The following is a 57,671-nucleotide window of genomic DNA, read 5'->3' as shown; positions in this document are numbered from 1 at the left end:
GTCAACGAATCCATCATGACGACACTGGGCACCAGTGCCGCAGGTTCGCTGGAGGATCTGATTGCGCTGGATGGCAGGGCCCGTGCCCATGCCCAGCAACTGATAGAGGAGCTTGCCGTATGAACGGACTGTGGTGGCCTGGTGCCGCTCTCTACGCCCTCGAGCGCCGAACTGGACATGACCCCGAGGTGATCGGCTGATGGGCGCCTTGTTATGGAATATTGGTGCCTTCATCGTGGCCCTGGGGCTGCTGGTGGCGGTGCATGAATTTGGCCACTTCTGGGTAGCCCGCCGCTGCGGCGTCAAGGTCGAGCGTTTCTCCATCGGCTTTGGCAAGGCTATCTGGCGCCGCATCGGCAAGGATGGCACCGAATATGTGCTGGCCCTGATCCCGCTGGGTGGCTACGTCAAGATGCTGGACGGCCGGGTCGATGAACTCAAGCCGGGGGAGGAGGCACAGGCCTTCAACCACAAGAGCGTCTGGGCACGGATGGCCATAGTCGCGGCCGGCCCCATGGCGAACTTCGTGTTCGCCCTGTTCGCCTTCTGGCTGATGTTCATGATAGGGGTGCCGAGCGTCAAGCCGGTGGTCGGCGAGGTGCGCCCTGCGTCCATAGTGGCCCAGGCCGGCATAGAGCCTGGCATGGAGATCGTCGGTGTCGGCGACGAGGCCACCGGAGACTGGGAGAGCGTGACCTATGCCCTCATCAGCCATCTGGGTGACAAATCGGTACAGCTCAAGCTGAAGGCGCCAGGCGCCAGCTACGCCGTCGACAAGACGCTGATGCTGGATAGCTGGACCTTCGATCCGGACAAAGAGTCCCCCATCGGCAGCCTGGGGATAGTCCCTCTCGGCGGCAAGGTGCTGCCCGTGGTACAGGCCATAGTGCCCTCGAGCGCCAGCGAGAAGGCGGGTCTGCAGGTGGGGGATCGCATCAAGGGCGTGGGTGATCAGGCGATCACCGAATGGACCGAGTTTGTCGAGCGAGTGCAGCAATCACCGGAGCAGCCACTGCAGGTGACGGTGGAGCGCGAGGGCAGCGATCTGACTCTGACCCTGACCCCGGATGTGAAAAAAGTACGGGGCCAGCTGGTCGGTTTCGTCGGCTTGTCGCCGCAACTGGTTCCATTACCGGATGAGTATCGAGTTCTGTTACAGTATGGGCCTTTGCAAGCCCTGTGGCATGGGGTCCAGAAGACCTGGAGCCTGATCACGCTGACCTTTGACATGATCGGCAAGCTGATCGGTGGCATCGTCTCCCTGGACAACCTGAGCGGCCCCATCTCCATCGCCAAGGGGGCTGGCAGCAGCGCAGATTACGGGTTGGTCTATTTCCTCGGTTTCCTGGCGCTCATCAGCGTCAATCTGGGGATCATCAATCTGTTCCCCCTGCCGGTGCTGGATGGGGGCCATTTGGTCTACTTCCTCATCGAGGCAGTCACCGGCAAGCCGGTACCAGAAAAAATTCAGGAAATTGGGTTCAGGATAGGCGCCGCCATTCTGATGTTACTGATGGGCATTGCGCTGTTTAATGATTTCGCTCGCCTCTGAGGCTAGAGCATCAACAAGGACACATAAGAACAAAATGGCTGTTAAAAAAGCATTGGTGTTGAGTTGCCTGCTGGGAGCCAGCTTCCTGGCTCAGGCGGCCCCTGCCTCTTTTGTGGTGCAAGACATTCAGGTCGAGGGTCTGCAGCGGGTGACCCTGGGCGCCGCCCTGTTGAATCTGCCGGTCCGGGTCGGTGACTCCGTGGACTCGGTGGCCCTGGCCAACGCCATCAAGAAGCTCTATGCCTCCGGCAACTTCGAGGACGTCAAGGTCTATCGTGACGGCCAGGTGCTGCAAGTCGTGGTGAAGGAACGCCCGACCATCTCCAGCATCGAGTTTTCCGGCAACAAGGACATCAAGGAGGAGCAGCTGACCCAGAGCCTGGAGTCCTCCGGCATCCGCGTCGGTGATCCCCTGGATCGCACCGTGCTGAGCTCCCTCGAGAAGGGACTGGAAGATTTCTACTACGGCGTGGGCAAGTACTCCGCCAAGGTCAAGGCCATCGTCACCCCGCTGCCTCGCAACCGGGTCGACCTCAAGTTCACCTTCGTGGAAGGGGAAGCGGCCAAGATCCAGCAGATCAACATAGTCGGCAACCAGGTGTTCCCGGAAGAGAAACTGCTGGCCCAGCTCTCCTTGAAGGACGATGTGCCCTGGTGGAACTTCACCGGCGATCAGCGCTATCAGAAGCAGAAGCTGGCCGGTGACATCGAAGTGCTGCGCTCCTACTACATGGACCGCGGTTACATACGTTTCGCTCAGGAGTCCACCCAGGTCTCCATGACCCCGGACAAGAAGGGCGTCTACGTCACCCTGAACATCAAGGAAGGGGATCAGTACAAGGTCTCCGGCGTGCAGCTCAAGGGCGATCTCATCGACCGTGGCGGCGATATGAAGGGGCTCATCCCCATAGAGGCAGGCAGCGTCTACTCCGCCAGCCAGGTGACCCACACCGAAGAGGTGCTCTCCAAGTTCCTCGGCCGTTATGGCTACGCCTACCCCAAAGTGGTCACCTTCCCCCAGGTCAATGACCAGACCAAGGAAGTGGAGCTGATCGTCAACATAGAGCCGGGCCCCCGTGTCTATGTGCGCAACATCAACTTCAGCGGCAACGTCACCACCAAGGACGAAGTGCTGCGTCGCGAGATGCGTCAGATGGAAGGCACCTGGCTCTCCTCCGACAACGTCGAGCAGTCCAAGACCCGTCTCAACCGCCTCGGCTTCTTCGAGACCGCGGAAGTGGACACCAAGAGGGTGGCGGGCAGCGACGATCAGGTCGATCTGGACTTCAAGGTCAAGGAGCAACCGGCAGGCTCCATCAACGCCGGCATCGGCTACGGTACCGAGTCTGGTCTGAGCCTGCAGGCGGGCCTGCAGCAAGACAACTTCATGGGGACCGGCAAGAAGATCGGCATCAACGCCAGCACCAACGACTACTCGAAGAACATCGATCTCAGCTACAACGATCCCTACTTCACCGTCGATGGCGTCAGCCTGGGCGGCCGCCTCTACTACAACAAGTTCAGCGCGGCCGATGCCAACATAGTCGACTACGAGAACACCACCATAGGCTTCCGCCTCTCCAGTGGTTTCCCGGTCAACGAGAACAACCGTCTCGACTTCAGCCTTGGCTACGAGAACAACAAGCTGTCCCAGCCCAACCCCTATGTGCAGGTGGATGAGTTCTGGAAGGTGTACCAGGCCAACCTGGACGGCGACAACCGCATGGTGTTCAACACTGTGGATGTCACCGCCGGCTGGACCCGTTCCACCCTCAACAAGGGTCAGTTCCCGACCGCGGGTGACCGTCAGCGGGTGAACGCCAAGGTGACTGTGCCTGGCATGGACCTGCAGTACTTCAAGCTCAACGCCGAAGACTCCCATTACTTCCCGTTTGATGCGGACCACCAGTGGGTCATGCTGGCCAAGGCCCGCGCCTCTTACGGCAATGGCTACGGCAGCAACGGTGACTACGACCACGTGCTGCCCTTCTTCGAGAACTACTATGCCGGTGGCTTCGATACCCTGCGCGGCTTCAAGAGCAACACAGTCGGTCCTAAGGCGCTCTACTACTACAACCTGGGCGGTAACGACGTGATCCAGGGTACCGACAGCTCTGTGGGGGGCAATGCCCTGGCGGTAGCCTCCCTCGAGATGATAGTGCCGACGCCGTTCGCGTCTGAAAGCTACCAGCCCCAACTGCGGACCAGCTTCTTCATCGATGCCGGTACAGTGTGGGACACCACCTTCGAATATGGTCAGTACCAGAACCGTTGCTTCAGTGGCTGTAACTATCTGATGGACTATTCTGACCCCACCAATATCCGGATGTCGGCGGGTCTGTCACTGCAGTGGCTCTCCCCCATGGGCCCCCTGGTGTTCGTGATTGCACAACCGCTCAAGAAATACGAAGGGGACGATACCGAAGTCTTCTCCTTCAACATCGGCCGTACCTTCTAAGGGCGCGGACGCTCCCCCACTTCGGTGGGGGTATTCAATGATGGGACGCGCAGCTTGCGTGCCTCACCAGGTAACAAGCCGGTCCCAGAGATCGCTTGCACAATCAGGTAAATCAGGTAGCCCTCGACCGAGGGACCAAGGAGTAAGTGTGAATAAAGCGTTGAAAGTAGCTGGTTTGAGTTTTGCACTGATGGCTGCCGGTATGGGCTCCGCCTGGGCTGAGACCAAGATCGCCGTGGTAGACATGGGCGAAGTCTTCCAAAAGCTGCCCCAGCGTGAAGCCGTGGCCAAGAAGCTGAAGGGTGAGTTCGAGCCGCGCATGCGCGAGCTGCAGAAACTGGAATCCGACGGTCAGGCTCTGGTCGAGAAGTTCAAGAAGGACGAAGCCTTCATGAGCAACGAGCAGAAGAAGCAGAACCAGGAGAAGCTGGCCAAGCTGCAGATGGAGTTCAACCAGAAGCGTCAGGCGTTCGAGCAGGACAACGGCCGTCGTCAGGCTGAAGAGCGCAACAAGATCCTGACCAAGGTGCAGGCTGCCATCGATTCCATCGCCAAGAGCAATGGCTATGATCTGGTGCTGGAGCGCAATGCTGCTCCCTATGCCGCCAGCAAGCTGGACATCTCCAGCCAGGTTATCTCTCAGGTAAGCAAGAGCAACTAATTGATGGCATTCACTCTCGCACAGCTGGCCCAGCAACTGGGGGCCGAGGTCCATGGGGATGGGACCCGGGAAATCCGCAAGGTAGCGACACTGGAAAAAGCCGGGGAGGGGGAGATTGCCTTCCTGTCCAACAAGAAGTACCGGCATTTCCTGGAGCAGAGCAAGGCGACTGCCGTGCTCATCACTGAGGCGGACCTGCCGTTTTGCCCCACCAATGCCCTGGTGCTCAAAGACCCCTATGTGGGGTTTGCCCGGGTAGCCCAACTGCTGGACACCACACCGCAGCCGGCCACGGATATACATCCGAGTGCCGTCATAGCGGCGGATGTGCAACTGGGCGAGAGAGTGGCCATCGGCGCCAATGCGGTCATCGAATCCGGCGTCGTGCTGGGGGATGATGTCCGCATAGGTCCGGGCTGTTTCGTTGGCAAGAATACCCGACTGGGAGCACGCTCCCGGTTGTGGGCCAACGTCACCCTGTATCATAACGTGACCCTGGGCACGGACTGTCTGGTGCAAGCCGGCACCGTGATCGGGGCCGACGGTTTCGGTTATGCCAACGAGCGTGGCGAGTGGATCAAGATCCCCCAGCTCGGTGGCGTGACCATAGGCAACCGGGTGGAAATCGGTGCCTGCACCACCATAGACCGCGGTGCCCTGGAAGACACCCGCATCGCGGACAACGTCATCATCGACAACCAGTGCCAGATCGCCCACAACGTCGAGATTGGCTACGGCACTGCCGTGGCGGGCTCGACCGTGATGGCCGGTAGTCTCAAGGTCGGCAAATACTGTATCATTGGCGGCGCTTCCGTCTTTAACGGGCACATGGAGATCTGCGACCAGGCCACCGTCACCGGTATGGCCATGGTGATGCGACCCATTACCGAGCCCGGCATCTACTCTTCCGGCATCCCCCTGCAAACCAATAAAGAGTGGCGTAAGACCGCCGCCCGGGTGATGCGTATCGAAGAGATGCACAAGCGGTTGAGCCGACTTGAGAAAAAGCTGGATCAAGAATAATCACGATTGGTATAGGGTACTGTTTTGACTACTGAAAAGAAAAGCCTGGGGATCCAGGAAATCATGGATCTGCTGCCCCACCGTTATCCGTTCCTGATGGTGGACAAGGTGGAAAATTATGAGATCAGCGATGAGCGCAAGACCCTGCGCGCCATCAAGAACGTCTCGTTCAACGAGCCGATCTTCCAGGGGCACTTCCCGGCCAAGCCGGTGTTCCCCGGCGTGCTGATCCTGGAGGCCATGGCCCAGGCGACCGGTATCCTGGCCTTTACCATGGTGGGCAAGCCGTCCCCCAACGAGCTCTATTACTTCGCCTCCATCGACAACGCCCGCTTCAAGCGTCCGGTCGGCCCTGGCGATCAGCTGGTGCTCGACGTAGAGTTCCTGAAGGAGCGTCGCGGCATCGCCAAGTTCACCGGCGTTGCCACTGTCGACGGTGAAGTAGTCTGTACCGCCGAACTGATGTGCGCCAAACGCGAGGTGTAACCGTGATCGACCAGACTGCCATCATCCACGATACCGCCATCGTCCATGAGTCTGCCGTGATCGGCAAAGGGGTGGAAATCGGCCCCTTTACCGTCATTGGTGCCGAGGTGGAGATAGGTGACGACACCTGGGTGGCTTCCCACGTGGTGATCAAGGGCCCGACCAAGATCGGCCGCGGCAACAAGATCTTCCAGCACACCTCCATAGGTGAGGATTGCCAGGACAAGAAGTACGCCGGTGAGCGCACCTTCCTCGAGATCGGCGACAACAACGTGTTTCGCGAGAACTGCACTGTGCACCGCGGCACCACCCAGGATCAGAGCCTGACCCGGGTCGGCAGCGGCAACCTCTTCATGGTCAACGTCCACGTGGCCCATGACTGCATGATCGGTGACAACTGCATCTTCGCCAATAACGCGACCCTGGCTGGCCACGTTCACATAGGTGACTTCGTGATCTTCGGCGGTCTGTCCGCCATTCACCAGTTCGGCCGCGTCGGCTCCCACGCCTTCGTCGGTGGCTGCGCCGCCCTGAACAAGGACGTGCCGCCCTACGTGATGGCCGCCGGCAACTACGCCAAGCCGTTCGGGGTCAACTCCGAAGGGCTGCGTCGTCGTGGCTTCAGCGCTGAAGCCATTTCGGCCGTCAAGCGTGCCTACAAGGAGATCTTCCGCTCCGGCAAGACCATCGAAGAGGTGTTGCCGGTACTGAGCGAGATGGCGGCCACCGAGCCGGCCGTCCAGCTCTATGTGGATTTCCTCAAGGGCAATGAGCGCGGGATCATCCGTGCCTAAGCCTATCCGCATCGGCATAGTCGCCGGAGAGACCTCCGGCGACATCCTGGCTGCCGGTCTGGTGCGCGAGCTGCTGGCTCGCTATCCCGATGCCCAGTTCGAAGGGATCGCCGGGCCGCGGATGCAGGCCCTGGGCGTCAAGGCCCTGTTCGAGATGGAAGAGCTTTCCGTTATGGGCATCAGCGAGGTGCTGGGACGTCTGCCCCGGATCCTCCAGGTGCGCCGCGAGCTGCTGCGCCATTTTATTGCCAACCCTCCTGACATCTTCGTCGGGGTGGATGCACCTGATTTCAATATCGGGGTGGAGCTGAAACTGCGCCGCGCCGGTATCAAGACGGTCCACTATGTCAGCCCCTCTGTCTGGGCCTGGCGTCAGGGCCGCATTCACAAGATCAAGGCCGCCACCGACATGGTGCTCGCCTTCCTGCCGTTCGAGAAAGCCTTCTACGACCGTTTCGATGCCCCCTGTCGCTTCGTCGGCCACACCATGGCGGACGACATTCCCCTGGTGCCGGATCAGCAGGAGATGCGCGAGGCACTCGGCCTGGAGCCGGGCCGCCGTTGGCTGGCGGTGTTGCCGGGCAGCCGCAGCGCCGAGGTCGGCTTCATGTCCCCCGTCTTCCTCGAGGCGTGCAAGCACCTGACAGTGCACTGCCCGGATCTCGGCTTCATAGTGCCGCTGGTGAACGAGACGCGGCGCGAGCAGTTCCTCGCCATCAAGGCCGAAGTGGCGCCGGATCTCGATATGGTGCTGCTGGACGGTCAGGGCCGTGAGGCCATGATAGCCGCCGACGTGGTGATGCTGGCGTCCGGCACGGCCGCGCTGGAAGCCATGCTGGTGAAGCGGCCCATGGTGGTGGGTTACAAGCTCAAGCCGCTCAGTTACTGGCTGGCCCAGTGGCTGGTGAAGACGGAGTACGTCTCCCTGCCGAATCTGCTGGCAGACAGGATGCTGGTGCCCGAGCTCATCCAGCATGAGTGCACCCCGGCCAATCTGGTGGAAGAGGTCAGCAAGTTGCTGGAGCACGACAACAGCGAGCTCATCGCCACCTTCACCAAGTTGCACCAGAAGATCCGCTGCAACGCCGATGTGCAGGCCGCCGAGGCGGTGGCCGAGCTGCTCGACAGCTAGGGTGGCTGGCGGCGCGCTTTTGGCGTTATGTTGTGCTGATACTGGCCCTGCGGGGCCGGTTTTGATTCAAGGCCTGTGATATGACGATCGATATTCCACAAGACAAGCTGGTAGCAGGGGTTGACGAGGTGGGCCGTGGCCCCCTGGTGGGTGACGTGGTCACCGCCGCGGTGATCCTGGATCCCGCCAATCCCATTGAAGGCCTCGCCGACTCCAAGAAGCTCTCCGAGAAGAAGCGCCTCGCCCTGTATGGCGAGATCAAGGCAAAGGCCCTGGCCTGGTCTATTGGCCGCGCCACCCCGGATGAGATCGACCAGCTCAACATACTGCACGCCACCATGCTGGCCATGCAGCGCGCCGTGGCGGGCCTCTCCATGACCCCCGAGCTGGTCTTTATCGACGGCAACCGCTGCCCGGCATTGCCGATGGAAGCGCGCGCCGTGGTCAAGGGCGACAGCCTGGTGGCCGCCATCAGTGCCGCCTCCATCCTCGCCAAGGTGACCCGTGACGCCGAGATGACAGAGCTGGACAGCCGTCATCCCGAGTACGGCTTCGCCCGCCATAAGGGTTATCCCACCGCCGAACACCTCGCCATTCTGGCCGAGCGCGGCCCCCTGCCCGAATATCGGCAGAGCTTCAAACCGGTGCGCCGGGCGCTGGGGATCGAATAACCATGGCCGATCCTCGCTTCGTCCACCTGCGGGTCCACTCCGACTTCTCCATGGTCGATGGCCTGCAAAAGATTGGCCCCATCGTCTCGGCAGCCGCGGCCAACAACATGCCGGCCCTGGCCCTGACCGACCAGATGAACATGTGCGGCCTGGTGCGCTTCTATGGCTCGGCCCATGGCAAGGGGATCAAGCCTCTGGTCGGGGCGGATTTCTGGGTGCAGAGCGATGAGCTCGGCGACGAGCAGTTCCGCCTCACCCTGCTCGCCATGGACAACGACGGCTACCAGAACATCACCCTGCTCATCTCCCGCGGCTACCAGCGCGGTCACGTGCAGGGGCGCCCTGTTATCGACAAGGGCTGGCTGGTCGAACATGCCAAGGGGGTGATAGTGCTCTCAGGCGGTCGCGAGGGGGATCTCGGCAAGTTCCTGCTCAAGGGTAACCGCCAGATGGTGGAGCAGAGCCTCGCCTTCTACCGGACTCACTTCCCGGATGCCTACTACCTGGAGCTGCTGCGTACCGGCCGACCCGATGAAGAGGTCTACCTGCACATGGCGGTGGCCATCGCCGCCGAGTTCGAGCTGCCCGTGGTGGCCACCAACGAGGTGGTGTTCCTCGGGGCCGATGACTTCGATGCTCACGAGATCCGGGTCGCCATCCACGACGGCTACACCCTGATGGACAAGCGCCGTCCGCGCCGCTACAGCCCGCAGCAGTACCTGCGCAGCCAGGAGGAAATGTGCGAGCTGTTTGCCGACATTCCCGAGGCGCTGGAAAACACGGTGGAGATCGCCAAGCGCTGCAACGTGACTGTGCGTCTGGGCGAATACTTCCTGCCGAACTTCCCGACCGGCGACATGAGCACCGAAGACTTCTTGGTGATGAAGTCCAAGGAGGGGCTGGAGGACCGTCTGGCCTTCCTGTTCCCGGATCCGCAAGTGCGCGCCGCCAAGCGTGGCGAATACGACGAGCGCCTCGACATAGAGCTCAAGGTGATCAACCAGATGGGCTTCCCGGGTTACTTCCTCATAGTGATGGAGTTTATCCAGTGGTCCAAGGACAACGGCATCCCCGTCGGCCCAGGCCGGGGATCTGGCGCGGGCTCCCTGGTGGCCTACGCCCTCAAGATCACCGATCTGGATCCCCTCGAGTTTGATCTGCTGTTCGAACGTTTCCTCAACCCCGAGCGGGTCTCCATGCCCGACTTCGACGTCGACTTCTGCATGGACAGACGGGACGAGGTGATCGAGCACGTCTCCGAGATGTATGGCCGGGAGGCGGTGTCCCAGATCATCACCTTCGGCAGCATGGCGGCCAAGGCGGTGGTGCGGGACGTGGGCCGGGTGCTGGGCCACGCCTATGGTTTCGTGGATCGCATCTCCAAGCTCATTCCGCCGGATCCGGGCATGACGCTGGCCAAGGCATTCGAAGCCGAGCCCAAGCTGCCGGAGCTCTACGAGCAGGACGAGGAGGTCAAGGATCTCATCGACATGGCGCGCCGGCTGGAAGGGGTGGTGCGCAACGCCGGCAAACACGCAGGTGGTGTGGTGATAGCCCCCACCAAGATCACCGACTTCGCGCCGCTCTACTGCGACGACTCCGGCCATCACCCTGTTACCCAGTTCGACAAGAACGACGTGGAGTACGCGGGTCTGGTGAAGTTCGACTTCCTGGGGCTGCGCACCCTGACCATCATCGACTGGGCGCTCGGCATGATCAACCCGCGCCTGGCCAAGGAGGGCAAGCCGCCGATCGACATCGCCGCCATCCCCATCGATGACAAGAAGTCGTTCGCGCTGCTGCAGCGCTTCGAGACCACGGCGGTATTCCAGCTCGAATCCCGCGGCATGAAGGATCTCATCAAGCGGCTGCAGCCCGACTGCTTCGAAGACATGATCGCCCTGGTGGCCCTGTTCCGTCCGGGCCCGCTGCAGTCCGGCATGGTGGACAACTTCATCGAGCGCAAGCACGGCAAGGAGGCCATATCCTACCCGGACGAGAAGTGGCAGCACGAGAGCCTCAAACCCATACTGGAGCCCACCTACGGCATCATCCTCTACCAGGAGCAGGTGATGCAGATAGCCCAGGTGCTGGCGGGCTACACCCTGGGCGGCGCGGACATGCTGCGCCGGGCCATGGGCAAGAAGAACCCCGCCGAGATGGCCAAGCAGCGTTCCGGCTTCGAGGAAGGGGCGGTCAAGAACGGCGTCGACGGCGAGCTGGCGATCAAGATCTTCGATCTGGTGGAGAAGTTTGCGGGCTACGGCTTCAACAAGTCCCACTCCGCCGCCTATGCGCTGGTCTCCTACCAGACCCTCTGGCTCAAGACCCACTTCCCGGCCGAGTTCATGGCGGCGGTGATGACCGCCGACATGGACAACACCGACAAGATAGTGACGCTGGTGGACGAGTGTCAGCGCATGGGGCTGACCGTCATACCCCCTGACGTGAACACAGGTCGCTACCGGTTCAGCGTCAACGAAGATGGCCACATCGTCTATGGCATAGGCGCGGTGAAAGGGGTCGGCGAAGGCCCCATAGATGCCATTCTCAGCGCCCGGGATCAGGACGGTCCCTTCCGGGATCTGTTCGACTTCTGCAACAGAGTCGACATCAAGAAGCTCAACAAGCGGGTGATGGAGAAACTCATCCTCTCCGGCGCCATGGACCGACTGGGCCCGCACCGTGCCGCCCTGATGGCGACGCTGGAAGAGGCCATGCGCGCCGCCGAGCAGCACGCCAAGGCCCAGGCGGTGGGGCAGGTCGACATGTTCGGGGTGCTCACCGAGGAGATAGACGACGTCAAGAAGGCGTTCGCCAACGTGCCGCACTGGCCCGACAAGGTGTGGCTGGAAGGGGAGCGCGAGACCCTCGGGCTCTACCTCACCGGTCACCCCATCAACCAGTACAGCAGCGAGCTGCGTCGCTACACCTCGGGCCGTCTGTGCGATCTGCATCCCACCTCCCGGGATACGGTGACCACGGCAGCCGGGCTGGTGATCGCGGCCCGCAGCATGGTGACCAAGCGCGGCAACAAGATGGGGATCTTCACCCTGGACGACAGATCCGGCCGTCTGGATGTGACCCTGTTCAGTGAAGCGCTGGAAAAATACGAAGAATTGATGCAAAAAGACCGTATTTTAGTGGTTTCTGGACAGGTCAGCTTTGATGACTTCTCCGGTGGCCTTAAAATGTCGGCCCGCGAATTGCTGGATATCAACGATGCGAGGGAGCGTTTCGCCAGGGCGATCCGCATTTCTCTCGATGAACAACGCATTGACGAACGCTTTTTCCCGCGTTTGTGCGAGATTTTGGAGCCCGCCCGTGCCGGAGTCTGTCCGGTTCAGGTAAACTATCGTCGGCCCGGCTCCCGGGCGCGATTGACGCTCGGTACCGAGTGGCGGGTGACGCCCACCGATCAACTGATAGATGACTTGCGAGTCCTGCTTGGACGAGAGCGGGTTGAATTGGTTTTTGATTAGAGGATCTATTGTCCCTATGAGTCTTTTTCTGGATTTTGAACAGCCGATCGCCGAATTGCAGGCTCAGATCGATGAACTTCGCCATGTGAGCGAGCACAACAGTGCCGTGGATCTCAGCGAAGATATCCGTCGGCTGGAGAAGAAAAACGAAGAGCTGACCAAGAAGATCTTCGGCGATCTGGGTGCCTGGCAGGTGTCCCAGATGGCGCGTCATCCCCAGCGCCCCTACACCCTCGACTACATCGAGCAGATCTTCACCGACTTCGACGAACTGGCCGGTGATCGCGCCTACGCCGATGACAAGGCCATCGTCGGCGGCATAGCCCGCCTGGACGGCGAGCCCGTGATGGTGATTGGTCAGCAGAAGGGTCGCGAGACCAAGGAGAAGATCCGTCGCAACTTCGGCATGCCGCGCCCGGAAGGGTACCGCAAGGCCCTGCGCCTGATGCAGATGGCCGAACGCTTCAAGATGCCGATCATCACCTTCATCGACACCCCGGGCGCTTACCCCGGCGTGGGTGCCGAGGAGCGTGGCCAGTCCGAGGCCATCGCCCGCAACCTGAAAGTCATGGCCGGCCTGACAGTGCCCGTGGTCTGCACCGTGATAGGTGAAGGCGGCTCCGGCGGCGCACTGGCCATCGGTGTCGGCGATCGGGTCAACATGCTGCAGTACTCCACCTACTCCGTCATCTCGCCGGAAGGTTGCGCCTCCATCCTGTGGAAGAGCGCCGACAAGGCACCGGTGGCCGCCGATGCCATGGGCATCACGGCCCAGCGCCTGAAGGAGCTCAAACTCATCGACAGCATCGTCGAAGAGCCCCTCGGCGGCGCCCACCGCAACGTGGAGCTGATGGCCCAGCGCCTGAAGGATCGCATCAAGCAAGACCTGGCGGCCTTGCGCCCGCTGGACAGCGACCAGTTGCTGGAGCAGCGCTACCAGCGCCTGCTGGGTTACGGCTACTGCTGATGCCCGGCCTTGTGCCCTGAAGAGTGCCTGAAAAGTGCCGGAAGGCCCCTGCTGATGCGGGGGCCTTCTTTTTTGGGCTGAACCTTGGGGCCTTGCTGGCGGGGTGCCTTATCGCCCTTGATGGTGCGTGGCATTGAGTGGGGTGGGTTCGGCGGAACCCAGGTGGAAAAGCAGGACGGCTTTGTTCGCCAGCGTACAGACGGGGAGGGAGAAGGGGAATAGCGTGGGTATCAGGTATACAGGTTGCCGCCGATATTCCATTCATTCAGCCTGCATCAACGATGACAGCTCTGTGGTGTGAGAGGCAGGGCGCCATGGTTGGCAATCATCCAGATATTGCCAGCGTCATGTTTACTCGAAATGGAGTCAGCTCGTTATGAAAAAACCTAACAGCTTTACCAAGACATTCGTTGCCGCCCTGTTGTTGTCAGTCGTCACCGTGGGTTGTGCTTCAACGGCCAGCAAGGAAGGAACGGGAGAATATATCGATGATTCTGTGGTCACCACCAAGGTGATTTCTGCGATATTTTCCGACCCCGAACTTAAATCGGCAGAAATCAATGTAGAAACCTTCAAAGGGGTGGTGCAATTGAGCGGTTTTGTCAGCTCCAAGGCGAGTATCGACAGAGCCAGCAGGGTGGCCAGCGGGGTTAATGGCGTCACATCAGTCAAAAATGACCTGCGTTTGAAGTGATGCCATAAACGCAGCCACCAAAAAATACAAGGGGCGGGTATAGCCGCCCCTGATCCACATAGATCCCCAGACACATCCCTGCTGTCCCCTTGCCGCTGCAGGGATCTCTTTTGCTTGCGCCACAGGCTGAATGAAATGGCCCCCGGACCCAGGAGATGGGCCCGGGGGCTTTTTGCTAGAAAATGGCGGCCAGCAGCCAGCTGGCGATAAAGCCGATGGCGATCGCTATGCCGATGCTGCCCATGGGGTTGCTCTTGATCTTGCCGCGCAGCTCCTTGAGGTTGGAGGCTCTGGCCTCCTTTATCTCATTGCCTTTCTCGCTCAAGACGTTGGCGGTTGAATTGACCGCCTTGGCGACTTTGTCGACCGCACCGTGGGTGTTCTCGGTCATCTGCTTCACCGTGGAGTTGATGTTGTGAGCGGCATGGTCTGCCTCTCTCTTCTCCCCGGCAGGGATGACGCTGGCGTCCTCTTTGGTGACTGAGGCGCTTTTTTCAGCTGGGCTCATGATATTTCTCCATATCCGCTGTGTGCCGGGGGAGGGGCGCTCCCTCTGGCATCTCTAGGTGGATGGGGTGGCAGTCCCATTGCGCCCTGATGTCGAGCAATGACTGCGATTGGCTGTGCGATGCAGTGGCACCCGAACAAGCATGCCGCCCACTGCGTCTGTGGGTGTCAGAACGACCTCAATATGCCTCATCCGTATTGTTGTGTCGGTACGTTAGGACACATAACAGGGAGTGTGTGAATGACGGACATATGGCCGCTCGGGTATTGCGGGCGGTTCGGTGGTGATGGCGCCGATACGTTAGCCCAGGTCGTGGGTTTGCCCTATCTTTAGCCTTGATTGAATTGTCGTGTGAGTCGCCACCTGGAGAGAGAGACATGCCTGAGCATCATCCGCGGTTGAACCATTTGCTGGCGGCCCTGCCCCCCGAGGTCTACACGCGTCTGCTGCCGCACCTCGAATACATAGATTTACCCCTGGGCAAGGTCTTGTACGAATCGGGCGACGCCCTGCGCCATGTCTATTTTCCCATCGACTGCATCGTCTCCCTGCTCTATGTGATGAAAGACGGCGCCTCGGCGGAGATCTCCGTGGTGGGCAACGAGGGGTTGATCGGGGTGGCCCTGTTCATGGGGGGCGAAAGCACCACCAGCCGCGCCCTGGTACAGAGTGCTGGCCATGCCTACCGACTGAAAGGGCAGTTGCTCAAAAGCGAATTCAATCTGCACGGCGACATGCTGCACCTGGTGCTGCGCTACACCCAGGCGCTCTTGACCCAGATGGCGCAGACGGCGGTGTGCAATCGTCACCACTCCATCGATCAGCAACTCTGCCGCTGGCTGCTGCTCTCCCTCGACAGGCTCTCGGGCGACAAGCTCTCCATGACCCAGGAGCTGATCGCCAACATGCTGGGGGTCAGGCGGGAGGGGGTGACGGATGCGGCGAGCAAGCTGCAAAAGCTGGGGGTGATAGAGTACCGCCGTGGCCACATCACAGTGCTGGACAGGCCCAAGCTGGAGCAGCTCAGCTGCGAATGCTATGCGGTGGTCAAGGCCGAAACGGACCGGCTGCTGCCCTATCTGCCCATAGTCCCCAAGCCCTGAATACACCCCATACCCGGACTCCGATAGCCTCCCCTGACGGCCATGGGGTGGCCGTCAGCGCGCCAGCGTGATCTCGAGCCTGTGCTGCCCCTCCTGAAGAGGGATGCGCAGTGGCAGGGGGGTTGGCGCCAGGAGCACGCCATCGAGTCGAACGCTTCCCTCTTGCTGCCCTGATGGGGGCTCGGCACTCACCTCTATCCTGTAGTGACAGTTCTCCAGGGAGATTTCCACGCTGAATCCGGGCCAATGGCTGGGCAGCCTGGGGGTGATGAGCAGAGCCTGCCCCTCACGTGTGATGCCCAGTATGCCGTCGAGCCCTGCCTGATACATCCAGCCTGCCGCCCCCGTGTACCAGGTCCAGCCACCCCGGCCCTGATGGGGGGCGACCGAGTAGATATCCGCCGCCATGACATAGGGCTCCACCTTGTAGCGCGCCATGGCCGAGCCATTCAGGGCGTGGTTGATGGGGTTGAGCAGGGCAAATTGCCGGCAGGCCTTGTCCGTCTCCCCCAGGCGGGCAAAAGCCAGGACGGCCCAGACGGCGGCATGGGTATATTGACCGCCGTTCTCGCGAAGCCCCGGGGGATAGCCGCGAATGTAGCCGGGGTCCTGGGTCAGGGTGTCGAATGGCGGGCTGAACAGCAGGGAGAGGCCCTCCTCGTAGCGCACCAGATGCCGCTCCAGGGACTGCATGGCCATCCTGGCCCGGGCCGGATCGGCGGCGCCGGAGAGAACGGCCCAGGATTGGGCGATGGCGTCTATCTGGCATTCCGGGCTCTTTCTCGCTCCCAGCCAGGTGCCGTCGTCGAAGGTGGCCCGACGATACCAGGCGCCATCCCAGGCATGCTGCTCCAGGGCTGCCCCGATCCGCTCGGCGTGAGCCAGCCAGCGTTCGGCACGGCCGTCGTGACGGGCCCGGGCCAGGGGGGCGAACAGACTGATGGTGCGCAGCAGCAACCAGCCCAGCCAGACGCTCTCTCCCTTGCCGGCACTGCCGACCCGGTTCATGCCATCGTTCCAGTCCCCCGATCCCATGAGCGGCAGCCCCAGGCTGCCGGTGAGCGCCATGGCCTGATCCAGACCGCGGGCACAGTGCTCATAGAGGGAGGCGACCTCCTCGCAGACCTGGGGCAGGAAGAAGGCATCCTGCTGATCCGGCCCAAGGGAGGGGCCCTCCAGGAAGGGGATCTGCTCCTCGAGAACAGCGTCATCGGCGTTGCTGCGCACATAGGTGGCCGTGGCGAGTGCCAGCCAGACCCTGTCATCCGAGATCCGGGTGCGCACCCCCTGACCGGAGTGCGGCAGCCACCAGTGCTGCATGTCCCCTTCCACGAACTGGCGAGCCGCCGCCCGCAGCAGGTGTTGCCGGGTATCCCGGGGAGCGGCGAACCCCAGGGCCATGCCATCTTGCAGCTGATCGCGAAAACCATAGGCCCCTCCCGCCTGATAGAAGGCGGAGCGGGCCCAGAGCCGGCAGGCCAGGGTCTGGTAGAGCAGCCAGCCGTTGAGCATGAAGTCCATGGCCAGATCGGGCGTCTTGACCTGCACGGCGCCAAGCAGCCCCTGCCATTGGGCTTCGACCTGTTCCAGTACCTCATCGAGATCCTGGCGATAGCGCAGTATGAGGGCAGAGGCCTTCTCATCCGACTCCCCCTGACCGTGCAGCACCAGGATCTCCAGCCGTTGGCCTGGCGCCAGATCAACGTGAGTCTGCAGCGCCGAGCAAGGGTCTATGCCGGCCCCGGTTCTGCCGGACAGGGGCCGGCCGCCCTGCAGCGCCGCCGGGGCGGCGAGCTGGCCCTGGTATCCGAGAAACTCGCTGCGATCGCCGGTCCAGCTGGTCTGTCTGCCACCGAGGTCGAGGAAGGCCACCCGCTCGGGGAAGGCGGCGTTCCAGGGATTGCGGGCCAGCATGGCCCCGGTCTGCTCGTCCATCCGGGTGGTGATGAAGGGGGCGCTGGCAGCGCGGGAGGCCCCCAGCACCCACTCCGCATAGCAGGTGATGCAGAGCCGGCGGGCGTTGCCGGTCAAATTGTGCAGCGTCAGGCGAGAGATCTTGACGGGGTCCGCCACCGGCACGTATTGCAGCAGCTCGCTGTGGATGCCGTGGGCCTGGTGCTCGAAGTGGCTGTAACCAAAGCCATGGCGGGCGACATACTGACCCCCGTCGCGGATGGGCTGGGCTGTGGGGCTCCACAGCGCCAGGCTATCCTCGTCGCGAATGTAGATGGCCTCGCCGGCGGGGTCCGTCACAGGGTCATTGGACCAGGGGGTCAGCTGGTTCTCCTTGCTGTTGCCGGCCCAGGTGTAGCCACTGCCGAGGGCGGAGGCCTGGAAGCCAAAGCCGGAGTTGGCGATCACATTGATCCAGGGGGCCGGCGTGGTCTGCTCGCCGCTGAGCAGGGTGACGTATTCGCGCCCCTCCCTGGCAAAGCCCCCCAGGCCATTGAAGAACGCCAGCTCCGGGTGATGGGGGGGCTTGATGGGCGCCTGGCCGTGGGCCTTGGCGGGGGTGACCGGGAAGGGCCGAGGTGGCGGCTCCTTGAGGCGGGCGAGCTGTTCTTGCAGGGGGCCGCGGCGCGCTATCAGCACGACCCGCGCCGCGGCGTACAGCAGCTCGCACAGCTCGCCGCTCATCAGGTCGCGGCGCACAGTGTAGACGGAGCCCTGGGCCAGCTCGGCATGGAAGCGCGGCCGGGACTGGCTGCTGCGCACTGCGGTGTCTATGCCGTTTTGCAGATCCTGCACATAGGTGGAGACATGCTCGTTCATGATCACCAGATCCACGGCCAGCCGCTTCATCCGCAGGTATTCGTGGGCCAGCAGCAGCTCATGCACCTGGGCCAGATCCTCCACATCGTCGATGCGCAGCAGCATGATGGGCAGATCCCCCGAGATGGACTGTTGCCAGAGGGCCGATTGCCGTGTCAGGCCACGGGCTATGGTGGCCGAGGCGGCGCGGAATCGGGCATCCCCATAGAGCAGGGGGGCGGCCAGCCGCTGGAAGTTGGCCCCGTCGGAGGGCTGGATGTTGAGATGGTGCAGCTGCACCTGCGCCTGGGTCCAGGCCAGCGTCTTGGCCCGCTGGAAGGCGTGGCGGTTGTGGTGCTGATCGATGAGATCGAGCAGTGCCGGCCGAGAGGGGGCCACCAGGGTCCAGAAGGCGACATGGGTGCTGCTGCCAGGCAGGACATGGACCCGCTGGCGCAGGGCGAAGATGGGGTCGAGCACGGTTCCCGTGGTGTTGGAGAGGGGGACATGGCGCTGCAAGGCGTGGGCGGTGGCCAGGGTGCGCCCCTGGCCGATGAATCGGGCACGGTCGGATTCATATTGCAGGGTCCCGGCCAGATGGTCCTCGACGATGATGAAGTGGGCGGCCCACACCTCCTCCTCCTCGGGGGATCTGGGCCGCCGGGTGGCGATCAGGGCCCCCAGCTCTGCCAGGTATTCGGTGACCACAAAGAGCTTGCTGAAGGCCGGGTGGGCGCGATCCGCCTCCGGTGTGGTCAGCACCAGCTCGGCATAGGAGGTGAGCTCGATATGACGAAGGCGGCGACCGCGGTTGCTCAGGGAGATGCGCCTCACTTCCCCGTCCGCCTCACCGGAGACCAGCACCTCCAGGGTGGTGGTCAGGCGATCGTGATGATGAACGAACTGGGCGCGATCCTCGGAGAAAACCACCTCTCCCTTCGGATCCGAGTTGCCAAGAGGATGAGCGCAGGGGGACCAGGTCTCACCGCTCTGGACATCATGGAGAAAGAGGAAGGAGCCCCAGTGGTCGCGGGTGGCGTCCTCCTGCCAGCGGGTGATGGCGATGTGGCGCCAGCGGCTGTAGCCCGCCCCCGCTCCGGTGAGCATGACGCAGTAGCGGCCATTGGAGAGCAGGTGGGTGACAGGGGCTCCCAGGCTGGCCGAGGAGAGGCGGCGCACCGAGCTCACCTCGAAGCCGCTCTGGGTGAGGGAGGCCTTGATCTCGGCGGCGTGGGGCCGAACGATGGCCATGTCCTGGGGGATCCGCTCCTGCAGCAGCAGATCGCAGGCCTGCACCATGGGGTCTTCATGGAAACGGGCGCGCATCTGCCCCCCGTGGAGGGCGTTGGCGAGGGCCACTATGGTCATCCCCTGGTGGTGGGCCATGAAGCTCTGCACTATGGCAACCTGCTGGCTGTCGGGCAGGCGCGAGGGGGTAAAGTCGAGGGCCTCGTAGAAGCCGTAACGGCCGCGGCCTCCCATGGCGGCCAGCCGCTGGAAGTTTGCCAGAGCCGCCCCCGGGTTGATCATGGCGGCCAGCCCGGTGGCATAGGGGGCGACCACTTTGTCCTCGGCCAACCCGCGCTTGAGGGCGAGCTGGGGGATGCCGAAATTGGAGTACTGGTAGGTGAACTCCATGTCCCTGGCGTTGTAAGCGGACTCCGAGATGCCCCAGGGGATGCCGAGGGCGTGGCCGTAGCGGATCTGGGCGTCGACGATCAGCCTGCTGGTCTGCTCAAGCTGCGAGCCGACCGGGGCCCGCATCACCAGGGCGGGCATCAGGTACTCGAACATGGAGCCGGACCAGGAGATGAGGGCGGCCCCTGTGCCCAGGGGGGTAGCGGCCCGTCCCAGCCTGAACCAGTGGCTGGTGACGATATCCCCCTTGGCGATGGCAAACAGGCTGGCCAGCCTCGCCTCCGAGGCGAGCAGATCGTAACAGCTGCCGTCTAGCCGGTTGTCGGAGAGGGAGTAGCCGATGGAGAGCAGGCGGCGCTCCTCATTGAGCAGGAACCCGAAGTCCATCCCCATGGCGAGGGCGCGGGCCTGGGCTGCCAGGGCGTGCAGCCGTCGCTGGCGCATCTCGGGGTCGGCGGCCTGGTCCTGCAGATGTTCGGCCACCACCCGCTTGAGGGCCTCCAGCCAGAAGAGGAGCTCCTCCCCCTCCCGTTGACAGGCCTGCAGATCGAGCTGGTGCGCCGTGTTGCTGGCTTGCACCGTCAGCCGGGCGAGCACCGGGAGCTGGTGGGTTGCCGACAGGGGGCGGGCGAGCTGGCCACGGATCTCCTTGAGGTTGGCGCCGAGGGCCTGCACCTGGCCGCTCTCCTTCATGGCGTAAGCCTGCAGGGCCTGCTCCGCCAGCAGGCAGGTATCCAGGATGCCGCTGCAAATGGCGCCGTCCCCCGCCTGTTGCTGCCAGCGCTCGCAGCCGGTGGCGACCACCAGCAGGTGGCCGGCCAGGTTGCCGCTGTCCACCGAAGAGACATAGGCTGGCTCCAGGGTGAGCAGGCTGCGGGTATCGTACCAGTTGAAGAAGTGACCCTTGAAACGGGGCAGACGCTGCATCACGGCCAGGGTGGTTTCCAGCCGCGTGAGGGTGGCGCAGCACCCGGTCCAGCCAAAATCATTGGCCGCCAGGGCGGAGAGCAGATAGAGCCCCATGTTGGTGGGGGAGGTGCGATGGGCGATGACCTCCTGCGGGCTCTCCTGCACGTTGTCCGGCGGCAGCTGGTTGTCCAGATCGGTGACCAGGGTCTCGAAATAGCGCCAGGTCTGGCGGGCAACCAGGCGCAGCTCGGCGGCCTGGGCGGGAGTGCAGCTCATCTGTCTGGCGAGGTCGGGGGGGCGGCTGGTCCAGTAGGCCACCAGCGGGGCCAGCAGCCAGAGCAGGCTGACCGGCAGCACCAGGGGCCAGGCGGTGGGGGTTCCCAGCAGGGTGAGGCCGCAGACCCCAATGGCAAGCACCACCCCGGCCGTCATCAGCCGATAAAACCCGGTCCAGGCCAGGCGCGGTGAACCCGAACTCTGGGCCGAGGTGGTCCACTCCAGCAGGTGGCGATGGGAGAGGAAGAGGCGAAACAGGGTGCGCACTATGGCATCCGTCATGCGCCAGGCCTGATCGGCCAGAAATACCAGGCTGAGCAGGGCCTGCATGAAGGCCCGTTGCAGCCTCTGGCCGACCATCCCCAGGTAGTGGCGCCACAGGATATCCCGCTTGCGAGGGATCAGGGTGAAGAGCAGCGGCAGGAAGAGGGGCAATGCCTGGGCGGCGAACAACAACAGGCTGGCGATTGTTGCTGTGCCCAGCGGCAACTGCCAGCCGGCCAGCAGCGCCAGCAAGGTGCTGGGTGCCAGCAGGGAGCGGCAGAGGTTGTCAAACATCTTCCAGCGCCCGATGAGCGGCAGGGCGTCCTGTCCGCGGCTGCGCCGGCAGATCCAGGCGAGCAACTGCCAGTCCCCTCGGGTCCAGCGATGCTGGCGCTTGGCACTGACGTCATAACGGGAGGGAAACTCCTCGACGACCTCGATATCCGAGGCGAGCCCCGCCCGGGCGAAGATCCCCTCGAACAGATCATGGCTCAGGTGGCTGTTGTCCGGCACGCGCCCCGCCAGGGCGGCGGTGAAGGCATCCACGTCATAGATGCCCTTGCCGGTGAAGGAGCCCTCCCCGAACAGATCCTGATAGAGGTCGGAGACGGTGGCGGCATAGGGATCCATGCCCCCGGGCCCCGAGTAGAGCCGCTGATAGTAGGAGCCGTCCTGACCCAGCGGCAGCGAGGGGGTGACCCGGGGCTGCAGTATGCCGTAGCCATGGGTGACACGCTGGCGTCCGGCGTCGAGGTGGGGATGATTGAGAGGATGGGCCATCTTGCCAATCAGCCGGCTGGCGGCATCTCTTGGCAGGCGGGTATCCGCGTCCAGGGTGATGACATAGCGCACCCCCTGGGGGATGGCGGGGGGCTGGCCGTCCGTCGCCATGAAGCTGGTATCCGCCGCGCCGCGCAGCAAGCGGTTCAGCTCGTAGAGCTTGCCCCGCTTGCGCTCCCACCCCATCCAGCACCCCTCGCCCGGGTTGAACCTGCGGTGGCGATGGAGCAGCCAGAAGCGATCCCCCGAGGGGCCAGGGCCATATTTTTCGTTGAGCCGGGCAATGGCCTGGCGTGCCGCCGCCAGCAGGGCCTCATCCCCCGGCAGCCGCTCTTGCTGCGCATCCACACCGTCGCTGAGCAGGGCAAAGCTGATATCGCCGCTGACCCCGGAGAGATGATGCACCTCCAGCTGCTCGACCTGTGCCAGCAGCTCGGATGGCGACACCAGCAGGGTCGGCATGACCACCAGGGTGCGCAGCGAGGGCGGGATGCCGTGGGTGAGATCCATGGCGGGGAGGGGGCTGGGAACCAGGTGCGCGCTGATGAGATAGTTGACCAGGGAGAGAGCCACGGCATGGGCCGGCAGGAGCGTAAACAGGAAGAAGAGCCCCATCCAGAGTGACCAGGGTTCATCTGGGGAGACGAGCAGGCGATGGCTTAGGGCCAGCAGAAAGAGGGTCAGCAAAGTGATGATGCCGATGTAACCCTGGATGCCGAGCCGGGCGTAAAAGCGGTGCAGGCGAAGGCGCAGGGGAGGGCGAAATCCGAGCTCGGCCTCGAGGGCGGGTCGCCCCTCTGCGATCAGGTGGTAGCCGGGCTCCGCTGCTCTTCGCCGGATCTCGTCCTGCTGCGCCTCCGGTGGGAGCCGGGTCGCGGCCAGGACCCTGGCCGTGACCGCCAGCTCGCCGTGGTCGGAGTAGCGGGCCAACTCTTCTATGGCCTGGCGATAGAGGTTGCGGGTGGGGAAGTCCATCTCGGCAAAGGGGCTCTCTGCGCGCAGTTGATGATCCACCAGGCTCATCCCCTCGACGAGTTCACTCCAGTCCATGCCGGAGATGAGGCGCATGCTGGTGATGACGTTGCGAATGGTGACGTTGGAGGCGCCCTGGCGCTGCTGGGCATGCTGCACCACCTCCTCCACCGACAGGCCTTGCCGGGTGAGGCGCTCCTCCAGCCAGCCGAGTGCCGGTGTGGTGTTGGGATCCTGATCCCGCAGCTGCTTGACCAGCTGGGCGGCAAACAGCTCCGAGAGCGGGCCGCTCGCCCGGGAGGCGATGTCTTCGTTGAGTGCCGAGACGGCGCAGCCCTCCACGAGCAGCCGGGTGCAGAGGGCATCGGCATCGGCTCTGATCTGCTGGGCCAGGGTGATCTGCTCCACCAGGCGGCGCAGGTTTTCAATGAGCACGATCCTGAGGGTGATGGGCACGGCCCAGAGCTCCCCTATGGTCAGGGGCTGCACGCGCTGATAGGCGAGGATGAAGCGGCTCAGGATCTCGGCGTCGAAGTGGCTGTCGTTGTGGGCGATGAAGGCCCAGGCGATGCCAAAGACCCTGGGGTAGCCCGCGAAGGGGCCGGCGGCGAGCTTGGGCAACTGACGGTAGTAACCGCCGGGCAGGCTGCTGCGGATCTCGTAGAGCTGGGCCTCGACCAGGTGATAGTTGTCGAGGAACCACTCGGCCGCGTGGGTCAGATCATGACCCAGCTCGAGCTCGGCGGCGCTGCTCCGGTAGGCGCGAGAGAGCACTGCCTCGTTGGCCTTGAGCCGCAGATGCAGGGAGGGCACAGAGATGGGGGTCGCCGTCACCGGCTGCGCCTCCGCCAGGGTAGTGGCATGGAGTTCCAGCCGCTCTATGCCGAACAGCTCTTCACGAATGGGCTCCTTGCTCTGCCAGGGACCGGTGGCGCTATGCACGCCAAGCCATCCGGCTAACCACTCATTCATGGGCCCTCTCCTGCTCGTTCAGGGCGGGGGCAGAGCCGCCACTGCATGGCCGTTGGGACATGGGCAATCCTCGCAGGCAAGGGGTGACGGGGCTGCTGTCATCGGCATGCCGGATGAAGTGAAAACCCCGCCCTGGTCACGGGCAAGGGGGGGCTGCCGTTGTGCCGGGGCTATGGGCTCCCGGGCCGGCAACCGCGATGGGTCGCCGCGCCCCCGGCCTGACAAACGCAGGGGAAGGGGGCTGGCAACACTGAGACTATGGGGGAGGGGAAGGGGGCTGTCTGTTCGTTAACGTACATAAGGGGAGGGGCAGTTCACCACGCCGCCTCAGCCGTCAGCCGAGATCGGTCGAGGCGAACCGCTCCCCCCTGGCCAGCGCCCGGCTGGCCAGGGCGGGGCTGTGCTGGTGGCGGAAGGGGCTTGGCCTGCGCGAGGCGACGCCACTCCCGCCACAACAGCCAGCAGAGCGGCGGGGTTAGCAGCAGCACGGTTGCGGGCTGGGCCAGCAGCACGCCGTCGCGGCCCCACCAGAGCGGCAGCAGGAAGATGAGGGGCAGCAGCAGCGCCGTCTTGGCGGCCGAGATGACCAGGGCCTGACGGGTGCGCGCCATGGATTGCAGCAGCACTATGCCGAACATGATGATCCCCTCCAGCGGTATGGCGGCGAGGTTGAGGGTCAGGCTGCTGACGGCGGCGGCCAGCAGCTCGGCATCCTGATCCCCGGTGTAGAGCATGGCGACCTGGCGGGGCAGCAACTGGATCAGCAGCCAGACTCCCATGCCATAGACCAGCGTGATCTTGAGCCCCATGGCCATCAGGAATCTGAGATCCCGCAGGCGCCCGGCCCCGGTGGCCTGGCTGATCAGCGGCTGGATGCCGAAGGCCAGCCCCTGCAGGATCACGATGAACACCGCCTCTGTGTAACCCGCCACAGTGAAGCCCGCCAGATCCTTGACCGAGCCGTGCACCATCAGCTGGCTGTTATGCAGCAGCAGCAGCAGCCCCAGGTTGAATTGGGCGATCAGGCTCGGCAGCCCGGTGAACAAAAGGTTGGGCATGGCCGGGAAGCTGGGCACCAGCTGGCGCCATGAGAGGCGCAGCCTGGCGTGGGAGGTAAAGAAATAACCAAGGCCAAGCAGGCTGACCACACCTTCCGAGATGAGGGTGGCCTGGGCCGTGCCCACCAGCCCCAGCCCCAGGCGGCCGACCATGATGTAGTTGAGCAGTATGTTGAGCAGGGCGCCGCAGCTCACCAGCACCATGGCGAGGCGGGGGCGACCGTCGTTGCGCAGCAGATAGGGCACCGCCAGGTTGCTGGCCAGCAGCAGGGTGCCGCCCCCTATCCAGCCGAGGTAGTCGCTGGCCTGTTGCCAGGTCTCGGTATCCGGTGCTATGCCCAGGGCCAGCAGGATGTCGATGTGCCAATGGTGCAGCAGCAGCGGGGCCAGGGCCCCCAGCAGCCCCAGCAGCCAGAACGCATTGACCAGGGCCTGACGGGCCAGGGCGAGGTTTCTGGCCCCCTGCTGGAGGGAGATGGCGGTCGCCGCCCCCATGGCGACCATGGCGGCGAGGCCGATCAGCACCATGATGACCGGGTAGACCAGGTTGATCCCGGCGAGACCGGCGGCCCCCACATAGTGGCCGACGAAGATGCCATCCACCAGGTAATAGGCGCCGGAGACCAGCATGGCCATGATGGAGGGGAGGGCATAGCCCCAGAAACGGCGGGTCATGGCCCGCTGACGGCGAATGAAATAGGCTGACATATCTGTGCTTCTGCCGGGTCGGGGATCGAAGCCACAGTGTAGATTCTTAGCTTTCCATTGATAATCCGGTGTTTATTTGATGGATTGATGAGTATTGCTCATTAGTCTCGCGGGCTATGGTGGGCCTTCAACATGTCTATCAGGGCCCGCAGGCCGTGGCCCAGCTGGTGGCGGCTGGGGTAGAAGAGATTGAAGCCGGCAAAGGTGGGGCTCCAGTCGGCCAGCACAGTCACCAGCCGACCCGCCGCCAGGGCCTCGCTCACCTCTTCCTCATAGCAGTAGGCCAGCCCCAGGCCCGCCTCGGCCGCCCCCAGATAGAGGGCGGGAGTGCTGGTGGTCAGCGGCCCGCTCACCTCTATCTCCAGCAGCTCGCCGTCGGCGGCAAAGGCCCAGCGATAGTGGTGATGAGGGGTGAGGCGATAGCCGATGCAGTCGTGCTGGCTGAGCTCGGAGGGGTGCAGGGGGATGCCGCGCCTTGCCAGATAGTCGGGGGAACCCACCACCAGATAGCGCTGCAACGGGCCCAGGGGCACGGCTATCATCTCCTGGGGTAGCAGATCGCCGTAGAAGAGGGCGGCGTCATAACCATCCTCGATGAGACGGGGCATCAGCTCCTGCTCCACCACCTCCACCTGCATGCGCGGATAGCGCACCAGATAGTCGATAAGCACTGGGGCCAGCACCTCCTGGATGGCGGCCCTGGGCGCACAGATCTTCAGTCTGCCGACCGGCTCATCCCCATGACGCGTCAACTCCTCCAGCGCCTCCTCCAGCTGACCCAGGGTCGGCAGCAGCTGCGTCAGCAATCGCTCCCCCGCATCGGTCGGCACCACGGCTCTGGTACTGCGATTGAGCAGCCTGACCCCCAGACGGCTCTCCAGCCCCTTGAGGGAGTGGCTCAGGGCCGAGGCCGAGACCCCGAGCTCGAGGGCGGCCCGGCTGAAACTGCGGTGGCGGGCGACGGCGGCAAATACCGCCAGTTCGGCAAGATCGGTGCGGGTGATGGTCATGTTCAGCAAGGGGCAGTGGGGGAAAACCAAGGGTACGCCAAGGGGGGACGGGAGACAATCGGCACGCTGTCGCGGGGATTGTAATCGTTTTGTTGCTATTCCCAGGGGGCTGAAAATCACCACCTATTTTTAATTTGTTAAAAAATTTTCGCAACACAGGGCCTGTAATGTGATCTTGCTCGTTTGAAAGGCGACTGAAGTCAAACTTTGGTTGATTAATTCAAAAAAACGCTGTGATTAATAGGGCCTTTTAACTAGAGTCAGCTCATCGGATGAGGTGGCCGTTGCCAGTTTGTTAAATGGCGCGAGCAACACCCTCAGCATCACGATCTCATGCCTTCGTTTGTTGCAATTTGGTTGTCACATGGAGTGATGGCCGGATAGCCGGGGCCTGAGAATAAAAAAAGGACGAACAGCAGGTGTTCCAGGGAGAGGAACCGGGCCCATGCCCACTGACTAGTAAGAATCCACCTTCCTTGATGACAGGAACATCCCTATGTCTGACATGAATATTGCAGTTGAAGGCAGCTTGAGCAAAGCCTCCTCCCGTGGCATCAACAAGGCCGATCTGGTCTGGATGCTGGGCCTGTACGGTACCGCCATCGGTGCCGGTGTCCTCTTCCTGCCGATCAATGCCGGCGTCGGTGGCCTCTGGCCGCTGGTGGCCATGCTGGTACTGGCCCTGCCGCTGACCTTCTTCGCACACCGCGGCCTGACCCGCTTCGTGCTGTCCGGCTCCACCCGTGATGGCGACATCACCGAAGTGGTGGAAGAGCACTTCGGCAAGACCGCAGGCAAGTTCATCACCCTGCTCTACTTCTTTGCCATCTACCCCATTCTGCTGATGTACTCGGTCGCCATCACCAACACCGTCGAGAGCCTGATGGTTCACCAGCTGGGCATGACTGCACCTCCCCGTGCCATTCTGTCGCTGGTGCTGATCCTGGGTCTGATGGCGATCGTTCGCCTCGGCGGCCAGGTGATTGTCAAGGCGATGAGCGTGCTGGTATTCCCCTTCGTGATCACCCTGATGGGCCTGGCGCTCTACCTGATCCCGCACTGGAACGGTGCCATTGTGACCGAAGCGCCTGCGCTGTCCGAGGCCTTCAACGGTGACTTCATCAAGACCCTGTGGCTGGCTATCCCGGTCATGGTGTTCTCCTTCAACCACTCCCCGATCATCTCCTCCTTCGCGGTGGACAACAAAGGTCGTTACGGTGAAGGTGCCGAGAAGAAGTGCAGCAACATACTGCTGGGCGCCCACGTCATGATGGTGATGACTGTGATGTTCTTCGTATTCAGCTGCGTACTGAGCCTCTCCCCGGCTGATCTGGCGGCTGCCAAGGAACAGAACATCTCCATCCTGTCCTACCTGGCCAACCACTTCGACAACCCGGTGATCGCCACCGTGGCACCGCTGATCGCCCTGGTTGCCATCAGCAAGTCCTTCCTGGGTCACTACCTGGGTGCGCAAGAAGGCATGAACGGCCTGATGGCCAAGGCGCTGCGCGAGAAGGGCAAGAAGGTCGAGATCAAGCAGCTGAACAAGGTGACCGCTGTCTTCATGATCCTGACCACCTGGGCCATCGCCACCATCAACCCGAGCATCCTCGGCATGATCGAAGACCTGGGCGGCCCCATCATCGCCATGCTGCTGTTCCTGATGCCGATGTACGCCATCGCCAAGATCCCGGCCATGCGCAAATACGCTGGCAACCTCAGCAACGGCTTCGTGACCCTGATTGGCCTGATCGCCATGTCCGGCATCATCTACAAGTTGATTGCCTGATAATTCCGGTTACGCCGTTGAATGAAGAAGCCGCCTCCCAAGAGGCGGCTTCTTTATTTGCGGCGCAGAGTGCTTAACAAAGCCCTGGCGGCGGCCTAACATGGCGGGATGTTTTTCTAGACAGGACAAAAGGATATGTCTGGGTTGAAAAAGGATCTCGGGCTCTGGCAGGGGATGGGGCTGCTCGCCACCTCATTGCTCGGCACCGGGATCTTCGTGGTGCCGGCGACAGCGGCGTCGCTGGCAGGGGGGGCCTCTCTCTGGGCCTGGGTGCTGCTCATCGTACTGGTGCTGCCCATCGCCTTCACCTTCGCCCGCCTCGGTCGCCGCTACCCCCATGCGGGCGGGGCGCCGCACCTCATCGGGCTCGCCTTTGGCAACGGCGCCGAGCGCTTCTCCGCCTTCCTGTTTCTGGCGGTGCTGCCGGTGGGGCTGCCCGCCGCCCTCACCATAGCCGCCGGTTTCTGGCACGCCCTGTTCGACATGGGAGAGTGGACCCTGTGGGCCATCCAGCTGCTGACCCTGCTCGGGGTCTTCCTGCTCGGCCTGCGGGGGGCGCGTTCCTCCGGCAACCTGCAACTGCTCATCGCCCTGGCCATATTGGGGCTGACCATGCTCATCTGGTTCAAGGGGGATCTCGGCTGGCGTGACGGGGCCCAGCCGCTGCCGACGGCCGCCGAGTGGCCCGCCATGGGCACTGCGCTGGCGGTGATGTTCTGGTGCTTCGTGGGGCTGGAAGCCTTCGCCCACATGGGGGAGGAGTTCAAGCGACCGGAGCGGGACTATCCCCTGGCCCTGCTCGGCGGCGTCTTGCTGGCGGGGCTCATCTACTGGGTGCACTCCCTGGTGGTGCTGAAATACGGTCTCTATGGGGATGAGGCGACCAATGCCACCGCCATCCCGGCCCTGCTCTCCCTGCTGTTCGGCCCCACCGCCAAGTGGCTGGTGGCGGTGCTCGGCTACCTCTCCTGCTTTGCCAGCATCAACATCTACCTGCAAGGGTTTGCGCGCCTTATCTGGAGCATGGCGCGGGAGGGCAAGCTGCCCGCCTCCCTCTCCCGCCTCTCGGCCCGTGGTGCGCCCCTCAATGCCCTGTGCTGGGTGCTCGCCATCTGCCTCGTCTCCATCACCTTGATCCTCTGGCTCAAGCTGCCGCTCGATGAGCTCATCCGCTACGCCAACGGCAACTTCGTGCTGGTCTATCTGCTCTGCATGGCGGCGGGCTGGCGTCTGCTTGGCGGCATGGGCAAGGGGCTGGCGGGGGTAAGCGTTTTGCTCTGCGCAGCGGTGCTGGTGGCGCTCGCCTCCCAGGTACTCTATGCGGTGGTGCTGAGTGCGGGCTACGGCTGCTTCTCCCTGTGGCGGCGCAGACGTCGCCGCACCCGGGCCACGGAGAACATCTGCGCCATCAAGTAGCCACCCAAAAGAAGCCCCGCAGTGCGGGGCTTTTTACTGGCTATCAGATGTGGTGATGCTCAAAGGTCTGGCAGGTCGCTGCGCAGCAGGGCGTAGTGGCGAAGGGAGATGAAGCCATCCCCCTTCCACTCGCACTCCCGCGCCGTGCCTTCGTAGCGAAAGCCGGCCCGCTCCAGCAGGCGGGCGGAGGGACGGTTTGGTTCCTCCACCACCGCCAGCAGCCGGTGCAGCGCTGTGGTGCGGTAAGTCAACGGGAGCCACAACCGCAGCGCCGCGCTCATCACCCCCTTGCCCCAGTGTTCGGGATAGAGCCAGTAGCCGATCTCGGCCCCTTTGTGCTGCGGGTCGGCATCGTTGTAGCCGATGGCTCCCAGCGGCTCTTTGGTGCGCGGATTGCGAATGAGGTGCCAGGCACCGCGGCCCGTGCGGGTCAGCTCGGCGTACCACTCCATCTGGGCCTGGCACGCCGTCAGGCTGTCGTAGCTGATGCCGTAGTAGGCGATGACACGCGGATCCGACAGGCCACGATAGATGTGGGGCAGGTCGGCATAGATGACGGGATCCAGCCTGATCTCTGGCGGTGTAGTTGATGTCATGGTGGCTCCTTGCGGCCAGTCGTGGCTGGCCGCGTGTGTTGAGTCAAACTGGGGTGGATGGCCAAGGTGGTTTATGGCTGCGCTCATGATTCGACAAGCCCGAGCAAGCCGGCAAGCCTTGCCAGCTCATGGCGCCACTCCTGCTGCAGCCGCGGGGTCTGATGCCTGGGCTTGCGGGCGAGATCGGCGGCCAGCAGGGCATCGAGCTCATACCAGCGGGCCAGCAGCGCCTCTTCGTCATCCACCGTGCTGGCAGGAGCCTGGCGGGCGTCATGCCCGGATGGCCCCTCAGCCACCACTCTCTGCTGGTGGTCGATCAGCTCGGCATAGGCCCGCTCGGCACTGTGGGCCTCCTGGATGCGTCCATCTCTGATCAGCCAGAAGCGGTTGCAGCTGCGCTCGATCAGATCCCGGTCGTGGGAGACCAGCAAGACGCCCCCGGGGAAGGCGTTCAAGGCCTCGGCCAGCTCCTCCTTGCCCGCCAGATCCAGGTGGTTGGTGGGTTCATCGAGCCAGAGCAGATGGTGGCTCGCCAGGGAGAGGGCGAGAAACAGCAGCCTGGCCCGCTCCCCCCCGCTCAAGGCGTGCACCCGCTGGCCATGGCGGGAGTAGGGGAAGCCCGCGCGGATCAGGGCCTGGCGCAGTGTCACCTCCGGCAAGGGCGCCAGGGGATAGAGGGCGTCGCTCAGGGTGGCGTCCCCGTCCAGCTGCTGCAGGGACTGATCGTAGTAGGCGATGCTGGCGCCGGGGTGGCGATACCAGCCCTCACCCGGCCCTTGATCGCAGACCTCGCGCCAGCACTGGCGCAGCAGGGAGGACTTGCCGGTGCCGTTGGCGCCGAGCAGGGCGACCCTGTCGCCGGCCCGCAACCAGAGATCCTCGGCTCGCAGCAGGGGCGGCAAGCCGGGGGCGGGGCGCACCTCCAGGGCTTCCAGTCGCAGCAGGGCATCGGCGGGCAGTGCCTGCCCGTGCAGCTCGAGGCGCCAGGGGGCTGGCGCCGCGACCTGGCTCTGCTCCTCCTGCAGACGGGTGATGCGTTTTTCCATGGACTTGGCCTGGCGCACCAGCTTCTCGTTGTCATGCTCCCGCCCCCAGGTGGCGAGGCGCTTGCTGCTGGCGCTCAGGCGGTCAATCTCCTTCTGCTCGTCGGCCCGGCGCAGGCGGGCCTGCTCGTCCTCCTCGGCCAGCGCCACCCTGGCCTGACTGCAGGGCAGGGCGAAGCGATGGAGTCGTCCATCCCGCAGGATCAGGGTCTCGCTGGTCACCCGATCGAGCAGACGGGCATCGTGGGAGACCAGCACCAGGGCGCCCCGCCAGCCCAGGAGGAACTGCTCCAGCCAGAGCAGTGCGGGCAGATCCAGGTGGTTGCTGGGTTCATCCAGCAGCAACAGGTTGGGTTGGCGCAGCAGGGCGCGGCCTAGCTGCAACCGGGTGTGCTGGCCGCCGCTCAGGGCGCTGACGGGGAGTTCGGCCTGCTCTTCGAGCTGCAGCTCGGTCAGCATCTTGTCCACCTGCCAGTCGGCGGCGGGATCACCCGCCAGGGCATCCTGCAGCACGGCGCGGGTGCCTAGCCCTTGCAGCCTTGGGGGCAGGTGCTGGGCCACGAACTCGCAGCGGCAGGGGGCGGCCTGCTGCACCCGTCCGTCATGGGGTTGCAGCTCACCGGCCAGCAGGGCGAGCAGTGTGCTCTTGCCGCAGCCATTGGCGCCAATCAGGCCCAGGCGATCGCCGCTCTGGATGCCGAGATCGATGTTGTCAAATAAGGGGAGGTGTCCCGCAGTCATCTGCAGGGAGTGGGTACTCATCAGTGTCGTCATGCTCTTGCTCTCTTAAATGGCGGGATCGGAAATCCCTGTCATCAGGAGCGCTGGCGACAACGGTCGAGAAAGGTCTCGGTGTGGAAGGAGTCGGCTTTGCTCGAACCCGCTATCGCAGCGCGATGGTATGCAGGCAAGAGCGGGCGAATGTGCCGAACAGGCGAGCCGAGAACATCGGACACGCTTGGATAACCATTTTTTACCTCCTTGTGTTTCGTTATGGTCAGGTGCGGCGATTATAGGCGTAGAAAAAATAGCCGTCTATCGGGGAATAGGGGGGATATCGGGCTGTTATGGGGGCATCTGGCAGTGAAAAGGGGCCTTCATCGTAGCCTCCGGCAAAACAAGAGCCCCGCAGGGCGGGGCTCTTGAATCAGGTATGCGGGTGCATCAGATGAGAGGGATCAGTCGCGCGGGGTCTTGAGCGCCTGGATCACATCGTCATTGGGGGCCAGCCCCTCCACGTGGTTGAAGCTCTCCAGCCCCTCCTGCGCATTGATGGTGAAGGCGTCGGCGCTCTGGTAGCTGCCGCTGCCGGCGCTTTCGACCAGGACGATGAGCTCGGGCAGCTTGTCACCGTTGAGATCCAGCAGTTTGAGCGCCTTGATGCTGCCATCGCGGGGCATCACCTTGCCGTCGATGAACTGATCCAGGGGAAACTCGGGGTTGGCGCCTGAGTAGAGGCGCACGTCGTAGCTGCCGGTGGAGGCGGGCTCGCCGCGCCCCTCGCCGACTGTGAGCACCTGGCCCGTGGGCAGCGTCAGCTGCTGGAAGAATCCCTCCGCCGCCTGGGTGGTCAGGGGCAGGCTGAGCAGGCCGAGAGTAATGAGTAAGGCTTTCATGGATGTGACCCTTGTTGCTGCTTGTGATGCGGTGTCAGTGGGCAGGGGCCTGGCCCCCGCCTTGTCTGTGGCCGACCAGGGGCTGGCGCTTGGCCAGCCCCTGTCGATCCCCTGTTTACCATATCTTGACCCGTTTGGCCGGGTCCAGATAGAGCTTGTCACCCGGCTGTATGTTGAACGCCTCATAGAAGGCGGGGATGTTCGGCACCACGCCGTTGACCCTGTACTCGGGAGGGGAGTGGGGATCCGAGGCGAGCAGCATCTGCATCAGCTCGGGGCGATACATGCCCTTCCATACCTGGGCCCAGCCGAGGAAGAAGCGCTGCTCGCCGGTGAAGCCGTCCAGCACAGGGGCTTCCTTGCCATCCAGCGACAGCAGGTAGGCCTTGTGGGCTATGGTGAGGCCACCGAGATCGCCTATGTTCTCCCCCAGGGTGAACTGGCCGTTGACGTACTGCCCCTTGATGGGCTCGAAGCGGTTGTACTGGGCCACCAGCCGGCTGGTTCGGAAGCGGAACTCCTTGAGATCCTGGGGCGTCCACCAGTCGCGCATCACGCCGTCACCGTCGGATCTGGCCCCCTGATCGTCGAAACCGTGACCCATCTCGTGGCCTATCACCCCGCCGATGGCGCCGTAGTTCACAGCGTCGTCCGCGCTCATGTCGAAGAAGGGGGGTTGCAGTATGGCGGCCGGGAAGACGATCTCGTTGTTGCTCGCGTTGTAGTAGGCGTTCACCGTCTGGGGCGACATGTGCCACTCGTCCCTGTCCACCGGCTTGCCGAGGCGGGCCAGGCTGTCGGCATATTCGAAGGCGCGGGCGCGCTGCAGGTTGCCCACCAGGTCATCGGCGCGGATCTCGATGGCGCTGTAGTCCTTCCACTTGTCCGGATAGCCTATCTTGGGCCTGAACTTGGCGAGCTTGGCCAGGGCCTGGGTCTTGGTGGCCGGCGACATCCAGTCCAGCTCCTGGATGCTCTGGCCGTAGGCGGTGCGCAGGTTCTCCACCAGCTGCTCCATGCGTGCCTTGGCCTCTGGCGGGAAGTAGCGCTCCACATAGAGCTTGCCCACCGCCTCCCCCAGGTTGTTGTCCAGTACCCCGAGGGCACGCTCCCAGGGGGCGCGCTGCTTGGGCGTGCCGCTCAAGGTGGTGCCGAAGAAGGCGAAGTTCTGGGCGTCGGTCTGGCTGTCAAGGTAGGGGGCGAAATCGGTGATGAGCTGCCACTTGAGGTAGGCCTGCCAGTCGCCCATGGGGGTCTGCTTCATCACCTCGTCCAGGGCCGTCAGGTAGCTCGGCTGGCCTATGATGAGGCTCTGCTGGCCGCTCAGGCCGGCCTGATCCAGATAGCTGTTCCAGTCGATGCTGGGGGCGAGGCGTTTGAGCTCGCCGATGGGGGCCTTGTTGTAGTTCTTCTGCCGATCCCGCAGGGCGACGTTGTCCCACTGGATCTGGGCGAGCCGGGTCTCGAGGGCCAGGATGCGCTTGGCCTTGGCCCCCGCATCTGCCTCGCCGAAGCGGCTCAGCATGCCGGCGATGTGTTGCTCGTATTTCTGCCGCAGTGCCTGGCTGGCGGCATCCTGCTTGAGGTAGTAGTCCCTGTCCGGCAGGCCGAGCCCGGATTGATAGAGGTAGACCGCATAGCTGTCCGGCGCCTTGGCGTCCGCATCTATCCAGAAGCCGAAGGGGGCGCTGCCCCCCAGCTTGCCGGCGCGGGCGAAGGCCTGGGCCAGACCCTGCTTGTCATGGATCTGATCGATGTCGCCGAGCAGGGGCAGCAGGGGCGTGGTGCCCCTGGCGTTGCGGGTCTGCTGATCCAGATAGCTTCGGTAGAGGTCGTGGATCTGCTGGGCCGGGGTGCCGGTGGCGGCCTTGCCGTCCAGCCCCTCCACCAGCACCCGCACGTCTGCCAGAGACTTGTCCCGCAGCAGGTAGAAGGCGCCGTCGGCGGGCCTGTCGTCCGGGATCTTGGCGGTGGTCAGCCAGTGGCCGTTCACGTAGCGGAAGAAGTCGTCACCGGGCTTGACCCTGGTGTCCATGTTGGCCAGCGCGAGGCCGGAGTGCTTGTCTGCCTGGTCCGGCCCCTGACTGCAACCGGCCAGCAAGGCCAGCCCGATGAGGCCAGCCAGTATGCTTTTCTTATTGTTCATTGTCTGATTCCAATTCGGGTTACTCAGCGTCCCGGCCCAGGTCGGGAGGAAACTCACTCTAGCAGTCGGGTTAGCGCTTGATAAGCCCGACTCTGCTAAGATCGGCCTGGTCGTATAGGGGAAGCCTATGATTTCTCGTGTTTATTCTCGTTTTTGTCAGACTCTGCCCGCGCCGGAAGGTTCCCGGGGCCTGCTGGTAGCCTTCAGCGGCGGGCTCGACTCCACTGTGCTGCTGGTGCTGGCGGCGCGTTTTGCCCGGGAGCAGGGCCTTGCCCTGCGTGCCCTGCACGTCCACCACGGCCTGAGCACTCATGCCGACGACTGGGTGGCCCATTGTGAAGGGGTGTGCCAGCAACTGGCGGTGCCCCTCATCATCCAGCGGGTGCAACTGCAACGGGGCAACGGCGACAGTCTGGAGGCCCAGGCGCGGGAGGCCCGCTACCAGCGTCTCGCCGCCTGCCTGGGGGAGGGGGAGTGGCTGCTCACCGCCCATCATCAGGACGATCAGCTGGAGACCCTGCTGCTGGCGCTCAAGCGGGGCGCCGGATTGCGGGGGCTGGCGGGCATGGTACCGAACCAGCCCTTTGCCAGTGGCCGCTTGCTGCGCCCGCTGCTCGAGGTGAGCCGGGCCGAGCTGGCGGCGCTGGCGGAGACCCTGCCCTATGGCTGGGTGGAGGATGAGAGCAACCAGGACGTGAGCTACGATCGCAACTTCCTGCGCCAGCAGCTCATTCCCCAGCTCAAGGCGCGCTGGCCCGCCATGGCCCAGACGGCGGCGCGCAGCATGGCCCTGTGCGCCGAGCAGGAGGCCCTGATCAGCGAGCTGGCGGAGGCGGACTGGCAACGGGCAGGGGAGGGGGAGGCGCTGCGCATCGAGGCGCTGCAGCCGCTCTCCCCGGTGCGGCGCAACAACCTGCTGCGCCACTGGATCCGTCGTCAGGGGGGGGAGATGCCGTCCCGGGAGCTGCTGGGGCTGCTCTGGCAGGAGGTGGCGCTGGCGCGGGAAGACGCCAACCCCAGGCTGAGCCTGCAGGGGCTGGAGTGCCGCCGCTTTCAGGGACGACTCCACCTGGTGCCGCCCGGCCTTGCCCCCCGTGAGGAGGTGTTGCCCATCCGGGTGGGGGAGACGCTCTGCCTGCCGGACGGACTGGGGGCCTTCAGGCTGCTGTCATCGGATGGGGGGGAAGGGCTGCGCCCGCCACGGGAGGACGAGCCCCTGTCGGTGCGTTTTCAGGTGGCGTCCGGCGTCATGCTCAAGCCGGTGGGGCGGGTTGGCAGCCGGCGCCTGAAAAAGTTGCTGCAAGAGTACGGGGTGCCCTCCTGGCAACGGGGGCGTATTCCCATCCTCTATTACGGGGAGCGGGTGGCGCTGGTGGCCGGACTCTTCGTCTGCGACGGATTTCTGGCGCCCGAGGGGGGCATCAAGGGAGACTGGCGGCGAGCCGTCACCCCGGAACTTGACTGAACACCGCCGAGGGACTGCCAGGCCGCCCTATTCGGACGGCCCTGTCACGCCGGCCTTCTTGCGGGCGTAGAGGTGGGCATCCGCCGTGGCATAGAGGCGTTGCACGTCCATGCCCGAGTGCCAGCTGGCGGCCCCCAGGCTGCAGCCCACCGAGAAGGCGCTGAGCTCCTTGTGGCTGTGCAGCACATGTTGCAGCCGCAGCCAGACCGGGCGCCAGGCCTCGGGATCGGCGGGTTGCAGCAGCAGGGCGAACTCGTCGCCGCCGAGGCGAAACGCCTGATCCGTGCCGCGAATGCAGCCCTGCAGCAGCTGGGCGAAGCGGCTCAGCACCAGATCCCCCACCGGATGGCCCCAGGTGTCATTGACCTGTTTGAAGCGGTCGAGATCCAGCAGCACCAGCACCAGACCGTGGGGCTCCCGGCAGTGTTGCTCCACCGCCCGGCCAATGGCCTCGTCGAAGTAGGAGCGGTTGCCAAGCCCGGTCAGGTGATCGAGCCGCACCTGCTGCTCCAGCCGGCTCAGCCGCAGATAGAGCGGCAGGGGCAGGCAGAACAGCTGGTGATATTGCCCCAGCTGCCGCCGCTGGCCGTCGCTCAGGGGCTGCTCCAGCTCGTATTGCAGCTGTCCGAGCAACTGCTCATGCTGGCCGCGCAGCTCGAAGCGGTAGCTATGCAGCACCTGCCTGGCCTGGGGGGCGTGGGCGATGAGGCTATGGGGCTGACCGCAGTCGAGGTGGAGCGTGTGGATCCGGACAATCTTTGCCACCCGCTCGGCAAAGATTGCCAGCAGGGCGTCAAGATCCCGTTGCCTCAGCAGCTCCTGAAGCTGCTGATAAGTATCCTGCCCGGTCAGCGGCGTGAGCCGCTCCATCTGCTGTACCCACTGCTCTATGCCATGTCCGAAGCCGTTCAAAGACGATGTGTTTTCCACGTTGCAGCCTTACACCTCTCCACTCATTGACCGGTTTCTTGCAATCCCCGTGCCCAAAATATGTTCGATGGAAAACAAAGGGGCTGGCTAGGCTTAGCAACATGAAATGGGAGGGCAAACAACTCCGTGCGTTACTGGCTGCGGGCCCGCGGCAAGGGCGGGATCCTGCCCCGCAGCGACGAGGGCCGGAGGGTGCCAGGGGCCTGAGGCGCCGCTTCTTAGGGCCATGGGGACAGATAAGAGGGAGGGATGTGTGTACGCCGATGTGTTGATCCTGCTGCTCTCCGCCGTTCTGCTGGTGGCCATCTTCCGACGCCTGGGCCAGCCGGTGATCCTCGCCTATCTGTTCGTCGGCATGCTGCTCGGCCCCCATGGTGCGGCCATAGTCACCGGGCAGGCCATGATGCAGACCATAGGGGAGCTTGGCATCGTCTTCCTGATGTTCTCCCTCGGTCTCGAATTCTCGCTGCCGCGCCTGCTCGCCATGCGCAAGCTGGTGCTGGGGGTCGGCGGTCTGCAGGTGCTGCTCACCTCATTGCTGTTCTTCTGGCTCGGCTGGTGGTGGGGGCTGAGTCTCCCCCAGGCGCTGGTGGTGTCCGGCACCCTGGCCCTCTCCTCCACCGCCGTGGTGATCAAGCAGCTCGGGGAGCTGCAGCAACTCCATACCCGACGTGCCCAGCTCGGGGTGAGCGTCTTGCTGTTTCAGGATCTGGCGGTGGTGCCGCTGCTGGTGATGATCCCCATACTGGCCAGCCCCGAGGTGCAGGGCAGCGCCCTGCTGGCGGAGGTGGCCTGGGCCTCCCTCAAGGGGCTGTTCGCCCTGATCGTCCTGCTCGCGGTGGGAAAGTGGCTGCTGCCTATGGTGTTTCACGAGGTGGCGCGGGCGCGATCCGACGAGCTGTTCGTGCTCAGCACCCTGCTGGTGGCCCTGCTGGCGGCGTCGCTGACCCAGTGGATGGGGCTCTCCATGGCACTCGGGGCCTTCCTGGCCGGCATGATGCTGGGGGAGTCCCACTACCGCCATCAGCTGGAGGTGGACATCAAGCCGTTTCGGGATGTGCTGCTGGGGCTCTTCTTCATCACCATAGGCATGACCATGGAGTGGGCGCTGGTGGCGAACGCCTGGTGGCAGGTGCTGCTCTGCGTGCTCGGGCTCATCCTGTGCAAGTCGCTGCTGGTGCTGCTGGCGGGCCGGCTGATGGGGGAACGCAAGCGCGATGCCATGGCCGCCGGCATCATGCTGAGCCAGGTCGGCGAGTTCGGCTTCGTGCTGCTGGCGCTGGCGAGCCACCATGGCCTGCTCGGTCACGAGATGGTCTCCCTGCTCATCGGCATCGGCGTCATCACCATTTCCCTCACCCCCTGGCTGGTGCAGCGGGCCCTGGGGCTGGCCCACTCCCTCACCGACGCTACCCTGCTGTCCCGCGCCGGGGTCGCCCAGTCGGGGCTCAGCAAGCACCAGCATGTCATCATCGCCGGCTTCGGGCGCACCGGGCAGACCTGCGCCCGCTTTCTCAAGTTAGAGGAGATCCCCTTTCTCGCGCTGGATCTCGATCCCGAGCGGGTGAGCGAGGCCAAGCTGGCGGGGGAGCAGGTGGCGTTCGGCGATGCCAGCCGGCGCGACATCCTGCTGGCGGCCGGCCTGATGCGGGCCCGCCTGGTGATCATCACCTTCGACGATCGCAAGCGGGTCGATGCCATGTTGATGCAGATCCGGGCGCTGGCGGGGGATCTCAAGGTGCTGGTGCGAACCCGGGACGACAGCTTCCTCGAGCACTACAAGCAGGCCGGGGCCTTCGAGGTGATCCCCGAATCCCAGGAGGGGGCCCTGATGCTGGTCTCCCACCTGCTGGTCAACTGCGACATCCCCATAGGTCGGGTGATCCGGCGCATGGAGCACGAGCGCAGCAGTCAGTACCGTTTCCTCCACGGCTTCTACTGGGGGGATCAGAGTGCGGGCAACCTGGAGACGGATCAGTTGCTGGAGCGGCTGCACCCCGTGCTGCTGCACGATCAGGCCTGGGCTGTGGGGCGCCGGGTGCGGGAACTGCCCCTGGGGGAGGTGCGCATCAAGGCGGTGCATCGCGGGGAGCGCAGCCTGGAGCCTAAGGCCGATCTGAGGCTGGTGGCGGGGGATCGGTTGGTGCTCTTTGGGACGGCCGTGGCCATGGAGCAGGCGGAGCAGCGTCTGCTGGAGGGGCACTAGGCTGTGCCCTCAACACGCTCAGGGGCCCTTGCCCGGGTGGCGGCTCCCCTGGTGGAAGCAAGCCTGTTCAGGCCTCCTCGCGGATCCGCTCTTCGATGTCGAGGAAGGACTCGATGCGCTGGCGCTGATCCAGCGCATCCTGATACCCCAGCCTTATCAGCTGCTGGCAGTAACCCGGGTGAAACATCAGGAAGCTGGCCAGGCTGCTGCTCTCCTGGCCGTTCACCCCCAGCACCCGCAGCAGGCGGCGTAACTGGGTCGGCAGCTTGGGCAGGTAGTCGAGGGCGATAAGATCCAGATCCTGGCTCGGCCTGATGACGCAGGTCTCCACCTGGCGCAGCTTCAGGCGGTTACGTTCCCGCGCCGGGATCAGCGACAGGGTCTGGTTGATGCGCCCCAGCCGCTCCAGATCCGAATTGAGGGTGTCGGAAAAGACGGTGTTGAGCAGGTGGCTGGCGATGTTGGAGCTGGTCAGGTGATCCTGACGGGGGGCCGCGCTCCCCTGATGGGGGGAGTCCAGGGTCACCAGCAGGATCCGCTCCGCCCCCAGGTGAATGGCGGGGCTCAAGGGGCTCAGCTGGTGGATGGAGCCGTCACCGTAGAAGCGCTCGCCGATGCGGGTGGCCGGAAAGACGAAGGGCAGGGCCGCCGAGGCCATCAGGTGATCCGAGGTAAGCAGGGTGCGCAGGCCGCGCCGCCTGGCCCGCTCCCAGGGCAGATGTTCGGCCCGCCCCTGGAAGAAGGTGGTGGAGAGGCCGTCGTCATAGTCGGAGGCGGTGATGGCGATGGCCTCCAGACTGCCATAGAGGATGTTGTCATCGATGCGGTGATAGTCGATGAGCTGATCCAGCAGGCGGCGAAGGGGGGCGTTGTCGAACAGGTGGAAGGCGCGGTTGCTCTGGGGGCTGATGAGACCGGCCGAGCCCTGATACAGGGTGCGCCACAGCAGCTGGCAGGGGCGGAAGTCGAAGATGTGATGGGTCTCGAAACGGCGCCAGACCCACTCCAGCTTGCGCACCCCCAGGTGAAAACAGGAGGCGTAGCACGCCAGTGCCGTGATGTTGAGGGCCCCCGCCGAGGTGCCGCACAAAATGGGGAAGGGGATGCCGAGGTTGCGGGGATAGAGCTCGGCCACTGCCTTGAGTACGCCGACCTGATAGGCGGCGCGAGCACCACCACCGGTCAACAGAAGAGCTGTATTGGGTCTGGCCATGATGGTGCGCCTTATTGTGATTGCAAGGGCGGGTTGCCACCGCGCAATTTAACTATAAGACGTTGTATCCCGGATAAAAATGGGCCGCCTCATCATTTTTTGAGGCGACCGGTGCGGCGGGATCAGGCCGTGCCTCTGGGCTGGGTCAGCTGATCGAAGGCGGCGAAAACAGGCGGGCTTGCCAGGATGCGGCCATGGCCGAGCCCACGGGTACTCACCAGCCGGGTACGGCCGTCCTCTGCCGCCCGCAACGAGTCTTTATGGGGGGCAAACCTGTCCTCCTCGTCATGGACGATGAGGGCATGGCCGGCGCGATTGGCGAGCCGGCCGAGGGGGTCCACAGTGCTCAAGGGATGCTGGTATTCGAGCTCGATCTCCTTGACCACGGCATCGAACAGCCGGATGGAGTAGCCGGAGCGGGCCACCATGCCATAGAGCTGGGGTACGTAGTCGAGCACGGGGGAGATGAGCAGCAGCGGCAGCGCGTCGAGGTCGGGGTGGCGGCTGCTGAGGGTGACGGCGCCCCCCATGCTGTGGGTGATGACCCCCTGAACCGGGCCGACGCGGGCGAGGATCTCGTCGAAGGCGCGCACGAAGCGGGGCAGGTGACCCGTGCTGCCTTCGCTCTGGCCGTGGGCGGGGTGATCATAGGCCAGCGCCGTGAAGCCCTGGGCGGCGATATGGCTCATCAGCGGGTAGAACTGGCTGGCACTGCCTGACCAGCCGTGCATCAGCAGCCAGACCGGTCCCTGGCCGAGGCGATAGCTCATCAGGGTGCCCTCGCCGGTGTGGATGGCCTGCTGCACCAGCCCGGCGGGGGCTGCGACCTCGCGGGTGGGCCGCTGAGGGGTGAGCAGCAACTTGCTGGCGGTGCGTTTGGCGTGGGCCGGGGCCAGTGCGTGGTGCAACCGGGTGCCAAGCCCCAGCAGCAACTTGCTCGGGCTGACGCGGCGGGTGTTGAAATAGATCTTGCTGCTCATGGTCATCCTGTGGTTTTTATGTGCGAACGGTCGTGCTTTTTTATCTGTTTTTAAAAAGAAGAGCCAAAACCTCAGCGCCAGCTGGTCAGCAGATCTTCCACCTCGGGCCAGAAGTGGCGGCCCGGATCCTGACACAAGTCCAGCGCGTTGAACACCTGATCTCCCAGATAGAGGCCATAGAGCCGGTAGACGGCGCGCCAGGGATCCAGGTCCCCGCGCCACTCTCCCTTCTCCTGGCCCTGCACCACCTGGCGAGCCAGGTAGTCGAGCCAGAAGCGTACCAGCTGGCGGGCCGCCTGCTGTACCTCCCCCTCCTGGGCCGAGGTCCAGGCGTCGAGGAACATGCAGCGTCCGGCAAAACTCTGGTTCCAGGCCAGCCAGGCCTGCAGCAGGGCCAGCAGTTTCTCCTGCTGGGTGCCGTGCTGCTGCTGGCGCACCGGCTGGATCACCCGCTCCCGGAACACCTCGGCGGAATGGGTAAGCACGGCGATCTGCAGGTTGTCGCGAGACTGGAAATGGGCGAACAGGCCGCTCTTGGACATCTCGCACGCACTGGCCAGCGAGCCTATGGTCAGGCTCTCCAGCCCCTGCTGGCTCGCCTGCTCGAAGGCTGTCTGCAAAATGTTGTCGCGGGTCAAACGGCCCTTGCTCATCGCACTCTCCTTTGTGGGTCCTGCAGCATAAAGTACGATCGTGCTAATTGTCGAGCAACAAACCGTTGTTGTGGTGGAGACAAGGCGCTCAGTTGTCCTTGATGTCCATCTGCTGCAGAGCGATGACCGCCTGGGTGCGGTTCTTGACGCCGAGTTTTCTGAAGATGGCGGTGATGTGTGCCTTGATGGTGGCCTCTGAGACGTTGAGCTCCCAGGCGATCTGCTTGTTGAGGCTGCCGTCCCGCAACATGATCAGCACCTTGTATTGCTGGGGAGTGAGGCTGGCCAGCTTGCTGGCAAAGTCGGGGCCATCCTCGGACTCGGGGTGTAGGGAGATCCCTTCCGGTACCCAGTTATCCCCCCCGATCACCGTATTGAGGGCGCTGACCAGCTCCTTCATGGGAACCGACTTGGGAATGAAGCCCAGGGCCCCGAGGCGCAGCACCTGCTGGATGATGGCGGCATCTTCCGAGGCGGAGACCACCACTATGGGCAGGTCCGGGTACTGGCCGCGCAGATAGGCCAGCCCCTCGAAGCCGTTGGCCCCCGGCATCTTGAGATCGAGCAGCAGCAGATCGACTTCGGGGTGCTCCGCGAGCAGGTGGGTCAGGCTGTCGATGGAGTCGGCCTCCAGCAGCCTGGCCTCGTCGATGGCCATGTGCACCGCTTGATAGAGGGCGCCCCGAAACAGGGGGTGGTCATCTGCGATGACGATGGTAAATTGGCTGTCCATTGCTCACATTTTTGCTAACTGATTGTTTTGAAAAATCAAACTAGCACTGCTCCCCAAGGGGGTCAAACTCGCAGGTGTGCAAATGTGAGGCGACCATGAGATGTCGTGCCCGCGGGGCCGATGCCGGGTCACGAACAACCCCAACGCAGGAGGCAATAAATGGGATCCTTGGTATTGACGGTAGGCACAGGTTCCACCTGGGCGATGCGGGCGTCGCTGGTGCTCGCCATGAGCGGACTGGAGTGGCAGGAGCAGGTGTTCGATCTGGAGGATGCCAAGGCGTTGGCGCGGCTCAAGCGCACGGCGCCAGCCGGGCTGGTGCCCTGGCTGGATGACGGCGAGCTGCGGATCCACGACTCCCTCGCCATCGCCGAGTATCTCCACGAGCTGTGCCCGGCGCGCCACCTCTATCCGGTGGATAGGGCCGAGCGGGCATTGGCCCGCAGCCTCTGCGCCGAGCTGCACTCGGGCTTTGGCCAGATCCGCAGTCGCTTGCCCTTCTTCCTCGGCGCGCCGACCCAGAGCGAGCCCCCGGTAGAGACCCTGGGGGAGCTGGCCCGGCTGCAGACGCTCTGGTCCCAGGCGAGGGGGCCCTTCTACTTTGAGGAGGCGGGGATCCTCGATGCCTTCTATGCCGTGATGGCCTATCGGCTGGCGAGCTACGGCATAGGCTTGCCCGGTCAGGCGGGGGCCTATCAGCAAGCCTTGCTGGCCTGGCCCCTGTGGCAGGAGACCCTGGTCAAGGCGCGGCTGCAGTGGCCGGCCATGGCCCGGCAGCCGGCATGAGGTAAGGGGCCTGCGCAATGAGAGAGGGGAGCCACTGGCTCCCCTCTCGTTTGTCTGGTGCGGGCCGGGTTACGGCTGCCGGCCGGCGAACACCACCACCACCTTGTCCTCCCCCTTCTCCCGCACGAAGCTGTAGGGGGCATCGGACAGCTTCTTGTGGCTGCCTGCCGCCACCGCCGGGTGGGCGGCGCGGAACTGGCCTAGCCTTTGCCAGTGCTTGACCAGCTCGGCCTTCTCGCCGCTCCCCAGCTCCTGCCAGTTCATGTCGGATCGCACGCTCTGATCGAACACGCCGCCATCCTTGGCCAGCCCCCGGCCAGACTCGTCCCCGTAGTAGAGCTGTATGCCCCCCGGCAGCAGCATGAAGCTGTTGGCGACTCTGCGTTGCAGCGGCACGTCCTGATAGTCGCCAAAGAACAGCTTGGTGTCGTGGGAGCTGATGTAGCTCAGCACATTGAACTCGGGATCCTGGTTGATGCGGCTGGCGTAGCTGGCATAGGTCGGCTCGGCGCCGGCCATGCACTGGGCCTGGGGCAGGGCGAACTCCCGCTGATAGTCGAAGTTGATCAGGGAATCGAAGCCGTTCTGGTACCAGAAATCCTTGGCGACCCCGTGATCCCACACCTCGCCCACCATGTAGAAGGGCAGATCGTCGAGGGCCTTGCCCGGGTTGGCGGCCTTCCACTCCTTGAGCGCGGCCGTGCCCGCCTGCTTGAGCTTGGCCCAGACCGCGGGCTCCAGGTGCTTGACGGTGTCGGCCCGGAAGCCGTCGATGCCGAAGCGGCGTACCCAGTCGGTGTGCCAGGCGATGAGGTAATCGCTGACGCTTGCGTTGGGGAGCGCCTTGGCCCGGGTATCCTGCTTGGCGGCGAGCAGAGGGGGCAGGCCCACCGGCTTGGTGGACTCGGTCAGGAAGTCCGGCAGCCCCGCCACCGAGCCGGTGACGTCGTCGGTGCCGGGCTGCGGGTAGCCGGGCAGGCCGGCGCGCACCCAATCAGGGCCCCACCATTTGCTGCTCCAATCGCTCGATTGGTAGTCGATAAACTGGTTGTAGCCATGCCAGTTGAGGCCACCGCTCGGGCGCCACTGGTTCCAGGTGGTCGGCAACTTGCCGCTGTTCTGGGTGAGGTCGGTGAGCCCCAGATCCTGCAGATCCGCCAGGGTGGCGTAGCCTGCGTGGTTCATCACCACGTCCAGGATGATCCGCATGCCGCGCTTGTGGGCCTCGTCCACCAGAGTTCTCAGGCTCTCCTCGTCGCCGTAGTTGGGATCAATTTTGGTGAAGTCCAGCGCCCAGTAGCCGTGGTAGGCGTAGAAGGGGAAGTTGCCCTGCTCGCCACCGCCGATGAAGCCGTGCACCTGCTCCACCATGGGGGTGATCCAGATGGCGTTCATGCCGAGGCTCTTGATGTAGTCGAGCTTCTCGGTCAGCCCCTTGAAGTCGCCGCCATGCCAGGTGGCGACCTCGTCCTGGCCATCTTTCTGGCGGCCGAAGCTGTGATCGTTGGCGGGATCGCCGTTGTGGAAGCGGTCGGTCAGGAGGAAATAGACGCTCGCCTGATCCCAGCTGAAGGGGGCCGCCTTGGCCGCCTTGACCGGTTCGAGCAGCAGCAGGCCGCCGCTCTCCTTGCTCGGGGTCAGGGTCAGCTTGCCCTGTGTGACCACGGCCTCCTGCCTGGAGTAGGCATCCCGCAGCCGGGTGCCGTCAGGCCAGACGCCCTTCAGTGACACCGTCACCGGGCCGCCATCCCAGGCGATGCAGGGCTCTGCCGGGGGCTGGCGTTTGAACTCGCTCTTCTTGGTCGCCCTCAGCACCTTGAGGCTGGGGGTATCAGGGTTGAAGGTGAACTCGTAGTCCCCCGCCAGCATCACCCTCAGGGTGAAGCTGGCCCCCTTGCTGCACTTGTCCATGGGCTGGGCGGTGCCGAAGGGGAGCGGCCTGACCTCAGGTGGCCCGAAGCTGGTGCCGCAGCTGTTGCCGGCATCGCTGATGCGGATCTGGTGGCTGCCCTTGTCCAGCCTGTGGGTCAGGGTGACGGTGCCCTTGTCCAGCGTCAGCGCCTCTGCCACCGGTTTGCCATCCACGTGGAGATAGACCTCGGGGGCGGCCAGCGCCTGACCGGCGAACAGTGGCGTGACCAGCAGGGCGAGCCACAGGGAGGAGGGGCGGAGATCGAAACGAGGCGAGGGACGCATAGGCCATTCCTTGAGCTGAGTGGGGTCCGTTGAGGCACTCATTCTAGGGGGCGCAGGGCCGGGGTTGGACCGGTAAAACACCGATTTGTGACGTCAGTTCAAATGGTTACGTTTTCAAGAATGGAAAAGTGTGAAGCGGGTGTCGCGGCCATAAAAAATGCCGGTCGATGGACCGGCATGTTCAGGTGGGGCTGTTCGCCTGCGGGCGAGCGCTCGTCAGACGGTAAAGAACTTGAAGTTGACGAAGGCCACCGCGATGAAGGAGGCGACCATGCCGCTGATGCAGAGCACCGCAGGGCGGATGGCGGGCCAGCGATGGGCCAGCAGCACTATGGCCAGCAGAGTCGGGTAGAGGCCGAACATGTAGCGGGGCATGGCGTTGAGCCCTGTCATCAGCGGTATGGTGCAGCAGATGAACATCAGGGTCGCCTCGGCCCAGCGCTTCTGGCTGAACAGGTAGCCGTTCAGGCACCAGCCGAAGATCACCATGATGGAGAGGTAGGCCTTGCGACCGCCCAGCTCGAAGCCGCTCAGCCACCAGTCCAGCGGGCTGTCCATGTAGCGACCCCAGGCGACCTGGATGTGCTTGAAGGCGAGCGCATCCCCGGTCAGGTGATAGAGGTAGACCATGTAGGAGAAGAGGCCGAGGGGGATGAGCCAGAGGGTGAACACCACCTTGAAGGCCCGCTCGGTGAAACGGAAGAACTCGCGCCAGCCATAGGCCTGCAGCGCCAGGATCAGCACGGGGAACACCATCATGACCCCCAGGTTGCGGGTGCCGGAGATGAAGATGCCGAGGAAGGCGACCATCAGCCACTGCTCGCGGTAGGCGAACAGGAACATGCCCAGCATCAGTGCCATGAACATGGGTTCCGTGTAGCCGGAGACGAAGTAGGCGGAGAAGGGGGAGAAGGCCAGCAGCCAGACCCCGAAGCGGGCTGTCTCATCCCCCAGCTTGAGCTGGCGCAGCACCAGCAGCATCAGCGGCAGGCTGATGAAGAAGGCGATGTTGGCCACCAGCATCAGGCCGATCAGGCTCTCCATGTTGAGCAGGCTGGAGAGACCGCCGGCGAGCATGGGGTAGAGCGGCATGAAGGCCCAGTTCGCCGCGTTGCCCTTGCTCAGCCAGCGCGGGTAGAGGTCGTAGCCGTTCTCTATGATGCGCTGGAACCAGACGCAGTCGAACTGGCAATAGGCTTGCAGCGGGCCTATGTCGGGGGCGCCGTAGAGCTGGACACCGAAATAGCCCATGCCGTACAGGGCCACCCGGCTCAGCACGAAGGCGGCGATGATCATCAGCCAGTCGCGGCTGCTGATGCGCAGTGACGGGCGATAGGGGAGTGCATCCCCGGCGAGGGGAGGAGTATTGGTCATGTCATTCATCAGGCAAAAACCCAGACGCGAGAGAGTATGTAGGTGAGTACGGTAACGGTCAGGGTGGCAATCACCACCGGCAGCAGTCCGGAGAGACCCGCAAACAGCAGGCCGCTCAGGATGAGGTTACGCACCGCCAGGGAGAAGAGGGCGACCAGCAGAAACTTGCTGGCGGCACCTTGCTTCTGGAAGGTGATGTAGCGATGGCCGAAAAACGAGAACCAGAACGCGATGGCAAAGGCCAGGGTCGTGACCAGATGTTCCGAGATGGCGGGCCAGGTGTGGAACAGGGCGATGGAGGTGCCCAGATCGACGAGGGTAGCTCCCCCGCCGACAAAACCGAAGCGAACCAGCCGCCAGAATTCCTCGCGGGAGATCATTGGGACGCCGGCTCCTGCTTGTCCGCATCCTGCGCCTTCTCACTTTGGGTTGCCGCCGCATCAGGCTGCTTGCCCGCGTCCTGCTGGGCATACTGGCCGTAGATCCCCTCGATGAGGTAGATGGGGCGCTGCTTCACTTCCACGAACATGCGGCCTATGTACTCGCCTATGATGCCGAGAGACAGCAGCTGAATGCCGCCGAGGAACAGCATCACCGACATCAGGGAGGCGTAGCCCGGCACGTCTATGCCGAAGAAGAGCACCTGGGTGATGATCTTGAGGATATAGAGGAAGGCGATGAAGGAGACGCCGACCCCCACGTAGCTCCAGACCCGCAGCGGCCAGCTGGAGAAGCTCATCAGGCCGTCGAGGGCGAAGTTCCACAGCTTCCAGTAGTTGAACTTGGTCTCGCCGGCGTGGCGTGCCGGACGCTCGTAGGGGACGCCGACGGCACGGAAACCGGCCCAGGCGAAGAGCCCCTTCATGAAGCGGTTGCGCTCCGGCAGTTGCTTGAGGGCCTCGACCACCTTGCGATCGATGAGTCGGAAGTCACCGGCGTTCTCCGGCAGCTTGGTGCTGGTGGAGAGGGCGTTGAAGAAGCGGTAGAAGCCGCCGGCGGTGAGGCGCTTCATCGGGGTGTCGGCGCTGCGATCGACCCGGATGCCGTAGACGGTGTCGTAGTCACCTGTCTGCCACAGCTTGACGAACTCCAGGATGAGGGAGGGGGGATCTTGCAGATCCACGTCCATGGGGACCATGGCATCGCCCTTGGCCTGATGCAGGCCTGCGGTCATGGCCGCTTCCTTGCCGAAGTTGCGTGCCAGGTTGACCAGGGTCACGCGCGGGTCGCGGGCTATGGCCTGCTCGACCACTTCGCGGGTACGGTCGCTGCTGCCGTCGTTGACGAACACGATTTCAAGCCGGTCTTTGAGGGGGGCCAGTTCGGCATCTATCGCGCTGATGAAGGCGTCTATGCTCTCTTCCTCATTGTAAACGGGAACGACCAGAGAGAGTCGAAAATCGGCACGGGACATGGGAACTTCCTTATTGGAAAATGGTGTTATAAAACAATATGTTATATTTTTAGATTCACTGGGCGACGGTCAGACGTACCGACTGGACGTTGAGCGGTGTCGGAGCGGAGAGCGCCAGGAAGTTGGGATGCTTGGGATCGGCCGTCAGGGAGTCGCCCGGCAGGTTGAGCCGGATCTCGTTGATGCCTGCCTTGGCCAGCTTGACCGTGGTAGTGAAATCATGACCCAGGGCCACCTTGAGCAGGGTGCCTGCTTCCGGGCTGTTGATCCTGGCCTGGATGGTGAGCTGCTCAGGTTGCGCCTGCTGCTTGGGCAGCACGAAATAGAGGCCTCCCTTGCCACTGAGCTGGGTGCCTTCGGCACTGGGCTTCTTGGCCCAGCCTTCGCTCGAGAGGAAGCGGCTCGGTTTGGTCAGGTTGAGCTCGTTGCCCGGCTGGTAAGTCATGCTGGAGTTGTGCTCCCAGAAGCGGGTCTTGCCTTCCAGGTAATAGAGCTTGTAAGCCAGGCTCACGTTGGGGTGAGCGGCCAGGTAGAGGGTGTAAAGGTAAAAACCGCTCAATGCCAGTATGGCAGCCAGAAAACCGAACTTTTTGTAGGTCATATTACTCACTCGACGCCCGACGGATAGGTAGGCTGGATTCGCGCATATGCTAATCCAATTGCAAAAAAAGCATAGTGGATCACAAAAATAAATTTGCTCACATATTAACCCCCAATGCCCCTGCAGACCAAGGGACTTTGGGGTCGTGTGCATCCTGCCTTTGCGGTGGGCTTGCAGCTCGGCCTGGGGCCCCGTCCTGCCCATGGCCTCATCAGGCAAATGGCTGATATTGCGCATTGCTGTGGCAGGATCTGTCGCCATTTCGCTTCGGCAGAATTAAGATGGGCCGTCCCGCCGTCAAGGATGACTCATGAGACTGCTAGTTCTGTGCCTGCTCTGCTGCCTACCCCTTCACTCGCTGTCGGCCCAACCGCTCTGTACTTCTCCCCTGCGCGTCGGTTTCGACGACTGGCCCCCTTATCACTATTACCAGCAGGAGAACGGCCACCGGGAGCTGCGCGGCTTCGCGGTCGACTATCTCAACGCCGTCTCGGCCAGGTTGGGCTGTCGTCTCGTCTATCTGGAGCGTCCCTGGAAGCGGGGACTGCACGATCTGGAGCAGGGCAGGCTGGACATCGCCATGGAAGCCTATTTTGTTGAAGACAGGGCGCGCTATGCCTGGTTCTCCAACGCCTACAACCCGGGGCGCACGGCACTCTGGGTGCGCAAGTCCGGTGACAAGGGGGAGCAGGATCTGGCGAGCTGGCTGGCCAAAGGCAACAGGCTGGGGGTGACCAGAGACTACAACTATGGCCCCGAGATAGCCCGTCTGCTGCAGCGCTACCGCGCCCAGGTGAGCGAGGTCAATGACGTGCAAAACTATCGCAAGCTGCAGCTGGGACGGATAGACGGATTTCTTGGGGATATTCTGGCCACCCCCTGGGGTCTGAAGAGAGAGGGGCTGGCAGAGGAGGTCGTCCCCCATATCATGGGGGTCTATGAGACGCCGACCTTCTTCATGCTGAGCAAGAAGACCTTGTCGGGGGAGTTTGTGCAGCGTTTCAACCAGGCGCTCGAGGCCGTTGGCAAGAGCGAGGAGCATGCGCTCATCTGGCGCCGTTACCTGCCCGCCCGCTAGCAAAGTCGCCAGCATTCACGCATCATGGGCACCTGACCGTGGCGCCTGACAGGCCGAAGTGAACCGATATGAGGTAAGCGTGGTAAGAAGCATGGGTAAGAAGTATTGGTTGGCATTGGCAAACCTTATCTGGCTGGGCTGCTGGCCGGCGGGCATGGTCCACGCCAGCACAGAACAGATGGTGGTGGCCAGTCCCAGCATCCAGCATGACTGGTATCAGAACAGCACCGCAGAGCAGGCGCGTCATGAGCTCGAACTGCAGCTGCAGGAGGCGGTGCTTGCCCAGTTGCACCCGGATTTCTACCGGCTCTGGCAGCAGCTGCAGAAGACCCCGGCCGACAGGCGTGGCGCCCTCTATGACGAAGCCTTCGGCAAGCTGGCACGTTTCCAGCAAGCCTGGCGCGCCATGGACCTGGTCGCCCGCGAGCAGATGCAGACCCTCAAGCTCGATCTGACCAAGCCCCTGGCCCACGAGCCCCTGGGTGACAACCTGCTGGATCAGGTCAAGCAGCTCAGGCCCCAGGTCGCCGAATACGAGGCCGTGCGCGACGAAGTGCGCAAGCTGCTGGCCATGCCCATGGCCAAGCATTGGCCGACCCTGGACATGCCGACCCTGCGAGCCGGGGAGAGCGCCACCGAGCTGGGGCAGATCCGCTCAATCCTCAACGAGCTGGGGGATGGTGCCCCCACCCATCAGGACAGCCTCTACGACGCGGACACCGAGCAGGCCATCAAGCAGTTCCAGCGCCGCCACGGCCTGACCGCAGACGGCATCATAGGTCGCCAGACCCGCTCCTGGCTCAATACCGGGCCGCAAGTGCGTGCCAGCCTGCTGCTGCGCAACCTGTGGCGACGGGATCTGGTGGATCACCTCGCCGGTCGCTACGTGCTGGTCAACATCCCGGATTACCGCCTGAGCGTGGTGGAGTCCGGCAGCGAGGTCTTCACCAGTCGGGTCATCGTCGGCAAGGAGCAGCGGGCCACCCCCATACTCGCCAGCGAAATTCGTTCCATAGTGCTCAACCCCGCCTGGCATGTGCCGCGCTCCATCCTGAGCAAGGACATTCTGCCCAAGCTGGGTCGGGATCCCGCCTATCTGGACCGCGAGCAGTTCGAGGTGATCGACGGCGAGGGCAACCCGGTGCAGTTCAGCGAGGATGGATGGCACCATGCGCTGGCGTCCGGCTTCCCTTATCGGTTGCGGCAAAAGCCGGGGGATCACAATGCCCTGGGGCGCTACAAGTTCTATCTGCCGAACAACGACGCCATCTACCTGCATTCGACGCCGCGCAAGGCCTTGTTCGAGCAGGGGGCGCGCGCCTTCAGCTCCGGCTGCATCCGGGTCGAGCACGCGGACGATCTGGCCGAGCTGCTGCTCGCCGACTCCCGCTATCAGCCGGACAAGGTCGCCAGCATACTGAAAGAGACCCAGACCAAGTGGCTGCCGTTGACCACTCCTATCCCTGTCTTCACCGTCTACTGGAGCAGCTGGATCGACGAAGAGGGGCGCCAGCAACTGCGCAATGACATTTACGGATTCGATCGAGTGAGCTTCCAGAGCCGCTTGCTGTGATCCCCGCCACAGAGTGAAGAGCCCGGCTCATGCCGGGCTTTTTCATGGGCGCTTGCGGTTTGACATGACTTTTACGGGCGGGTAGTTTCGGCCTCTGTATCATTTTCATTCACCACTGTTACTTCACTCTGGAATGGACGGACAACGGATGCTGGAACAAGAGATAAGCCGACGCCGTCTGCTGCTGGGGGCCGGTTGCCTGATGGGGGCCAGCCTGCTGTCGTTCCCGGCCGCGGCGAGCCGCAGTACGACAGGGCGTGAACTCAGCTTCTTCAACCTCAATACCGGCGAGCGGGTCAACGCCAGCTATTGGGAGAATGGCCGTTATCTGAACGATGGCCTGGCGGAGCTCAACCATATCTTCCGCGACTATCGCCGCAACGAAGTGTTCAACATCGACAGGAAGCTGTTCGATCAGCTGTTTCTGCTGCAGCACAAGCTGGGCCGCAAGGGAGAAATTCAGCTCATCTCGGGCTATCGCTCCCCGGTCACCAATCGCCAGAAGCGCCAGCGCAGCCGTGGGGTCGCCAAACACAGCTACCACACTCTGGGGCAGGCGGTGGATGTGCGCATCCCCGGCGTGCAGCTGGCGCACCTGCGCAAGGCGGCCCTGAACCTCAAGGTCGGCGGCGTGGGTTACTACCCCTCCGACAACTTCGTCCACCTCGATACCGGGCCGGTACGGAGCTGGTAACGGGTTGGCACAGGGTGGCCCCGAGCTGCTAGGCTCTGGACACTATCCAGAGGAGAGACAGATGAAGCATATTTTGCTTGGCGGGCTGATCGCCCTGCTGCTGACCGGGTGCAGCAAGCTGAACCGGGAAAACTACGACAAGCTGAAGATGGGGATCACCTATGCCGAGGCGAGCGCCATCTTGGGCAAGGCGGAGCGTTGCGACGATGCGCTCGGCACCACCAGCTGTGTCTGGGGTGGGGACGGCAAGAACATCAAGATCCGTTTCATCGCCGACAAGGCCACCTTCTTCAGTTCGGAAGGGATCAACTGAGTCAGTTTTTCACTGTCATCAGCAACAAAAAAGCGCCATCCGGCGCTTTTTTGTTGCGTGCAATCCAGCCAATCTGGCCAGAAACTGGCGCGCTCAATGGGTGGCGTACTGGTAATTGAAGGTGGGGAGTCCCCACTTGAAGCGCACCGCCAGCAGCCGCAGCACGAAGCCGATGCCGATGGCCCCGAAGGCGGCCCAGTCATTGGGCAGGCCCTGATCCAGTGCGAAGCAGTAGAGGGCGGCCGTCACCAGGGAGACTGCTGCGTAGAGCTCGCGCTTGAACACCAGCGGGATGCGCTGGCACAGGAGATCCCGCAGCACGCCGCCAAAGACGCCTGTCACCACCGCCATGATGCAGGCGATGCCGGCCCCGTGCCCCATCTCGAGCGCCCGGGCGGCGCCAAAGATGGAGAAGACCACCAGCCCCAGGGCATCGAGCGCCAGGAACAGCTTGCCGAGATAGCGCATCAGCGGTGCCGAGATGACCCCCACCATGGCCGCCCCGGCCACCAGCACCACATATTCGGGGTGCTCCACCCAGAGCAGGGGATAGTGGCCCAGCAGCACATCCCGGATGGTACCTCCCCCTATGGCCGTCGCCGAGGCGATGATGACGACACCAAACAGATCCATCCGCCGCCGGCCCGCCGCCAGCGCGCCAGTCATCCCTTCGGCCACCAGGCCGAGCAAGAAGAGTGCATGTAACATGAGTTATCCCAGGGTGCGAGAAAGGCCCGCATCCTAACAAGCCTGGTCTGGCACGACAAGCACTCTCACCTTTGCATTAGATTAAGTAATGAAAAAGGGGGCCTATGCCCCCGTTTTTGGTTATGACTGCGTGGCTCAGCGGCGGAGCTGCTCGCTGCGATACTGATCCACCCACATGGCGGTGGCGCCGCAGATGGCCACCGGCATCACGAACAGATTCACCACGGGAATGGCGGAGAAGAGGGTGACCAGGGCACCGAAGCTCAGGCACTTGCCGCGGCGCTGCTTGAGGGCGTCGCGCATGGTGATGAAGTTTATCTTGTGGTTGTCAAATGGATAGTCGATGTACTGGATCGCCATCATCCAGGCGCTGAACAGGAACCAGAGCACAGGGGCCAGGGTCTGCCCCACCACGGGAATGAGGAACAGGATCAGGCAGCCGATGGCCTTGGGTAGATAGTACTTCAGCTTGGTCCACTCCCGGCTGAAGGTGCGCGGCACATCCTTGACCACGTCCAGCATGCCGGTGTCGCTCACCGCCTCGCCGGTGAGGATCTGCTCCACCTTCTCCGCCAGCAGGCCGTTGAAGGGGGCCGCTATCCAGTTGATCACCGAGCTGAAGATGAAGGAGAACACCACCAGTATGGTGACCAGAGCGATGGGCCACAGCAGGTAGTCGAGCCAGGAGAGCCAGGCCGGGATCTGCTGGTGCAGCCAGGCGAACAGGCCGTCGAGTTGCAGCAGCAGGGCATAGAAGGCGCCGGCGAACAGCACGAAGTTGACCAGCAGGGGGATCAGCACGAAGGTGCGGATGCCCGGCTGGCGGATGAGGGAGAAGCCGCGCAGGAAGTAGTCTGCGCCGCTGACCGAATCTTTGACCATGTGAGGGGATTGGTTCATCTGAGATCCATCAATGAAGGGGGGAGGGTGCCAGCATATTACAAACAAGCCTCCAATTTGGTAAAGTCGCCTGCCCGCCTCCTCTTTATTTCGCTACCCACATAGGCCGCCATGCGTCTGAAACTGATCAAACTCGCCGGCTTCAAGTCGTTCGTCGAGCCGACCCGCATCGAACTGTCGGCCGACATGACTGCCGTGGTGGGCCCCAACGGCTGCGGCAAATCCAACGTCATCGACGCCGTGCGCTGGGTGCTGGGGGAGAGCTCGGCCCGCCACCTGCGCGGCGAGAACATGACGGACGTCATCTTCAACGGCTCCATCAATCGCAGCCCCCATGGCCGCGCCTCGGTGGAGCTGGTGTTCGACAACCCCCACAACCGGGTGCCCGGTGAATTTGGCCGTTATACCGAGATCTCGGTACGCCGCGAGGTGCTGCGGGACGGCTCCAACCACTACCAGATCAACGGCCAGAAGTGCCGCCGCAAGGACGTGACCGATCTCTTCCTCGGCACCGGCCTGGGTCCGCGCAGCTACGCCATCATAGAACAGGGCACCGTCAGCCGGCTGGTGGAGTCGCGCCCGGCGGACCTCAAGCTCTTCATGGAGGAGGCGGCGGGGGTCTCCCGCTACAAGGAGCGGCGCCGGGAGACGGAGCAGCGCATCCGCCACACCCAGGAGAACCTGGAGCGCCTCGGCGACATTCGTGGCGAGCTGGGCTCCCGCCTCGAGCACCTCAAATCCCAGGCCGAAACCGCCGAGCGCTACAAGCAGCTCAAGGGGCGTTCGCGCGCCGCAAGGGCCGAGCTCATCGGCTCCGAGCTGTGGGCGCTGGAGACCCGCCTCGGCGAGGCCAAGAGCGAGCTGGCCCAGGCCGAGCAGGCGCTGGCGGCCCTCGATGCCAAGCGTACCCAGGATGAGGGGCGCCACGTCACCCTGTCGGTGGCCCGCCAGGAGGCCCAGGCCGAGCAGGCGAGTCGCCAGCAGCAGATCTTCCTCGGCGGCCAGGCCATCGCCCGCCTCGAGCAACAGCAGCTTCACCAGACCGAGCTCGGTCGCGACTGGCAGGTGCGGCGTCAGGCCCTCGGCGAGCGCATCGACGGCATCAAGGCCCAGCTGGCCAGCCAGCAGGAGCAGCAGGCCGAGGGCGTCCTCCAGGGAGAGCTGGAGTCGGCGCGCCTCGAGCAGTGTGAGCAGTTACTCGCCGATCAGCAGGCCGTTCGCCTCGCGGCCGGCGAGCGGCTGGAGCTGGCCCGCCAACGCCAGCAGCAGTGGCAGCAGCAGCTCGGCCAGGCACAGGGCAGGCTCAACCAGACCCGCACCCAGGTGAATGGCCTGCAGGAGCTGCAGGCCAAGACCCGGCTGGCGCGACTCAAGCTGGCGGATGAACAGGCCGGCCCCCTCGGCGGGGAAGGTGAGAGTCTGCAACCCGCGCTGGATGCCCTGTCGGCCGAGCTGGCGCTCTCCCGGGCCCGCCACGGGGAGCTGGAGGCGCAATGGCAGGCCAGCGTGGCCAGCCACGAGGCTCTCAAGGGAGAGCGGGATCGGCAGGGCGGCCTGCTGCGCGAGCTCGGCGCCCGCCTCACCACTCTTAATCAGATGCTGGGGGAGCAGATGCTGGGCGCCACCCTGGCGGATCGGCTGCAGGTCGCCCCCGAGTGGGCCCAGGCGCTGGACAAGGTGCTCGGGCGCTGGCTCACCGCCCAGCCGGGGGACCAATGCAACCTCGAGCAGGGCGGGCTCTGGATAGGCCCGGCACACCCTGCGGTGCCCGGCACCCTGGCGGCCCGGCTCGAGGGGGATCACATCCCCGCCTTCCTCAACGTCATCTGGCTGGCCGATGACAGGGAAGCTGCCTTGGCCCGCCAGTCATCCCTCTTGGCCGGTGAGTCTGTGCTGACCCCGGCGGGGGAGTGGTTTGGCCCGAACTGGGCCGATCTCGGCCAGGGTGGCGCCCTCGGCACCCTGGCGCTGCTCGGTGAACGTGAGCGGTTACACACCGAACTGACCGCAGGGGAGCAGGCGCTGGTTCGGCTGGATGCCCAGTTGAAGGCAGCAGATGCCGATCGTGCCCATTTGCACAGCGCCTGTGAGGCGAGCCAGCGCACCCTGCGCGAGCAGGAGCAGCAATGGCAGCAACTGCGGGAAGCCTGGAGCCTGCAGCAGGGTCAGCGTCAGGAGCGGCTGCTGCGCCTCGGCCAGCTTGGGGAAGAGTTGATCCGGCTGGACAAGGAGCAGGCCGAGGAGGCCGAGCGACTGGCTGCGGCCCAGCAGCGGCTCGAGCTGGAAGAGGCGCACCTTGCCGAGCTGCAGGAGCAAGGAGAGCCCCTTGCCGAGGCACTCTTGCTGGCCCAGGAAGGGGTCACAGGTGCCGAGCGGGCG

At 63.8% G+C, this 57,671-nt stretch carries 43 protein-coding genes (2 of these 43 running past the window's edge); 23 read left to right on the top strand and 20 right to left on the bottom strand.

The genetic code is table 11. The annotated features are described in order from the left end of the window. The 12 genes from ispC to OC537_RS11025 form a co-directional block, all read left to right on the top strand. On the top strand, positions 1-123 hold the 3' end of the coding sequence (gene ispC, locus OC537_RS11080; protein ID WP_111909926.1) for a 1-deoxy-D-xylulose-5-phosphate reductoisomerase. Its footprint begins 1,074 nt before the window's first position; 123 of the gene's 1,197 nt are visible here — the last part of the coding sequence; its start codon lies beyond the left edge, outside the window; its stop codon occupies positions 121-123. 76 nt (positions 124-199) lie between these two features. Then, positions 200-1,552 carry a sigma E protease regulator RseP gene (gene rseP / locus OC537_RS11075; RefSeq protein ID WP_025327910.1) on the top strand — a complete coding sequence of 451 codons (1,353 nt, stop codon included), beginning with the start codon at positions 200-202 and terminating at the stop codon, positions 1,550-1,552. Between the two features lie 34 nt (positions 1,553-1,586). Further along, positions 1,587-4,010, top strand: coding sequence for an outer membrane protein assembly factor BamA (gene bamA / locus OC537_RS11070; RefSeq protein WP_111909928.1), 2,424 nt, complete (start codon positions 1,587-1,589; stop codon positions 4,008-4,010). Between the two features lie 148 nt (positions 4,011-4,158). Further along, complete coding sequence (locus OC537_RS11065; RefSeq protein ID WP_025327908.1) at positions 4,159-4,671, top strand: OmpH family outer membrane protein; 513 nt, start codon at positions 4,159-4,161, stop codon at positions 4,669-4,671. 3 nt (positions 4,672-4,674) lie between these two features. Continuing rightward, a complete protein-coding gene (gene lpxD / locus OC537_RS11060) occupies positions 4,675-5,694 on the top strand; it encodes a UDP-3-O-(3-hydroxymyristoyl)glucosamine N-acyltransferase (RefSeq protein ID WP_106887881.1) in 1,020 nt (339 codons plus the stop codon). 24 nt (positions 5,695-5,718) lie between these two features. Then, entirely contained in the window at positions 5,719-6,180 is a 462-nt protein-coding gene (gene fabZ / locus OC537_RS11055) for a 3-hydroxyacyl-ACP dehydratase FabZ (protein WP_010673414.1), read from the top strand. A gap of 2 nt (positions 6,181-6,182) precedes the next feature. Next, positions 6,183-6,974: an acyl-ACP--UDP-N-acetylglucosamine O-acyltransferase gene (gene lpxA, locus OC537_RS11050; RefSeq protein WP_106886076.1), complete on the top strand. Its 792-nt coding sequence runs from the start codon at positions 6,183-6,185 to the stop codon at positions 6,972-6,974. Continuing rightward, on the top strand, positions 6,967-8,106 hold the full coding sequence (lpxB, locus tag OC537_RS11045; protein ID WP_111909930.1) for a lipid-A-disaccharide synthase: 1,140 nt from the start codon (positions 6,967-6,969) through the stop codon (positions 8,104-8,106). Before lpxA ends, lpxB begins: the two co-directional genes overlap by 8 nt. Before the next feature lie 80 nt (positions 8,107-8,186). Then, the gene (gene rnhB, locus OC537_RS11040) at positions 8,187-8,777 is read left to right on the top strand and encodes a ribonuclease HII (protein WP_139745757.1); all 591 of its coding nucleotides are present in this window, start codon (positions 8,187-8,189) and stop codon (positions 8,775-8,777) included. Positions 8,778-8,779: 2 nt separating this feature from the next. Then, positions 8,780-12,259 (top strand): DNA polymerase III subunit alpha, encoded by a 3,480-nt coding sequence (gene dnaE / locus OC537_RS11035; protein ID WP_262111226.1) that lies wholly within the window; start codon positions 8,780-8,782, stop codon positions 12,257-12,259. A 16-nt stretch (positions 12,260-12,275) separates the two neighbouring features. Beyond that, a complete protein-coding gene (accA, locus tag OC537_RS11030) occupies positions 12,276-13,226 on the top strand; it encodes an acetyl-CoA carboxylase carboxyl transferase subunit alpha (protein WP_025327902.1) in 951 nt (316 codons plus the stop codon). A 376-nt stretch (positions 13,227-13,602) separates the two neighbouring features. Beyond that, positions 13,603-13,920 carry a BON domain-containing protein gene (locus OC537_RS11025; RefSeq protein ID WP_262111222.1) on the top strand — a complete coding sequence of 106 codons (318 nt, stop codon included), beginning with the start codon at positions 13,603-13,605 and terminating at the stop codon, positions 13,918-13,920. A 175-nt stretch (positions 13,921-14,095) separates the two neighbouring features. On the opposite strand, the gene OC537_RS11020 is transcribed toward OC537_RS11025, so the two are convergent. Continuing rightward, positions 14,096-14,428 (bottom strand): hypothetical protein, encoded by a 333-nt coding sequence (locus tag OC537_RS11020; RefSeq protein ID WP_262111219.1) that lies wholly within the window; start codon positions 14,426-14,428, stop codon positions 14,096-14,098. A gap of 377 nt (positions 14,429-14,805) precedes the next feature. Between OC537_RS11020 and OC537_RS11015 the strand changes: the two genes are divergently transcribed. Beyond that, complete coding sequence (locus tag OC537_RS11015; protein ID WP_106886082.1) at positions 14,806-15,531, top strand: Crp/Fnr family transcriptional regulator; 726 nt, start codon at positions 14,806-14,808, stop codon at positions 15,529-15,531. A gap of 54 nt (positions 15,532-15,585) precedes the next feature. On the opposite strand, the gene OC537_RS11010 is transcribed toward OC537_RS11015, so the two are convergent. From OC537_RS11010 to OC537_RS11000, 3 genes are all read right to left on the bottom strand, one after another. Beyond that, positions 15,586-24,093, bottom strand: coding sequence for a GH36-type glycosyl hydrolase domain-containing protein (locus OC537_RS11010; RefSeq protein WP_262111217.1), 8,508 nt, complete (start codon positions 24,091-24,093; stop codon positions 15,586-15,588). A 314-nt stretch (positions 24,094-24,407) separates the two neighbouring features. After that, the gene (locus OC537_RS11005; protein WP_262111215.1) at positions 24,408-25,859 is read right to left on the bottom strand and encodes an MATE family efflux transporter; all 1,452 of its coding nucleotides are present in this window, start codon (positions 25,857-25,859) and stop codon (positions 24,408-24,410) included. Between the two features lie 101 nt (positions 25,860-25,960). Then, on the bottom strand, positions 25,961-26,869 hold the full coding sequence (locus OC537_RS11000) for a LysR family transcriptional regulator (RefSeq protein WP_106887882.1): 909 nt from the start codon (positions 26,867-26,869) through the stop codon (positions 25,961-25,963). A 496-nt stretch (positions 26,870-27,365) separates the two neighbouring features. On the opposite strand from OC537_RS11000, the gene OC537_RS10995 reads away from it, so the two are divergent. Together OC537_RS10995 and yjeH are read left to right on the top strand one after the other, a co-directional pair. Beyond that, entirely contained in the window at positions 27,366-28,658 is a 1,293-nt protein-coding gene (locus tag OC537_RS10995; RefSeq protein WP_162520220.1) for an HAAAP family serine/threonine permease, read from the top strand. Between the two features lie 135 nt (positions 28,659-28,793). Next, a complete protein-coding gene (gene yjeH / locus OC537_RS10990) occupies positions 28,794-30,074 on the top strand; it encodes an L-methionine/branched-chain amino acid transporter (protein WP_262111212.1) in 1,281 nt (426 codons plus the stop codon). Positions 30,075-30,133: 59 nt separating this feature from the next. Here yjeH and OC537_RS10985 read toward each other — a convergent pair whose 3' ends face one another. The 4 genes from OC537_RS10985 to OC537_RS10970 form a co-directional block, all read right to left on the bottom strand. Beyond that, the gene (locus OC537_RS10985) at positions 30,134-30,670 is read right to left on the bottom strand and encodes a GNAT family N-acetyltransferase (protein WP_262111210.1); all 537 of its coding nucleotides are present in this window, start codon (positions 30,668-30,670) and stop codon (positions 30,134-30,136) included. Between the two features lie 83 nt (positions 30,671-30,753). Beyond that, positions 30,754-32,487 (bottom strand): ABC-F family ATP-binding cassette domain-containing protein, encoded by a 1,734-nt coding sequence (locus OC537_RS10980; protein ID WP_262111208.1) that lies wholly within the window; start codon positions 32,485-32,487, stop codon positions 30,754-30,756. Between the two features lie 404 nt (positions 32,488-32,891). Continuing rightward, positions 32,892-33,329 (bottom strand): PliI family lysozyme inhibitor of I-type lysozyme, encoded by a 438-nt coding sequence (locus OC537_RS10975; protein WP_262111206.1) that lies wholly within the window; start codon positions 33,327-33,329, stop codon positions 32,892-32,894. A 115-nt stretch (positions 33,330-33,444) separates the two neighbouring features. Then, positions 33,445-35,475 carry a M13 family metallopeptidase gene (locus tag OC537_RS10970; RefSeq protein WP_262111204.1) on the bottom strand — a complete coding sequence of 677 codons (2,031 nt, stop codon included), beginning with the start codon at positions 35,473-35,475 and terminating at the stop codon, positions 33,445-33,447. 127 nt (positions 35,476-35,602) lie between these two features. Between OC537_RS10970 and tilS the strand changes: the two genes are divergently transcribed. Then, positions 35,603-36,940: a tRNA lysidine(34) synthetase TilS gene (tilS, locus tag OC537_RS10965; RefSeq protein WP_262111202.1), complete on the top strand. Its 1,338-nt coding sequence runs from the start codon at positions 35,603-35,605 to the stop codon at positions 36,938-36,940. 27 nt (positions 36,941-36,967) lie between these two features. Here the strand turns inward: tilS and OC537_RS10960 are convergent, their stop codons facing one another. Continuing rightward, positions 36,968-37,870, bottom strand: coding sequence for a GGDEF domain-containing protein (locus tag OC537_RS10960; protein ID WP_106886089.1), 903 nt, complete (start codon positions 37,868-37,870; stop codon positions 36,968-36,970). A 253-nt stretch (positions 37,871-38,123) separates the two neighbouring features. On the opposite strand from OC537_RS10960, the gene OC537_RS10955 reads away from it, so the two are divergent. Beyond that, positions 38,124-40,076: a monovalent cation:proton antiporter family protein gene (locus OC537_RS10955; protein ID WP_162627148.1), complete on the top strand. Its 1,953-nt coding sequence runs from the start codon at positions 38,124-38,126 to the stop codon at positions 40,074-40,076. Positions 40,077-40,143: 67 nt separating this feature from the next. Here the strand turns inward: OC537_RS10955 and OC537_RS10950 are convergent, their stop codons facing one another. From OC537_RS10950 to OC537_RS10935, 4 genes are all read right to left on the bottom strand, one after another. Then, positions 40,144-41,289: a patatin-like phospholipase family protein gene (locus tag OC537_RS10950; RefSeq protein ID WP_111909940.1), complete on the bottom strand. Its 1,146-nt coding sequence runs from the start codon at positions 41,287-41,289 to the stop codon at positions 40,144-40,146. A gap of 122 nt (positions 41,290-41,411) precedes the next feature. Further along, the gene (locus tag OC537_RS10945; protein ID WP_262111197.1) at positions 41,412-42,269 is read right to left on the bottom strand and encodes an alpha/beta hydrolase; all 858 of its coding nucleotides are present in this window, start codon (positions 42,267-42,269) and stop codon (positions 41,412-41,414) included. A 71-nt stretch (positions 42,270-42,340) separates the two neighbouring features. Continuing rightward, positions 42,341-42,922, bottom strand: a complete 582-nt coding sequence (locus OC537_RS10940) for a TetR/AcrR family transcriptional regulator (RefSeq protein ID WP_262111195.1) — start codon at positions 42,920-42,922, stop codon at positions 42,341-42,343. Between the two features lie 88 nt (positions 42,923-43,010). Continuing rightward, positions 43,011-43,655 (bottom strand): response regulator, encoded by a 645-nt coding sequence (locus OC537_RS10935; protein ID WP_025327882.1) that lies wholly within the window; start codon positions 43,653-43,655, stop codon positions 43,011-43,013. Between the two features lie 159 nt (positions 43,656-43,814). Here OC537_RS10935 and OC537_RS10930 point away from each other — a divergent pair, with 159 nt between their 5' ends. Beyond that, positions 43,815-44,441 (top strand): glutathione S-transferase N-terminal domain-containing protein, encoded by a 627-nt coding sequence (locus OC537_RS10930; protein ID WP_111909943.1) that lies wholly within the window; start codon positions 43,815-43,817, stop codon positions 44,439-44,441. Between the two features lie 69 nt (positions 44,442-44,510). Here OC537_RS10930 and OC537_RS10925 read toward each other — a convergent pair whose 3' ends face one another. From OC537_RS10925 to OC537_RS10905, 5 genes are all read right to left on the bottom strand, one after another. Further along, positions 44,511-46,637 (bottom strand): alpha-amylase, encoded by a 2,127-nt coding sequence (locus tag OC537_RS10925; protein WP_262111192.1) that lies wholly within the window; start codon positions 46,635-46,637, stop codon positions 44,511-44,513. Positions 46,638-46,853: 216 nt separating this feature from the next. After that, a complete protein-coding gene (locus OC537_RS10920) occupies positions 46,854-48,020 on the bottom strand; it encodes a hypothetical protein (RefSeq protein WP_163153525.1) in 1,167 nt (388 codons plus the stop codon). Next, positions 48,020-48,391, bottom strand: a complete 372-nt coding sequence (locus OC537_RS10915) for a GtrA family protein (protein WP_005324511.1) — start codon at positions 48,389-48,391, stop codon at positions 48,020-48,022. The genes OC537_RS10920 and OC537_RS10915 overlap by 1 nt, the downstream gene beginning before the upstream one ends. Beyond that, positions 48,388-49,425, bottom strand: a complete 1,038-nt coding sequence (locus tag OC537_RS10910) for a glycosyltransferase family 2 protein (protein ID WP_262111184.1) — start codon at positions 49,423-49,425, stop codon at positions 48,388-48,390. Before OC537_RS10910 ends, OC537_RS10915 begins: the two co-directional genes overlap by 4 nt. 55 nt (positions 49,426-49,480) lie before the next feature. Next, positions 49,481-50,026, bottom strand: coding sequence for a hypothetical protein (locus OC537_RS10905; protein WP_025327877.1), 546 nt, complete (start codon positions 50,024-50,026; stop codon positions 49,481-49,483). A gap of 310 nt (positions 50,027-50,336) precedes the next feature. Here OC537_RS10905 and OC537_RS10900 point away from each other — a divergent pair, with 310 nt between their 5' ends. The 4 genes from OC537_RS10900 to OC537_RS10885 all read left to right on the top strand — a co-directional run bounded on the left by OC537_RS10900 (position 50,337) and on the right by OC537_RS10885 (position 53,684). Beyond that, complete coding sequence (locus OC537_RS10900) at positions 50,337-51,104, top strand: substrate-binding periplasmic protein (RefSeq protein WP_262111181.1); 768 nt, start codon at positions 50,337-50,339, stop codon at positions 51,102-51,104. 91 nt (positions 51,105-51,195) lie between these two features. Next, positions 51,196-52,677, top strand: coding sequence for a murein L,D-transpeptidase (locus OC537_RS10895; RefSeq protein WP_106886099.1), 1,482 nt, complete (start codon positions 51,196-51,198; stop codon positions 52,675-52,677). 148 nt (positions 52,678-52,825) lie between these two features. After that, a complete protein-coding gene (locus tag OC537_RS10890; protein WP_106886100.1) occupies positions 52,826-53,371 on the top strand; it encodes a YcbK family protein in 546 nt (181 codons plus the stop codon). A 61-nt stretch (positions 53,372-53,432) separates the two neighbouring features. Beyond that, the gene (locus tag OC537_RS10885; RefSeq protein WP_106886101.1) at positions 53,433-53,684 is read left to right on the top strand and encodes a DUF3862 domain-containing protein; all 252 of its coding nucleotides are present in this window, start codon (positions 53,433-53,435) and stop codon (positions 53,682-53,684) included. A gap of 93 nt (positions 53,685-53,777) precedes the next feature. On the opposite strand, the gene OC537_RS10880 is transcribed toward OC537_RS10885, so the two are convergent. Further along, positions 53,778-54,392 (bottom strand): trimeric intracellular cation channel family protein, encoded by a 615-nt coding sequence (locus OC537_RS10880; protein ID WP_025327872.1) that lies wholly within the window; start codon positions 54,390-54,392, stop codon positions 53,778-53,780. A 135-nt stretch (positions 54,393-54,527) separates the two neighbouring features. Next, a complete protein-coding gene (cysZ, locus tag OC537_RS10875; RefSeq protein WP_106886102.1) occupies positions 54,528-55,292 on the bottom strand; it encodes a sulfate transporter CysZ in 765 nt (254 codons plus the stop codon). 111 nt (positions 55,293-55,403) lie between these two features. On the opposite strand from cysZ, the gene OC537_RS10870 reads away from it, so the two are divergent. After that, positions 55,404-57,671, top strand: the 5' portion of a protein-coding gene (locus tag OC537_RS10870; protein WP_106886103.1) for an AAA family ATPase. 1,107 nt of this gene lie beyond the right edge of the window; the window shows 2,268 of its 3,375 coding nt (coding positions 1-2,268); its start codon is at positions 55,404-55,406; the stop codon falls past the right edge of the window.

Source organism: Aeromonas sp. Marseille-Q5825, assembly GCF_946892685.1.
Lineage (GTDB): Bacteria > Pseudomonadota > Gammaproteobacteria > Enterobacterales > Aeromonadaceae > Aeromonas > Aeromonas rivipollensis.
This window is presented reverse-complemented; position numbering and strand designations above follow the sequence as displayed.

Excerpts from the sequence above, each read along its gene's own strand:
- OC537_RS10900 (WP_262111181.1), top strand. The coding sequence starts at position 50,337 with ATGAGACTGCTAGTTCTGTGCCTGCTCTGCTGCCTACCCCTTCACTCG.
- OC537_RS10915 (WP_005324511.1), bottom strand. The coding sequence starts at position 48,391 with ATGATCTCCCGCGAGGAATTCTGGCGGCTGGTTCGCTTCGGTTTTGTC.
- OC537_RS10975 (WP_262111206.1), bottom strand. The coding sequence starts at position 33,329 with ATGAAAGCCTTACTCATTACTCTCGGCCTGCTCAGCCTGCCCCTGACC.
- OC537_RS10925 (WP_262111192.1), bottom strand. The coding sequence starts at position 46,637 with ATGCGTCCCTCGCCTCGTTTCGATCTCCGCCCCTCCTCCCTGTGGCTC.
- OC537_RS10885 (WP_106886101.1), top strand. The coding sequence starts at position 53,433 with ATGAAGCATATTTTGCTTGGCGGGCTGATCGCCCTGCTGCTGACCGGG.
- OC537_RS10930 (WP_111909943.1), top strand. The coding sequence starts at position 43,815 with ATGGGATCCTTGGTATTGACGGTAGGCACAGGTTCCACCTGGGCGATG.
- OC537_RS11020 (WP_262111219.1), bottom strand. The coding sequence starts at position 14,428 with ATGAGCCCAGCTGAAAAAAGCGCCTCAGTCACCAAAGAGGACGCCAGC.
- OC537_RS11000 (WP_106887882.1), bottom strand. The coding sequence starts at position 26,869 with ATGACCATCACCCGCACCGATCTTGCCGAACTGGCGGTATTTGCCGCC.
- OC537_RS10970 (WP_262111204.1), bottom strand. The coding sequence starts at position 35,475 with ATGAACAATAAGAAAAGCATACTGGCTGGCCTCATCGGGCTGGCCTTG.
- OC537_RS11015 (WP_106886082.1), top strand. The coding sequence starts at position 14,806 with ATGCCTGAGCATCATCCGCGGTTGAACCATTTGCTGGCGGCCCTGCCC.
- OC537_RS11005 (WP_262111215.1), bottom strand. The coding sequence starts at position 25,859 with ATGTCAGCCTATTTCATTCGCCGTCAGCGGGCCATGACCCGCCGTTTC.
- yjeH (WP_262111212.1), top strand. The coding sequence starts at position 28,794 with ATGTCTGGGTTGAAAAAGGATCTCGGGCTCTGGCAGGGGATGGGGCTG.
- OC537_RS10890 (WP_106886100.1), top strand. The coding sequence starts at position 52,826 with ATGCTGGAACAAGAGATAAGCCGACGCCGTCTGCTGCTGGGGGCCGGT.
- cysZ (WP_106886102.1), bottom strand. The coding sequence starts at position 55,292 with ATGAACCAATCCCCTCACATGGTCAAAGATTCGGTCAGCGGCGCAGAC.
- accA (WP_025327902.1), top strand. The coding sequence starts at position 12,276 with ATGAGTCTTTTTCTGGATTTTGAACAGCCGATCGCCGAATTGCAGGCT.
- lpxD (WP_106887881.1), top strand. The coding sequence starts at position 4,675 with ATGGCATTCACTCTCGCACAGCTGGCCCAGCAACTGGGGGCCGAGGTC.
- OC537_RS10905 (WP_025327877.1), bottom strand. The coding sequence starts at position 50,026 with ATGACCTACAAAAAGTTCGGTTTTCTGGCTGCCATACTGGCATTGAGC.
- OC537_RS10935 (WP_025327882.1), bottom strand. The coding sequence starts at position 43,655 with ATGGACAGCCAATTTACCATCGTCATCGCAGATGACCACCCCCTGTTT.
- OC537_RS10945 (WP_262111197.1), bottom strand. The coding sequence starts at position 42,269 with ATGAGCAGCAAGATCTATTTCAACACCCGCCGCGTCAGCCCGAGCAAG.
- OC537_RS10880 (WP_025327872.1), bottom strand. The coding sequence starts at position 54,392 with ATGTTACATGCACTCTTCTTGCTCGGCCTGGTGGCCGAAGGGATGACT.
- OC537_RS10980 (WP_262111208.1), bottom strand. The coding sequence starts at position 32,487 with ATGACGACACTGATGAGTACCCACTCCCTGCAGATGACTGCGGGACAC.
- OC537_RS10920 (WP_163153525.1), bottom strand. The coding sequence starts at position 48,020 with ATGAATGACATGACCAATACTCCTCCCCTCGCCGGGGATGCACTCCCC.
- OC537_RS10995 (WP_162520220.1), top strand. The coding sequence starts at position 27,366 with ATGTCTGACATGAATATTGCAGTTGAAGGCAGCTTGAGCAAAGCCTCC.
- OC537_RS10985 (WP_262111210.1), bottom strand. The coding sequence starts at position 30,670 with ATGACATCAACTACACCGCCAGAGATCAGGCTGGATCCCGTCATCTAT.
- bamA (WP_111909928.1), top strand. The coding sequence starts at position 1,587 with ATGGCTGTTAAAAAAGCATTGGTGTTGAGTTGCCTGCTGGGAGCCAGC.
- OC537_RS11025 (WP_262111222.1), top strand. The coding sequence starts at position 13,603 with ATGAAAAAACCTAACAGCTTTACCAAGACATTCGTTGCCGCCCTGTTG.
- OC537_RS10895 (WP_106886099.1), top strand. The coding sequence starts at position 51,196 with ATGGGTAAGAAGTATTGGTTGGCATTGGCAAACCTTATCTGGCTGGGC.
- rseP (WP_025327910.1), top strand. The coding sequence starts at position 200 with ATGGGCGCCTTGTTATGGAATATTGGTGCCTTCATCGTGGCCCTGGGG.
- OC537_RS11010 (WP_262111217.1), bottom strand. The coding sequence starts at position 24,093 with ATGAATGAGTGGTTAGCCGGATGGCTTGGCGTGCATAGCGCCACCGGT.
- OC537_RS10950 (WP_111909940.1), bottom strand. The coding sequence starts at position 41,289 with ATGGCCAGACCCAATACAGCTCTTCTGTTGACCGGTGGTGGTGCTCGC.
- OC537_RS10940 (WP_262111195.1), bottom strand. The coding sequence starts at position 42,922 with ATGAGCAAGGGCCGTTTGACCCGCGACAACATTTTGCAGACAGCCTTC.
- rnhB (WP_139745757.1), top strand. The coding sequence starts at position 8,187 with ATGACGATCGATATTCCACAAGACAAGCTGGTAGCAGGGGTTGACGAG.
- dnaE (WP_262111226.1), top strand. The coding sequence starts at position 8,780 with ATGGCCGATCCTCGCTTCGTCCACCTGCGGGTCCACTCCGACTTCTCC.
- tilS (WP_262111202.1), top strand. The coding sequence starts at position 35,603 with ATGATTTCTCGTGTTTATTCTCGTTTTTGTCAGACTCTGCCCGCGCCG.
- OC537_RS10910 (WP_262111184.1), bottom strand. The coding sequence starts at position 49,425 with ATGTCCCGTGCCGATTTTCGACTCTCTCTGGTCGTTCCCGTTTACAAT.